Source organism: Saccharothrix sp. S26 (genome assembly GCF_021390395.1).
Taxonomy (GTDB): Bacteria; Actinomycetota; Actinomycetes; order Mycobacteriales; family Pseudonocardiaceae; genus Actinosynnema.
This window is the reverse complement of record NZ_JAJUWT010000002.1, coordinates 398584-453238: the sequence shown is the minus strand read 5'-3', so window position 1 is coordinate 453238 and position 54655 is coordinate 398584. Positions and strand designations below refer to the sequence as shown.

Annotated in this window: 62 protein-coding genes and 2 pseudogenes (2 of these 64 running past the window's edge); 31 read left to right on the top strand and 33 right to left on the bottom strand. The window is 72.5% G+C overall.

Annotated elements, in window-relative coordinates:
• Positions 1-2631, top strand: partial view of a hypothetical protein gene (locus LZG04_RS04675; RefSeq protein WP_233813438.1) — the 3' portion only. 168 nt of this gene lie to the left of the window's left edge; only the last 2631 of its 2799 coding nucleotides appear in the window; the start codon falls outside the window, past its left edge; the stop codon is at positions 2629-2631.
• Positions 2632-3191: 560 nt separating this feature from the next.
• Here LZG04_RS04675 and LZG04_RS04670 read toward each other — a convergent pair.
• From LZG04_RS04670 to infC, 4 genes are all read right to left on the bottom strand, one after another.
• Positions 3192-4040 (bottom strand): RNA methyltransferase, encoded by an 849-nt coding sequence (locus LZG04_RS04670; protein ID WP_233813535.1) that lies wholly within the window; start codon positions 4038-4040, stop codon positions 3192-3194.
• Entirely contained in the window at positions 4037-4426 is a 390-nt protein-coding gene (gene rplT / locus LZG04_RS04665) for a 50S ribosomal protein L20 (RefSeq protein WP_073892005.1), read from the bottom strand. Before rplT ends, LZG04_RS04670 begins: the two co-directional genes overlap by 4 nt.
• A 74-nt stretch (positions 4427-4500) precedes the next feature.
• A complete protein-coding gene (rpmI, locus tag LZG04_RS04660) occupies positions 4501-4695 on the bottom strand; it encodes a 50S ribosomal protein L35 (protein ID WP_053722438.1) in 195 nt (64 codons plus the stop codon).
• Between the two features lie 73 nt (positions 4696-4768).
• Positions 4769-5386, bottom strand: coding sequence for a translation initiation factor IF-3 (gene infC, locus LZG04_RS04655; RefSeq protein ID WP_233813435.1), 618 nt, complete (start codon positions 5384-5386; stop codon positions 4769-4771).
• Between the two features lie 267 nt (positions 5387-5653).
• On the opposite strand from infC, the gene LZG04_RS04650 reads away from it, so the two are divergent.
• Both LZG04_RS04650 and LZG04_RS04645 read left to right on the top strand, forming a co-directional pair.
• Positions 5654-6004, top strand: coding sequence for a DUF1844 domain-containing protein (locus LZG04_RS04650; protein WP_053722440.1), 351 nt, complete (start codon positions 5654-5656; stop codon positions 6002-6004).
• 206 nt (positions 6005-6210) lie between these two features.
• On the top strand, positions 6211-7743 hold the full coding sequence (locus tag LZG04_RS04645; RefSeq protein ID WP_233813433.1) for a S8 family serine peptidase: 1533 nt from the start codon (positions 6211-6213) through the stop codon (positions 7741-7743).
• Between the two features lie 18 nt (positions 7744-7761).
• Here LZG04_RS04645 and LZG04_RS04640 read toward each other — a convergent pair whose 3' ends face one another.
• Entirely contained in the window at positions 7762-8358 is a 597-nt protein-coding gene (locus tag LZG04_RS04640; protein ID WP_233813430.1) for a hypothetical protein, read from the bottom strand.
• A gap of 108 nt (positions 8359-8466) precedes the next feature.
• Here LZG04_RS04640 and LZG04_RS04635 point away from each other — a divergent pair, with 108 nt between their 5' ends.
• Complete coding sequence (locus tag LZG04_RS04635; protein WP_233813533.1) at positions 8467-10758, top strand: NB-ARC domain-containing protein; 2292 nt, start codon at positions 8467-8469, stop codon at positions 10756-10758.
• Positions 10759-10909: 151 nt separating this feature from the next.
• Here LZG04_RS04635 and LZG04_RS04630 read toward each other — a convergent pair whose 3' ends face one another.
• Genes LZG04_RS04630 through LZG04_RS04620 form a run of 3 tightly spaced genes read right to left on the bottom strand, consistent with a single transcriptional unit; the run spans position 10910 to position 13037 of the window.
• On the bottom strand, positions 10910-11293 hold the full coding sequence (locus LZG04_RS04630) for a RidA family protein (protein WP_233813428.1): 384 nt from the start codon (positions 11291-11293) through the stop codon (positions 10910-10912).
• A 29-nt stretch (positions 11294-11322) separates the two neighbouring features.
• Complete coding sequence (locus tag LZG04_RS04625; protein WP_233813426.1) at positions 11323-12072, bottom strand: IclR family transcriptional regulator; 750 nt, start codon at positions 12070-12072, stop codon at positions 11323-11325.
• Positions 12069-13037: a sugar kinase gene (locus tag LZG04_RS04620; protein WP_233813424.1), complete on the bottom strand. Its 969-nt coding sequence runs from the start codon at positions 13035-13037 to the stop codon at positions 12069-12071. The genes LZG04_RS04625 and LZG04_RS04620 overlap by 4 nt, the downstream gene beginning before the upstream one ends.
• A 129-nt stretch (positions 13038-13166) precedes the next feature.
• On the opposite strand from LZG04_RS04620, the gene LZG04_RS04615 reads away from it, so the two are divergent.
• Genes LZG04_RS04615 through LZG04_RS04605 form a run of 3 tightly spaced genes read left to right on the top strand, consistent with a single transcriptional unit; the run spans position 13167 to position 17429 of the window.
• Entirely contained in the window at positions 13167-14435 is a 1269-nt protein-coding gene (locus LZG04_RS04615) for an amino acid deaminase (RefSeq protein WP_374202787.1), read from the top strand.
• Between the two features lie 13 nt (positions 14436-14448).
• Complete coding sequence (locus LZG04_RS04610) at positions 14449-16038, top strand: amidohydrolase family protein (RefSeq protein ID WP_233813420.1); 1590 nt, start codon at positions 14449-14451, stop codon at positions 16036-16038.
• Positions 16035-17429, top strand: coding sequence for a GntP family permease (locus LZG04_RS04605; RefSeq protein WP_233813418.1), 1395 nt, complete (start codon positions 16035-16037; stop codon positions 17427-17429). Before LZG04_RS04610 ends, LZG04_RS04605 begins: the two co-directional genes overlap by 4 nt.
• A 59-nt stretch (positions 17430-17488) precedes the next feature.
• On the opposite strand, the gene LZG04_RS04600 is transcribed toward LZG04_RS04605, so the two are convergent.
• The gene (locus tag LZG04_RS04600; RefSeq protein ID WP_233813416.1) at positions 17489-18667 is read right to left on the bottom strand and encodes an NAD(P)/FAD-dependent oxidoreductase; all 1179 of its coding nucleotides are present in this window, start codon (positions 18665-18667) and stop codon (positions 17489-17491) included.
• A gap of 76 nt (positions 18668-18743) precedes the next feature.
• On the opposite strand from LZG04_RS04600, the gene LZG04_RS04595 reads away from it, so the two are divergent.
• Complete coding sequence (locus LZG04_RS04595; RefSeq protein ID WP_233813414.1) at positions 18744-19334, top strand: TetR/AcrR family transcriptional regulator; 591 nt, start codon at positions 18744-18746, stop codon at positions 19332-19334.
• 90 nt (positions 19335-19424) lie between these two features.
• Here LZG04_RS04595 and LZG04_RS04590 read toward each other — a convergent pair whose 3' ends face one another.
• Both LZG04_RS04590 and uvrA read right to left on the bottom strand, forming a co-directional pair.
• The gene (locus LZG04_RS04590) at positions 19425-19892 is read right to left on the bottom strand and encodes an SRPBCC family protein (RefSeq protein ID WP_233813412.1); all 468 of its coding nucleotides are present in this window, start codon (positions 19890-19892) and stop codon (positions 19425-19427) included.
• Between the two features lie 819 nt (positions 19893-20711).
• Positions 20712-23585 carry an excinuclease ABC subunit UvrA gene (gene uvrA, locus LZG04_RS04585; protein WP_233813410.1) on the bottom strand — a complete coding sequence of 958 codons (2874 nt, stop codon included), beginning with the start codon at positions 23583-23585 and terminating at the stop codon, positions 20712-20714.
• Between the two features lie 229 nt (positions 23586-23814).
• Between uvrA and LZG04_RS04580 the strand changes: the two genes are divergently transcribed.
• Positions 23815-24597 (top strand): maleylpyruvate isomerase family mycothiol-dependent enzyme, encoded by a 783-nt coding sequence (locus LZG04_RS04580; protein ID WP_233813407.1) that lies wholly within the window; start codon positions 23815-23817, stop codon positions 24595-24597.
• 101 nt (positions 24598-24698) lie between these two features.
• Here the strand turns inward: LZG04_RS04580 and LZG04_RS04575 are convergent.
• Positions 24699-25637: pseudogene (locus tag LZG04_RS04575) on the bottom strand (acyltransferase family protein); the annotation flags it as partial.
• Positions 25638-25767: 130 nt separating this feature from the next.
• Here LZG04_RS04575 and LZG04_RS04570 point away from each other — a divergent pair.
• From LZG04_RS04570 to LZG04_RS04555, 4 genes and pseudogenes are all read left to right on the top strand, one after another.
• Entirely contained in the window at positions 25768-26445 is a 678-nt protein-coding gene (locus LZG04_RS04570) for an MBL fold metallo-hydrolase (RefSeq protein WP_233813405.1), read from the top strand.
• Positions 26446-27084: 639 nt separating this feature from the next.
• Positions 27085-27759 (top strand): hypothetical protein, encoded by a 675-nt coding sequence (locus LZG04_RS04565; protein ID WP_233813403.1) that lies wholly within the window; start codon positions 27085-27087, stop codon positions 27757-27759.
• Positions 27760-27907: 148 nt separating this feature from the next.
• A pseudogene (locus LZG04_RS04560) lies at positions 27908-28115 on the top strand (MBL fold metallo-hydrolase); the annotation flags it as partial.
• A 401-nt stretch (positions 28116-28516) separates the two neighbouring features.
• Positions 28517-28807 carry a hypothetical protein gene (locus LZG04_RS04555; protein ID WP_233813401.1) on the top strand — a complete coding sequence of 97 codons (291 nt, stop codon included), beginning with the start codon at positions 28517-28519 and terminating at the stop codon, positions 28805-28807.
• Positions 28808-29052: 245 nt separating this feature from the next.
• Here LZG04_RS04555 and LZG04_RS04550 read toward each other — a convergent pair whose 3' ends face one another.
• Genes LZG04_RS04550 through LZG04_RS04540 form a run of 3 tightly spaced genes read right to left on the bottom strand, consistent with a single transcriptional unit; the run spans position 29053 to position 30801 of the window.
• Positions 29053-29562: an O-acetyl-ADP-ribose deacetylase gene (locus LZG04_RS04550; RefSeq protein WP_233813399.1), complete on the bottom strand. Its 510-nt coding sequence runs from the start codon at positions 29560-29562 to the stop codon at positions 29053-29055.
• A gap of 19 nt (positions 29563-29581) precedes the next feature.
• The gene (locus LZG04_RS04545; protein ID WP_233813397.1) at positions 29582-29968 is read right to left on the bottom strand and encodes a hypothetical protein; all 387 of its coding nucleotides are present in this window, start codon (positions 29966-29968) and stop codon (positions 29582-29584) included.
• A gap of 47 nt (positions 29969-30015) precedes the next feature.
• Positions 30016-30801, bottom strand: a complete 786-nt coding sequence (locus LZG04_RS04540; RefSeq protein ID WP_233813395.1) for a class I SAM-dependent methyltransferase — start codon at positions 30799-30801, stop codon at positions 30016-30018.
• A 92-nt stretch (positions 30802-30893) separates the two neighbouring features.
• Between LZG04_RS04540 and rnhA the strand changes: the two genes are divergently transcribed.
• Positions 30894-31379 carry a ribonuclease HI gene (rnhA, locus tag LZG04_RS04535; protein ID WP_233813393.1) on the top strand — a complete coding sequence of 162 codons (486 nt, stop codon included), beginning with the start codon at positions 30894-30896 and terminating at the stop codon, positions 31377-31379.
• Here rnhA and LZG04_RS04530 read toward each other — a convergent pair.
• From LZG04_RS04530 to LZG04_RS04500, 6 genes are all read right to left on the bottom strand, one after another.
• Complete coding sequence (locus tag LZG04_RS04530; protein WP_233813391.1) at positions 31335-31796, bottom strand: hypothetical protein; 462 nt, start codon at positions 31794-31796, stop codon at positions 31335-31337. The two genes, rnhA and LZG04_RS04530, sit on opposite strands and share 45 nt — an antisense overlap.
• 13 nt (positions 31797-31809) lie before the next feature.
• On the bottom strand, positions 31810-32211 hold the full coding sequence (locus tag LZG04_RS04525) for a hypothetical protein (protein WP_233813389.1): 402 nt from the start codon (positions 32209-32211) through the stop codon (positions 31810-31812).
• Positions 32212-32354: 143 nt separating this feature from the next.
• Positions 32355-32960: a DNA-binding response regulator gene (locus LZG04_RS04520; RefSeq protein ID WP_233813386.1), complete on the bottom strand. Its 606-nt coding sequence runs from the start codon at positions 32958-32960 to the stop codon at positions 32355-32357.
• Positions 32957-34030 carry a sensor histidine kinase gene (locus LZG04_RS41470; protein WP_267934876.1) on the bottom strand — a complete coding sequence of 358 codons (1074 nt, stop codon included), beginning with the start codon at positions 34028-34030 and terminating at the stop codon, positions 32957-32959. The genes LZG04_RS04520 and LZG04_RS41470 overlap by 4 nt, the downstream gene beginning before the upstream one ends.
• Before the next feature lie 7 nt (positions 34031-34037).
• Positions 34038-34427 (bottom strand): hypothetical protein, encoded by a 390-nt coding sequence (locus LZG04_RS04505; RefSeq protein ID WP_233813384.1) that lies wholly within the window; start codon positions 34425-34427, stop codon positions 34038-34040.
• 92 nt (positions 34428-34519) lie between these two features.
• Positions 34520-35653, bottom strand: a complete 1134-nt coding sequence (locus tag LZG04_RS04500; RefSeq protein WP_233813382.1) for a PLP-dependent aminotransferase family protein — start codon at positions 35651-35653, stop codon at positions 34520-34522.
• Positions 35654-35821: 168 nt separating this feature from the next.
• Between LZG04_RS04500 and LZG04_RS04495 the strand changes: the two genes are divergently transcribed.
• Together LZG04_RS04495 and LZG04_RS04490 are read left to right on the top strand one after the other, a co-directional pair.
• Entirely contained in the window at positions 35822-36199 is a 378-nt protein-coding gene (locus LZG04_RS04495) for a helix-turn-helix transcriptional regulator (protein WP_233813380.1), read from the top strand.
• Positions 36196-37068, top strand: a complete 873-nt coding sequence (locus tag LZG04_RS04490) for an SRPBCC family protein (protein WP_233813378.1) — start codon at positions 36196-36198, stop codon at positions 37066-37068. The genes LZG04_RS04495 and LZG04_RS04490 overlap by 4 nt, the downstream gene beginning before the upstream one ends.
• Here the strand turns inward: LZG04_RS04490 and LZG04_RS04485 are convergent.
• Positions 37035-37868, bottom strand: coding sequence for an ADP-ribosylglycohydrolase family protein (locus LZG04_RS04485; protein WP_233813376.1), 834 nt, complete (start codon positions 37866-37868; stop codon positions 37035-37037). The genes LZG04_RS04490 and LZG04_RS04485 overlap by 34 nt on opposite strands.
• A 130-nt stretch (positions 37869-37998) precedes the next feature.
• Between LZG04_RS04485 and LZG04_RS04480 the strand changes: the two genes are divergently transcribed.
• Positions 37999-38712 carry a trypsin-like serine protease gene (locus LZG04_RS04480; RefSeq protein ID WP_233813374.1) on the top strand — a complete coding sequence of 238 codons (714 nt, stop codon included), beginning with the start codon at positions 37999-38001 and terminating at the stop codon, positions 38710-38712.
• A 32-nt stretch (positions 38713-38744) separates the two neighbouring features.
• Here LZG04_RS04480 and LZG04_RS04475 read toward each other — a convergent pair whose 3' ends face one another.
• Positions 38745-39638 carry a LysR family transcriptional regulator gene (locus LZG04_RS04475; protein ID WP_233813372.1) on the bottom strand — a complete coding sequence of 298 codons (894 nt, stop codon included), beginning with the start codon at positions 39636-39638 and terminating at the stop codon, positions 38745-38747.
• Positions 39639-39750: 112 nt separating this feature from the next.
• Here LZG04_RS04475 and LZG04_RS04470 point away from each other — a divergent pair, with 112 nt between their 5' ends.
• Positions 39751-40413: a type 1 glutamine amidotransferase domain-containing protein gene (locus LZG04_RS04470; RefSeq protein ID WP_233813370.1), complete on the top strand. Its 663-nt coding sequence runs from the start codon at positions 39751-39753 to the stop codon at positions 40411-40413.
• On the opposite strand, the gene LZG04_RS04465 is transcribed toward LZG04_RS04470, so the two are convergent.
• Positions 40365-40769: a helix-turn-helix domain-containing protein gene (locus LZG04_RS04465; RefSeq protein WP_233813367.1), complete on the bottom strand. Its 405-nt coding sequence runs from the start codon at positions 40767-40769 to the stop codon at positions 40365-40367. The genes LZG04_RS04470 and LZG04_RS04465 overlap by 49 nt on opposite strands.
• Before the next feature lie 48 nt (positions 40770-40817).
• On the opposite strand from LZG04_RS04465, the gene LZG04_RS04460 reads away from it, so the two are divergent.
• On the top strand, positions 40818-41615 hold the full coding sequence (locus LZG04_RS04460) for an SDR family NAD(P)-dependent oxidoreductase (protein ID WP_233813365.1): 798 nt from the start codon (positions 40818-40820) through the stop codon (positions 41613-41615).
• 2 nt (positions 41616-41617) lie between these two features.
• Here LZG04_RS04460 and LZG04_RS04455 read toward each other — a convergent pair whose 3' ends face one another.
• Positions 41618-42175, bottom strand: coding sequence for a dihydrofolate reductase family protein (locus tag LZG04_RS04455; RefSeq protein ID WP_233813363.1), 558 nt, complete (start codon positions 42173-42175; stop codon positions 41618-41620).
• Complete coding sequence (locus LZG04_RS04450; protein WP_233813361.1) at positions 42172-43209, bottom strand: DNA polymerase IV; 1038 nt, start codon at positions 43207-43209, stop codon at positions 42172-42174. The genes LZG04_RS04455 and LZG04_RS04450 overlap by 4 nt, the downstream gene beginning before the upstream one ends.
• Before the next feature lie 31 nt (positions 43210-43240).
• Here LZG04_RS04450 and LZG04_RS04445 point away from each other — a divergent pair, with 31 nt between their 5' ends.
• Genes LZG04_RS04445 through LZG04_RS04435 form a run of 3 tightly spaced genes read left to right on the top strand, consistent with a single transcriptional unit; the run spans position 43241 to position 44568 of the window.
• Positions 43241-43648 carry a helix-turn-helix domain-containing protein gene (locus tag LZG04_RS04445; RefSeq protein WP_233813359.1) on the top strand — a complete coding sequence of 136 codons (408 nt, stop codon included), beginning with the start codon at positions 43241-43243 and terminating at the stop codon, positions 43646-43648.
• Between the two features lie 23 nt (positions 43649-43671).
• A complete protein-coding gene (locus LZG04_RS04440; protein WP_233813357.1) occupies positions 43672-44109 on the top strand; it encodes a VOC family protein in 438 nt (145 codons plus the stop codon).
• Positions 44110-44121: 12 nt separating this feature from the next.
• On the top strand, positions 44122-44568 hold the full coding sequence (locus LZG04_RS04435) for a DUF309 domain-containing protein (RefSeq protein WP_233813355.1): 447 nt from the start codon (positions 44122-44124) through the stop codon (positions 44566-44568).
• Positions 44569-44583: 15 nt separating this feature from the next.
• On the opposite strand, the gene LZG04_RS04430 is transcribed toward LZG04_RS04435, so the two are convergent.
• Complete coding sequence (locus LZG04_RS04430) at positions 44584-44763, bottom strand: hypothetical protein (RefSeq protein WP_233813353.1); 180 nt, start codon at positions 44761-44763, stop codon at positions 44584-44586.
• Between the two features lie 23 nt (positions 44764-44786).
• Between LZG04_RS04430 and LZG04_RS04425 the strand changes: the two genes are divergently transcribed.
• Together LZG04_RS04425 and LZG04_RS04420 are read left to right on the top strand one after the other, a co-directional pair.
• Positions 44787-44969: a hypothetical protein gene (locus LZG04_RS04425; RefSeq protein ID WP_233813351.1), complete on the top strand. Its 183-nt coding sequence runs from the start codon at positions 44787-44789 to the stop codon at positions 44967-44969.
• 52 nt (positions 44970-45021) lie between these two features.
• Entirely contained in the window at positions 45022-45459 is a 438-nt protein-coding gene (locus LZG04_RS04420; protein ID WP_233813349.1) for an SRPBCC family protein, read from the top strand.
• A 3-nt stretch (positions 45460-45462) separates the two neighbouring features.
• Here LZG04_RS04420 and LZG04_RS04415 read toward each other — a convergent pair whose 3' ends face one another.
• Positions 45463-45690: a hypothetical protein gene (locus LZG04_RS04415; RefSeq protein ID WP_233813347.1), complete on the bottom strand. Its 228-nt coding sequence runs from the start codon at positions 45688-45690 to the stop codon at positions 45463-45465.
• A gap of 112 nt (positions 45691-45802) precedes the next feature.
• Between LZG04_RS04415 and LZG04_RS04410 the strand changes: the two genes are divergently transcribed.
• On the top strand, positions 45803-46555 hold the full coding sequence (locus LZG04_RS04410; protein ID WP_233813531.1) for an EI24 domain-containing protein: 753 nt from the start codon (positions 45803-45805) through the stop codon (positions 46553-46555).
• Here LZG04_RS04410 and LZG04_RS04405 read toward each other — a convergent pair.
• Entirely contained in the window at positions 46548-48470 is a 1923-nt protein-coding gene (locus LZG04_RS04405; RefSeq protein ID WP_233813345.1) for a beta-propeller domain-containing protein, read from the bottom strand. The genes LZG04_RS04410 and LZG04_RS04405 overlap by 8 nt on opposite strands.
• A 126-nt stretch (positions 48471-48596) precedes the next feature.
• Between LZG04_RS04405 and LZG04_RS04400 the strand changes: the two genes are divergently transcribed.
• The 6 genes from LZG04_RS04400 to LZG04_RS04375 all read left to right on the top strand — a co-directional run bounded on the left by LZG04_RS04400 (position 48597) and on the right by LZG04_RS04375 (position 52373).
• Positions 48597-48971: an FKBP-type peptidyl-prolyl cis-trans isomerase gene (locus tag LZG04_RS04400; protein WP_141981825.1), complete on the top strand. Its 375-nt coding sequence runs from the start codon at positions 48597-48599 to the stop codon at positions 48969-48971.
• A 119-nt stretch (positions 48972-49090) separates the two neighbouring features.
• On the top strand, positions 49091-49636 hold the full coding sequence (locus LZG04_RS04395) for a YbaB/EbfC family nucleoid-associated protein (RefSeq protein ID WP_233813343.1): 546 nt from the start codon (positions 49091-49093) through the stop codon (positions 49634-49636).
• 21 nt (positions 49637-49657) lie between these two features.
• Complete coding sequence (locus LZG04_RS04390) at positions 49658-49960, top strand: type VII secretion target (RefSeq protein ID WP_233813341.1); 303 nt, start codon at positions 49658-49660, stop codon at positions 49958-49960.
• A 121-nt stretch (positions 49961-50081) separates the two neighbouring features.
• Positions 50082-50921, top strand: a complete 840-nt coding sequence (locus LZG04_RS04385) for a hypothetical protein (protein WP_233813339.1) — start codon at positions 50082-50084, stop codon at positions 50919-50921.
• 170 nt (positions 50922-51091) lie between these two features.
• Positions 51092-51676 carry a DNA-binding protein gene (locus LZG04_RS04380; RefSeq protein ID WP_233813337.1) on the top strand — a complete coding sequence of 195 codons (585 nt, stop codon included), beginning with the start codon at positions 51092-51094 and terminating at the stop codon, positions 51674-51676.
• Positions 51677-51716: 40 nt separating this feature from the next.
• Positions 51717-52373 (top strand): RES family NAD+ phosphorylase, encoded by a 657-nt coding sequence (locus LZG04_RS04375; RefSeq protein ID WP_233813335.1) that lies wholly within the window; start codon positions 51717-51719, stop codon positions 52371-52373.
• A 174-nt stretch (positions 52374-52547) separates the two neighbouring features.
• On the opposite strand, the gene LZG04_RS04370 is transcribed toward LZG04_RS04375, so the two are convergent.
• The 4 genes from LZG04_RS04370 to LZG04_RS04355 form a co-directional block, all read right to left on the bottom strand.
• A complete protein-coding gene (locus LZG04_RS04370) occupies positions 52548-53111 on the bottom strand; it encodes a GNAT family N-acetyltransferase (RefSeq protein ID WP_233813333.1) in 564 nt (187 codons plus the stop codon).
• Between the two features lie 34 nt (positions 53112-53145).
• The gene (locus LZG04_RS04365) at positions 53146-53751 is read right to left on the bottom strand and encodes a hypothetical protein (RefSeq protein WP_233813330.1); all 606 of its coding nucleotides are present in this window, start codon (positions 53749-53751) and stop codon (positions 53146-53148) included.
• 58 nt (positions 53752-53809) lie between these two features.
• On the bottom strand, positions 53810-54493 hold the full coding sequence (locus LZG04_RS04360) for a Crp/Fnr family transcriptional regulator (protein ID WP_233813328.1): 684 nt from the start codon (positions 54491-54493) through the stop codon (positions 53810-53812).
• 71 nt (positions 54494-54564) lie between these two features.
• Positions 54565-54655 carry the 3' end of a S9 family peptidase gene (locus tag LZG04_RS04355; protein WP_233813326.1) on the bottom strand. The gene runs 1820 nt beyond the window's last position, so 91 of the gene's 1911 nt are visible here — the last part of the coding sequence; the start codon falls outside the window, past its right edge — the gene reads right to left on this strand; its stop codon occupies positions 54565-54567.

Here is a 54655-nt window from a genome sequence, read left to right as displayed (position 1 = left end):
GACCTGGGCCGCTACGACCTGATGCTGGCCCCGTTCGCGTGGTGCGGCGCGGCCGAGCAGCGCGACCCCACCGCGTTCGACGAGTGGGAGACGCACAGCTACGACTGGGCGCACAAGTGGATCGTCAGCGGCCTGATCGCGGATCCGCGGTTCACGCTGGAGCAGATCGGCTCGTTCGTGGACCAGCTCGCCGAGCGCTACCAGCGGCTCGGGTACTCGATGCAGCCGGTGCACGGCGCGCGGGCCGACCTCGCCGCGCACGTCGGCGACGACGAGGCGTACCGGGAGCACTTCGCGCGTTACCTGGCGATGGACCGCGGCCCGATGAGCGACTGCGAGGCGTGCGTCGTCGAGGAGCAGGCCGGTCACCTGATCCGGCAGGGCAGGCACGCCGAGGCCGTCGCGCACGCCGAGCACCAGTTGGCGCAGGACACCGGCTGCGCGACCCAGCCGCAGGGCATCCTGACCACGCTGACGCCCGCGTTCGTGGCGCTGGGCGACGTGGACCGGGCGCGGGAGGCGCACGTGGTGGCGTACCGGCTGGTGCGCGACGACCTGGTCGGCGGCTACCTGGACGACCACCTGGAGTTCTGCGCGACGTCGGGCAACGTGCGCCGCGGCGTGGAGCTGCTGCGCGGCCACCTGCACCGGGTGCACCACTCGACCAGCCCGTCCCGGGCGATGCACTTCGCGGCGGGGGCGGCGCTGCTGCTCAGCCGCGTGTCTCCGGACGAGGAGTTCGCCGTGCCGCGTGACGGGCGGACGACCGTGCTGTCCGCGCCGGAGCTGAGGGAGCTGTTGGAGTCGCAGGCGTTGGAGCTCGCGTCCCGGTTCGACCGGCGCAACGGCAGTGACGCGGTGAGCACCCGGATCCGGGCGACGTTGGCCGCGCCGGACACGATCCCCGTGCCGCTGGCCGTGCCGGTCGCGGCCGCTCCCCCGCCGGTCGTGGAGGAGGAGCCGGTGTCGGTCGGCGACCCGGTCGAGCTGGCGCAGCGGCTGTGCGAGGCGTTCGACAGCGGCGAGTTCATCGTCGGCATGCGGCTGCTGCGGTCGTTGCCGCCGGACATGGACCCGTTGCTGCCCGAGGCGTTGGGCGCGATGGTCGCGGCGCGGCGGGCGATCGTGGGCGGGCATTCGCGGCCGAAGGAAGAGGTGCTGGCCGAGCTGGACGCGGCGATCGAGCGGCTGGAGGCGTGCGGCGAGCACGACCTGGCCAACCGGTACCGGGCGCGGGGTGCGGGGCTGCGCGCGGAGGACAGCGGGCCGGCGGAGTCCACGGCGATCGCGCGCACCTGCCTGGCCGAGGCGGACGCGACCGGCACCCCGTACACGCGGGTGCTGGTGAGGGTGTTGCTGGCGGACCTGCTGGCGGACGCGGACGAGGTCGACGAGCAGGGCGCGTTGACCGAGGAGGCGCTGGAGCTGGCCCGCGCGGAGGTGCCGGAGCTGGTGTCGCGGACGCGCTGCGACCGTGCCCAGTACCTGGCCACCACCGGTCGGCTGGACGAGGCCCACGCCGAGGTGGTGGACGTCCTGTCGGACGGGCCGTCCGCGTCGGTGCGGTTCGACGCGTTGCGGCTGCTGCTGAAGATCCAGACCGTGCGCGGGGACGAGCAGGCGGTGCGGACGGCCGCGGAGTTCGTGTCCGCGTTCGGCACGCCGCGCGGCCCGTGGACCGCCGAGGCGCACCGGCAGCGGGTGGCGTCGATCGAACGGCTCGGCGCGGAGGCCGAGCACCTGGCGGAGCTGCGTGACGCGGTGACCGCCGGGCACGAAGTCGGTGTGCCGGACGACGTGGCCAAGGCGTGCTACGCGCTGGCCGGCGGCTACCTCAAGGCGGGCCGTTTCGTCGAGGCCGCCGAAGCCCTGGAGGAAGCCGTCCGCGTGATCGAGGGCGGCGAGGTCGACCCGGACGTCGTCGTCCCCGTCCGCTACCGCCTGGGTCAGGTGTGCGCGCGGCTGGACGAGACCGAAGCCGCCCGCCGCCACCTGGAAGTGGCCCTGGGCCTGGTCCCGGCCGACGAGCCGTGGCGACGCGCCATGGTGCTGGACGTCCTGGCCGGCGTCCTGCGCCGCCTCGACCTGCCGCTGGAGGCCGCCTCCGCTTACCAGGGCGCGGCCGCCGCGTGGCAGGAGGTCGACGAACCGGCCGAAGCCGCCGGCTCCCTGGTCGAAGCCGCCGCCGCCCTGCCGAACGACGAAGCCGCCGAGTGCGCCACCACCCTGACCGCCGCGGAAGCCCTGCTGCCGGCCGTGGCCGACCCGGACCACCGCACCCACCTCACCGCCAGGATCGCCGCGATCCGCGCGTTCCTGCACATCCAGGCGGGCGACCACGCGGCCGCCATCGAGCAGAACGGCATCGCCGAGGAACTGGCCGCCCAACTGGGCGACCAGGACTGGCAAACGTTCCTCGTGGTCCGCGGCGCGCGCTTCCTGCTGGACTCGGGCGACCCTGCCAACGCCGAAGCCGAAGCGCGTCGCGCCGGCGGCTTGGTCAACGACGAAACCCCACCACAGATCCTCGGCGACCTGGCCAACGTCCTCGAGGAATCCCTCCGCACCCAATCCAAACCCACCGCGAGCGACCCACTGCTCCGCACCCTCAACCACCAACTGGAAGCCTGACCTGGGCGGCGTGCCGACCAGAAAACCAAAGGTCAGCACGCCATCCAGCCACCTCGACCACTGTCAACCTTGATCACCACATCGAGCGAATGCGCACCCGACCCAGAACCAAAACCAACTTCGCGCGTCGCCTAGAACAAGCAAGGAGGCCGGCTCAGGCACCAACCCCACCGGCCCTCACCGGCCCGGCCCCCAGCCACGGCCCTCAACGACCAGCCCTCAGCCGCCGGCAACTCAGCCACCCGACCTCAGCGGCCAACCGCCAGCAGACCCACTACGCAGCCACCGACACCCGCCATCACCAGCCAACCCAACAACCGCCCGGCCCAACAGCCACCCAGCCCCGCCGCTGGCGCACCGCCCAGCCCTCGCCGCCGGCCGCCACCGCCCAGCCCCGCCGCCCGCAGCCACCGAGCCCTGAGCCCTGAGCCCTGAGCCCTGAGCCCTGAGCCACGCTCGCAGAACTGCCGCCACAGAGCCGCCGCCCTACCCCGGCACAAGCCGCGCCCGCCCCCGCACCGCCATCAGCCGCTCGACCCCGCCGCCGGCCAAGCAGCCCGTCAAGCCCGCTGGGCCCGAGCCGAAGCGTAAAGACACACCGCCGCCGCGGTCGCCAGGTTGAGGCTCTCGGCCCCGCCGTAGATCGGCACCTTCAACGCCGCGTCCAACCCGGCCACCACCTCGTCCGGCAGCCCGTGCGCCTCGCTGCCGAACACCCACCCGGTCGGCACCGCGAGATCCCCGCGCAGGTCGGCCGTCACCAGGTCCTCGGGCGCGTACCCGTCCGCCGCGACCAGCCGCAGCCCCGCGTCCCGGCACGCCGCGAACGCCTCGCCCGCGTCCCGCACCCTGGCGATCGGCAGGTGGAACACGCTGCCCGTGGACGCGCGCACGCACTTGCCGTTGTGCGGGTCGACCGTGTCGCCCGCGAAGATCACCGCGTCGGCACCGGCCGCGTCCGCCACGCGCACCACCGTGCCCGCGTTGCCGGGGTCGGCCACGCCGTGCAGCACGGCCACCAGCCGCACGCCCGGCGCGAGGGCCGTCGCCAGCGGCACGTCGACCAGCGAGCACACGGCGACCAGGCCCTGCGGCGTCACGGTCTCCGACAGCGCCGCGGCGGCCTTCTCGGTCACGGTGCTGATCGGCACGCCCGCGTCCACGGCCGCGCGCACCAGTTCACGGTGGCGGGTGGTGGCGTCGGTGGTGAGGAAGAGTTCGTGCACCCGGCCGCGGCCGGCGGCGGCCCAGGCCAGGGCCTCGCGCACGGCCTGCGCGCCCTCGGCCAGGAAGCGCTCGGCGCGGTCGCGGCCGGAGCGCCTGGTCAGCCGCCTAGCGGCAACGACCCGGGGAGTCCGTTCGGTGAACGGAGCTTCCCCGGGTCGTGGTGCGCGATTGTCCGCGCTCAGGCCTTGTCCTCGACGGGCGCGTTGACGTCGCTCGGCAGGGCGGCGCGAGCAGCCTCGACCAGCGCGGTGAACGCGCCGGGGTCGCTGACGGCCAGCTCGGCGAGGATCTTGCGGTCGACCTCGATGCCGGCGAGCCGCAGGCCCTGGATGAAGCGGTTGTACGTCATGCCGTTGGCGCGGACACCGGCGTTGATGCGCTGGATCCACAGCTTCCGGAAATCACCCTTGCGGGCGCGGCGGTCCCGGTAGGCGTAGTTGAGCGAGTGGAGCACCTGCTCCTTGGCCTTGCGGTACAGCCTCGAACGCTGGCCGCGGTAGCCGCTGGCGAGCTCAAGGGTGGTACGGCGCTTCTTCTGGGCGTTCACTGCCCTTTTGACGCGTGCCACGGGTCCATCCTGTCGATCTCGTGGGGCCGGTGGGGGCCGGCCCCGGTGTTCAAGGGGGTGAAGGTCTTAAGGCCTCAGAGGCCGAGCAGCTTCTTCAGCCGCGGCACGTCGTTCTTCGCGACCTCGGTCGTGCCGGAGAGGCGGCGCGTCAGCTTGCTGGACTTCTTCTCCAGCAGGTGGCGCTTGCCGGCCTTCTCGCGGACGAGCTTGCCGCTGCCGGTGACCTTCACGCGCTTGGAGGTCCCGCTGTGGCTCTTGTTCTTGGGCATTTCCGTCCTCAGTCTCGTGCAGCCACCGGGGTTGGGGGCGGCCATGCTTGCTCCCGGCCCGGAGGCCGGGAGATCACTCCTCGACAGACTCCGAGTCCGACTCAGCCGGCGCCTCGTCGGCGCTGTCGTGCTTGATCGGTCGGGTCTTCGTGGTCTTGTGCGGGGCCAGCACCATGATCATGTTGCGGCCGTCCTGCTTCGGGTTGGACTCGACGAACCCCAGCTCCGCGACGTCCTCGGCGAGCCTCTGCAGCAGGCGGTAACCCAGCTCCGGCCGGGACTGCTCACGGCCCCGGAACATGATGGTCACCTTGACCTTGTTCCCGTGCGACAGGAAGCGGGCGACGTGGCCCTTCTTCGTCTGGTAGTCGTGCGGGTCGATCTTCGGCCGGAGCTTCTGCTCCTTGATGACCGTCAACTGCTGGTTGCGGCGAGACTCGCGGGCCTTCTGCGCGCTCTCGTACTTGAACTTGCCGTAGTCCATGAGCTTGCAGACCGGCGGCCGAGCCTGCGCGGCGACCTCGACGAGGTCGAGATCCGATTCCTGGGCGAGTCGGAGCGCGTCCTCGATGCGAACGATCCCGACCTGCTCGCCGTTCGGCCCGACCAGACGAACCTCGGGCACGCGGATGCGGTCGTTGATGCGCGGCTCGGTGCTCGCGGGAGCACCTCGGTTCGAGGGACTTGTCATTCACGTCCTTTGTGACTCGTTGTGCGCCAAAGACAAGAGGCCCCACACCTGCCCGGTGTGAGGCCCGCTTCCGACCGATCGCACAACGAAGGGCGCAGTCCACCCCTCGAGGGACCGGACCCGGCCACCTGCTCGAAGCGGCAGACTCGGGTGGGAGCGGGGCTCCACTTGCCGTCCCCACTGGTGCGGGGACTGGTCGCGCGGAGAATAGTAGCAGACGGCCTTGTCAACCCCCGAATCGGCGACCGGTCCGGTGTGGTTGCGAGAATGGCTCCCGTGACCGACCTGCCTTCGAACAACGTCCGCGACCTGTCCGATGTTCCCAGCGTCGAGGTGATCAGCAAGGCGGCGATCATGCTGCTCTCGTCTGCCGCCGAACGCTTGGGCCTGGCCGACGAGGACCCCGAGCACAGCCCCCGCCGCGACCTCGACGAGGCGCGCCGCCTGATCACCGCGCTGGCCGGCCTGGTCACCGCGTCGGCCGAGTACCTGGGCCCGCACGCCGGGCCGCTGCGCGAGGGGTTGCAGTCGGTGCAACGGGCGTTCCGCGAGGCGTCGGCGTACCCGGACGAGCCGGGCCAGGGGCCGGGCGAGAAGTACACCGGCCCCGTGTACTGAGCGTTGAACTCGGGGGTCCTGAACGTAGGACTCTCGCGTTCTGAACGTAGGACTCTCGCGTTCTGGGCGTAGGACACGCGCGGGGGGAAGCGGGGGTCCGAAGGGTCGGGGCGAGGGGTGGGGGCGTTCGGCTCGCGGGCGTGCCAGGGTCGGAGGTGTTCGCGCGAACTCCCTGGTCCTTCGACCCTGCACGAGGAGAACCCGACATGGGAGAGTTCCGCGCGCCCTGGATCAGATCAAGCCGAACGGTCGGTGTCGGCGTGGCGGCGGTGGTGGCGGCGGCGTTGGCCGTGGCACCCGCCCAGGCCGCTCCGGAGGGGGTGATCCGTGACGCCGGCAGCCCCACGGCCATCACGGACAGTTATATCGTGGTGCTGAAGGACGGCGTCGGTGCGGACGCCGTCGCCGCGAAGGTCGACGCCCGCGTCACGCACCGCTACCGGGCTGCGTTGCACGGTTTCGCCGCGACGATGTCCGAGCGGGCGGCCAAGCGGTTGGCGGCCGACCCGGCGGTGGCGTTCGTGAGCCAGGACCAGCGGGTCCAGGCGCTGGCCGACCAGGTGAACCCGCCGTCGTGGGGCCTGGACCGCGTCGACCAGCGGGACCTGCCGCTGAACGCCCGGTACGGCTACGCGACCACGGCGGGCAACGTGCACGCCTACATCATCGACACCGGCATCCGGACCACGCACGCGGACTTCGGCGGTCGGGCCAGCTTCGACGCCAACACCACCGGTGACGGCAACAACACCGACTGCAACGGTCACGGCACGCACGTGGCCGGCACGGTCGGTGGCGCGGCGCACGGCGTGGCGAAGGGCGTCCGGCTGCACGCGGTGAAGGTGCTGTCGTGCTCGGGCTCGGGCACGATCGCGGGCGTCGTGGCCGGCGTGGACTGGGTCACGGCGAACGCGCAGAAGCCGGCGGTGGCGAACATGAGCCTCGGCGGCGGCGCGAACGACGCGCTGGACGCGGCGGTGCGCCGGTCGATCGGGTCGGGCGTCACGTACGCCGTCGCGTCGGGCAACTCCAACGCCGACGCGTGCGGCTTCTCCCCCGCCCGGGTGGCGGAGGCGATCACGGTCAACGCGACCGACAGCGGTGACGGCCGGGCGTCGTTCTCGAACTGGGGCACGTGCACGGACGTGTTCGCGCCCGGTGTGGGCATCACGTCGGCGTGGAACACCGGCGACACCGCCACGAACTCGATCAGCGGGACGTCGATGGCGTCGCCGCACGTGGCGGGCGCCGCGGCGCTGGTGCTGGCGGGCAGCCCGGGCGCGTCGCCGCAGCAGGTGCGCGACGCGCTGGTGTCGGCGGCGACGCCGAACAAGGTGGGCAACCCGGGTTCGGGTTCGCCGAACGCGCTGCTGTTCACCAACGCCGGTCCGCCGCCGCAGCCGGGTGCGGACACGCTGGTGCGGGGCGAGAGCCTGCAAGCGGGGCAGAGCAAGGTGTCGCAGGACGGCCGGTTCACGCTGGTCATGCAGGGTGACGGCAACCTGGTGCTGTACACGGCGGCGGGTCAGGCGCTGTGGCACACGAACACCTGGGGCACCGGTGCGACCTACGCCATCCTCCAGCAGGACGGCAACCTGGTGGTCTACACGGCCGCCGGTGTGGCGAAGTGGCACACGAACACGTGGGGCACGGCGGCTGACCGGCTGATCGTGCAGAACGACTCGAACCTGGTGCTCTACGGCCCGAGCGGCCAGGTCTTCTGGCACCGCCTGGCGTGACGGCCGGTCGCGGCGAGGTCAGGGCCGGACGCCGCTGGACCGCAGCCTGCGGGCGGCCAACGCCCTGATGATCTCCGGGTCCTGGCGCCGCCAGCCCTCCACGGGGTCGCCGGGGAAGGTCGCGAGGTCGTGCAGGGACAGCGTGTTCAGCGCGTGCAGCGCGAGCAGGTCGAGGCGGCCCTGGTCGCGCAGCCGCCGGGCCACGCCGGCGCGGCGGGCGAACCGCAGCCGCAGCGGCAGCCACGTGATCAGCAGGAACGCCAGCGGCACGGCGATCAGCGCGATGGTGAGCCACAGCGCGGTGGTCTCGACCGCCTGGACCTGGGCCTGCCCGGCGTCGGTCAGGGTGCCGCCCGCGGACCGGCCGCGTTCCAGCGCGTCGGCGAGCTTCCCGCCGACCAGCGGCACGTCGCGGGCCCTGGCGGCGGCGTCGCCGAAGGTGTCGGTGAGGCTCTGCCCGGCGTGGGACAGGCCGTCGCCGGGTGCGCGCAGGGCGCGGACCGCGTCGCCCACCGCCGTGGCGACCTTCACCCAGGTCCACGTCCAGGCGACGGCGAGCAGGTCGGCGAGGACTTGCCACACCAGCCGGGGCGGTCGATCCGCGTACCACTTCATGAGGTGTGGTCTTACCACCTCGACGTTACCGGTGGCCGACGTGACGGTCGTCGCGTCGCGCGCGTGAGCCGTCCTCGCCTCGGGTGGCACTACTGTCGAAGCGTGGGGATGACGTTCGGTGAGCTGCTCCGCGCGCACCGGTTGCGGGTCCGGTTGACGCAGGAGGAGCTGGCGGAGGGTTCCGGGGTCAGCGTGCGGGCGATCAGCGACATGGAGCGCGGTCGCGCGAAGGGGCCCCAGCGGCGCACGGTGGAGGCGCTGGCGGGTGTGCTGTCGTTGGCGGAGCAGGAGATCCGCGAGTTGTTGGACGCGGCCAAGCAGGGTCGGGCGCGGCGGGTTCCGTCGCCCGCGACGCCGTCGGCGTTGCCGCCGGACGTGGCCGACCTGACCGGTCGCGAGGGTGAGCTGGCCGCGTTGGAGGCGGTGGCGGAGCGGACGCGGACGACGTCGTTGGTGGTGGTGCACGGTCCGCCGGGTGCGGGGAAGACGGCGTTGGCGGTGCGGGCGGCGTACCGGTTGGCGTCTCGTTTCGCGGACGGGTGCTTCTTCTTCAACCTGCGCGGGATGGACGTGCGGCCGGTGCACCCGTCGGAGGTGGTGCACCGGATGTTGTCGGCGTTGGGGGTGCCGGAGAAGGAGATCCCGGCGGGCGAGGCGGAGCGCTCGGACCTGTACCGGGCGCTGTTGCGCGCGCGGTCGACGTTGTTGGTGCTGGACAACGCGTCGGACGAGGCGCAGGTGCGGCCGTTGTTGGCGACGGGGTCGGGATCGTTGGTGGTGGTGACGTCGCGGTTGGTGCTGGGCGGGTTGGAGGCGGGCCTGCGGTTGGGGTTGGACGTGCTGGACCCGGGTGAGTCGTTCGAGCTGCTGGGCGCGATCGCGGGGCGGGCGCGGGTGGGCGCGGAGCCGGTGGCGGCGGCGCGGGTGGCGAAGCTGTGCGGGCACCTGCCGCTGGCGTTGCGGATCGCGGGCAACCGGTTGGCGAGCCGTCCGAAGTGGACGATCGGGCACCTGGCCGGGCAGCTGGTGGACGAACGGCGGCGGTTGTCCGCGTTGACGGCGGGTGACCTGCGGGTGCGCACGGCGTTCGAGATGTCGTACCGGCAGCTGGGTGCGAAGGCGGCGGTGTTGTTCCGGCGGTTGTCGCTGGTGCCGGGGGCGGATTTCGGGCCGGACGTGGCCGCGGTGCTGGCCGACACCGACCGGTTCGCGGCCGAGGACACGTTGGAGGAGCTGGTGGACATGAGCCTGCTGGACACCGCGGAGGTGCCCGGCCGGTACGTGTTCCACGACCTGATCCGGGTGTTCGCCGGTGAGCGGTTGGCCGACGAGGAGCCCGCGCCGGTGGTGGGGCAGGCGCGGCGGCGGGTGGTGGACTGGTTGTTGGGCACGGCGGTGGCGGCGGCCGGGTTCTTCGGGCCGGACGCGCGCAGCACGCCGTCGGGGCCGTTGAGCAGCCAGGAGGACGCGGACGCGTGGCTGACCGCGGAGGCCGGGAACTGGTTGGGCGCGATGCGGTGGGCGGCCGCCGACGGGTCGCAGGCGGAGGTGTTGCGGCTGGCGACGGCGATGCACTGGTACTCCGACCAGCGGGGGCGGGCCGAGACGTGGGTGGAGGTGTTCACCGCGGGGGTGGCGGCGGCGCGGGCGTTGGGCAGCGTGCGCGACGAGGCCGTGCAGCTGAACTTCCTGACGTGGACGTTGTCGGTGTTGATGCGCCGGTACGCGGAGGCGTTGGCGTTGCACGAGCAGGCGTGGCGGGCGTCGGTGGCCGCGGGTGACGTGACGGAGCAGGGTTGGGCGCTGCACTACCGGTCGGTGTCGGAGTTGCGGACGGGGCGGTTGGAGGAGGCGCAGGTCAGCGCGCGGCGGGCGCAGGAGCTGTTCCGGCGGGCCGGGTACCCGTTGGGTGAGCAGATCTCGTTGTCGTGCCTGGCGCTGGTGCTGGACGGGTTGGCACGGTACGAGGACGCGGTGCGGGTGCACCGGGAGCTGCTGGCGAACGTGCGGTCGGGGAGGTTGGAGCTGGCGCCGGTGATGGCGACCGAGATGTCGGCGACGTTGCTGGTGCGCACGGCGGACAGCCTGGGCCGGTTGGCGCGGTGGCCGGAGGTGCTGTCGGCGGCGGACGAGGCGTTGGAGCTGTTGCGGGTGACGACGGCGCCGTCGAGCCTGTGCGACGCGCTGTACCTGCGGGGGTTGGCGTTGCACCGGCTGGGTGATCCGGTGGCGGCGCGGGCGGAGCTGGTGCGGGCGGCGGCGGTGGCCGAGGAGCACCGGCACCCCCGGCTGGCGGTGGTGCTGGGCGCGTTGGCCGAGGTCCACGAGGCCCTGGGCGACCCGGTCGAGGCTGGGGTGTCCCGCGACCGGGCCGCGGCCGTGGAGTCAGCCGATCGGTGATGCGTTCCTAGCCATCGCCGGGTCCTTCCCTACGTGCTGCTTTCGGGGGTGGTCCCAGTCAATCGCCCGCGCGCGCCCGACACCACGCAGAACAACCGGCAGAAGTACGCGCGTCGCCCGTTCGTGGTCCTGCCGGTCGGGTGTGCGGCGGTCAGTCGACGACGGCGAGGGCGTCGATCTCGACCAGCAGCTTGTCGGGCAGGCCGACGTAGACGGTGGTGCGGGCGGGGAACGGGGTCTCGGTGACGAACTCGCCGTAGGCGGCGTTCATCTCGGCGAAGTGGGCGGTGTCGGTGAGGTAGACGCGCAGCATCACGACGTCGGCGAGGGACGCGCCGCCCGCCGCGAGCACGGCGATGACGTTGCGCATCGCCTGCCGGGTCTGCTCGGCCACGGTGTCGCCGACGATGTCGCCGGTGGCCGGGTCGAACGCGACCTGGCCCGCCACCTGGAGCACGGGGCCCTTGCGGACGCCCTGGGAGAACGCGGCCACGGGGGTGGGCGCGTCGGCGGTCCTGATCTCGGTCTTCGCCATGGGGTGTGCGTTTCCTCTCTGGTGGTTCTTCAGTCGCGCGGCGTCCAGCCGCACTCGACGGAGGCGGCCCGCGCGGTGGCGAGCAGGTCGGGCAGGTGGCCGAGCAGGCCGTCGTAGTCGAGCAGGACCTTGGGCACGGACATCGACACGGCGGCGACGGTCTCGCCGCGCGCCCCGCGGATGGGTGCGGCGATGCAGTGGATGAAGTCCTCGTGCTCGGCGTTGTCGACGGCGTACCCGGCGGAACGGACGCGGTCGAGCTCGGCCAGGTACGCCTCGGGGGTGGTGATGGTGTTCGCGGTGAGCGGCACGTAGTCGATGGTCTTGGCGACCTCGCGGCGGCGTGGTTCGGGCAGGTCGGACAGCAGCACCTTGGCCACGGCGGTGCAGTGCAGCGGGGCGCGTCTGCCGATGCGCGAGTACATCCGCATGGGGTGGGTGCTGTCGTACTTGTCGATGTAGATGACCTCGCCGTCCTCGTAGGACGCGAGGTGGACGGTGTAGCCGGTGCGGGCGTTGAGGTCGCGCAGGGCGGTCTCGGCGCTGCGCCGCACGTCGCGTTCTTCCAGGGCCCGGTTGGCCAGGTCGAACAGCGCGGTGCCGAGCCGGTAGTGGTGCACGCCCTCGCGTTGCACGAACCGGTGGGACTCCAGGGTGCGCAGCAGCCTCATGGTGGTCGACTTGTGCACCTCGATGACGCCGGACAGCTCCTCCAGCGTCTTCGGCCCGGTGGCCAGTTCACCCACCAGGGTCAGCGCCCGGTCCAGGCTTTGGCTCATCGACGTCTCCTCAGGTGTGCGGCGGCCCACGTGCGGGAGTCGGCGTCCAGCAGTGGCGCGGTCACCGCGGGCGGCAGCGGTTCGCCGACATCCTCCCTGGTGAGCAGCGCGGAGGCGGCTTGGAGGTGCCCGGCGCGCAGCCGGCGCGCCGGTGGCTGCCGGGCGAGGTGGGCGGCGAGGTAGCCGGCGGCGAACGCGTCGCCCGCGCCGACGGGTTCCACCACGTCCACGCGCAGTCCCGGCTGGAACGTCGTCCGGCCGTCTTCGACCACGGTCGCGCCGCGTGCGCCGTGCTTGACCACGAGCGTGGTGGGGCCGGGCAGCAGGGCCCGCAGGTCGGCCGGGTCGCCGACGCCCCACACGGCGTGGGCCTCGTCGGAGCCGGCGAGCACGACGTCGGCGGCGTCGGCGAGGTCGCGCAGCACGGACGGGTCGCGGTCGCGCCACAGCGCGGGCCGCCAGTTGAGGTCGAACGACACGGGGGTGGTGCGGGGTCGGCGCAGCACGGCGCGCAGCAGGTCGAGGCAGCTGTCCGACAGCGCGGCCGTGATGCCGCTGACGTGCAGGAGGGCCACGTCGTCCCAACGCAGCCGGTCCAGCGCGTCGGGGCCCATCGCGGACGCCGCCGAGCCGCGCCGGTAGTAGCGCACGGGGCTGCCGGCGGCGTCGGCTTCCTTGACGTAGAGGCCGGTGGGCCGGTCGGGGTCGACGCGCACGCCGGTGACGTCCACGCCCGCGCCGCCGACCGCGTCGAGGATCGCGCCGCCGAACGCGTCGTCGCCCACCGCGCTCACCCAGCGGCTGCGCACGCCGAGCCGGGCGAGGTGGATGGCCACGTTGGACTCGGCGCCGCCGATCGCCCTGGTCCACGTACGGGCCGCGCGCACCGGGCCGGGTTCGGCGGGCACGAGCACGGCCATGGTCTCGCCGAGGCACACCACGTCACCCGGCAGGTCGAACCGCATCGGGACTCCTCGCTCGACGGTGTCGCTCGGTGGACGGGGTGCGCCGGGGTGGGCTGATTGACGGCTGGGCCACCGAATGTTACACACTCCAGCATCACATCGCGCAATAGCCGTTGCGTTATATGCAACGTGAGGAGCGAGAACGTGGACCTCGACGCTGTGGCCGCCATCCGCGACGAGCGGGTCGACTGGCGGTTCAAGGGCCTGCCGTCCGACGTGTTCGGCGCGACGATCGGCGACGTGGCCGGCCGACGGCTCGACCTGTTCGCCGACGGGTTCGTCGGCCCGCTGGTCGTGCTGGACGCCGCCGCGCTGGAGCACAACCTCGCCACCATGGCCCGCTGGTGCGCCGACCGGGGCGTGCTGCTGGCCCCGCACGGCAAGACGACCATGGCCCCTCAGCTGTTCGCCCGCCAGTTGGCGCACGGCGCGTGGGGCATCACCGCGGCCAACACCAGCCAACTGCGGGTCTACCGGGCGTTCGGGGTGAGCCGGGTGCTGCTGGCCAACCAGCTCGTGGACCCGGCCGGGCTGCGGTGGCTGGCGGGGGAACTGGCCGCCGACGAGGGGTTCGAGTTCACCTGTTGGGTGGATTCCGTCGCGGGCGTGGCGCGGATGACCGAGGCCCTGGGCGCGGTCGAACGGCCGGTCGACGTGCTGGTCGAGCTGGGTGCGCACGGTGGGCGGACCGGGGCGCGGGACCGGGCCACGGCGGTGGAGGTGGCCCGTGCCGCGGCCGCGAGCCCCGCGCTGCGACTGGTCGGCGTCGGCGGTTACGAGGGCGCGCTGGCGCACGACGCCTCACCCGGAGCGCGGTCCGTCGTGGACGGCTACCTGGCCTCCCTGAGGGAGTTGGCGATCGGGCTGCGGGAGCTGTTCGACGTGGACGAGCCGATCGTCACCGCGGGCGGCAGCGCGTACTTCGACCAGGTGGCGGCGGCGCTGACCGAACCGTGGCCGTTCCCGGTGCGGCCGGTGCTGCGCAGCGGCGCGTACATCACCCACGACGACGGGTTCTACCGCGGCATCTCGCCGTTGGGCCGCACGCCCGGCGCGCAACCGTTCCGCAGCGCGCTGCGCGCCTGGGCGCAGGTCACCTCCAAGCCGCAGCCGGACCTCGCGCTGCTGACGCTGGGCAAGCGTGACGCGTCGTTCGACGAAGGGCTGCCCGAGCCGCAGGTCGTGCGCGGCCGTGACGGCGTGGAGCGGCCGTTCGCCGCCGAGGTCACCGCGCTCAACGACCAGCACGCGTTCGTGCGGCTGTCCGGCGACGACGTGGAGGTCGGCGACTGGGTCGGCCTCGGCCTGTCCCACCCCTGCACGGTGTTCGACAAGTGGCCGCTCATCCCGGTGGTCGAGGGCACCACCGTGGTCGACCTGATCCGCACCTACTTCTGAGAGGGGCAGCGGCGTGGACATCGTCTTCAGGGGCGCACGGGTCGTGGACGGCACGGGCGCGCCCGCCTACCGCGCCGACGTGGGCGTGCGCGACGGGCGCGTCGCCGAGATCGGCGACCGGGTCGACGGCCGCCGGGTGGTCGAGGCCGACGGCCGCGTCCTCGCGCCCGGCTTCATCGACATGCACTCCCACTCCGACCTCCAGGTGCTCGCCAACCCCGACCACCTGGCCAAGGTGTCCCAGGGCGTCACCACCGAGGTCCTGGGCCAGGACGGGCTGTCCTACGCGCCCGTGGACGACGATGTGCTCGCCGTGCTGCGCGCCCAGCTCGCCGGGTGGAACGACGACCCGCCCGGCTTCGACTGGGACTGGCGCTCGGTCGGCGAGTACCTCGACCGCCTCGACCGGGGCATCGCGGTCAACGCCGCCTACCTCGTGCCGCAGGGCACGCTGCGGATGCTGTGCGTCGGCTACGACGACCGGCCCGCCACCGACGCCGAGCTGGACCGGATGCGGGACCTGCTGGCCCGGTCGTTGCGCGAGGGCGCGATGGGCATGTCGTCCGGCCTGACCTACACCCCCGGCATGTACGCCGACACCGCCGAGCTGACCGAGCTGTGCCGGGTGGTCGGCGAGCTGGGCGGGTTCTACAGCCCGCACCACCGCAGCTACGGCGCGGGCGCGCTGGAGGCGTACGCGGAGATGGTGCGCGTGTCGCGCGACTCCGGCTGCCCGCTGCACCTCGCGCACGCCACGATGAACTTCGAAATCAACCGGGGTCGGGCGGGCGAGCTGCTGGACCTGCTCGACCGGGCCGTCGCCGACGGCGCCGACATCACCCTCGACACCTACCCGTACCTGCCCGGCGCGACCTACCTGTCGGCGCTGCTGCCGAGCTGGGCGGGCGAGGGCGGCCCGGAGGCGACGCTGGCCCGGCTCGCCGACCCGGCCACCCGCGAGCGGATCCGGGTCGAGATCGAACAGACCGGCTCCGACGGCTGCCACGGCGTGCCGGTCGACTGGGACGCCATCGAGGTCAACGGCGTGCGCGACGCCCGCAACGCCCACCTGGTCGGCCTCTCGGTCGCCGAGTCGGCGCGACGCGCCGGGCGCCCGCCCGCCGAGCTGTACTTCGACGTTCTGCTGTCCGAGCGACTGGGTACCTCGTGCCTCATGCACGTCGGCCACGAGGACAACGTCCGCGCGATCATGCGGCACCCCGCCCACACCGGCGGCAGCGACGGCCTGCTCGTCGGCGACCGGCCCCACCCCCGCGCGTGGGGCACGTTCCCCCGCTACCTCGCCCGGTACGTGCGCGAGCTGGGCGTGCTGAGCCTGGAGGAGTGCGTCGCCCACCTGACCGGGCGGGCCGCGCGGCGGCTGCGGCTGGCCGACCGCGGCCTCGTGCGCGAGGGCCACGCCGCCGACCTCGTCCTCTTCGACCCCGACGCGGTCGCCGACACCGCGACCTTCGAGCAGCCCCGGCAGGCCGCCGCGGGCATCACCCACGTCCTGGTCAACGGCGTCGCCGTGCTCGACGACGGCCGGCGCACCGACGCCCTGCCCGGCCGTGCCCTGCGAAACCCCGGGAGCCGCACGTGATCGACTGGTTGCAGCACACCACCGGAGGTCTGCTGACCCTGTCCGCGCTCAGCATCGCCCTCCTCCTGGCGATGATCATCAGGTGGAAGGTCGAGCCGTTCATCGCACTGCTCGTCGTCGGCCTGCTCGTGGCGCTGGCCGCGGGCCTGCCGGTGGAGACGCTGGTCGGCTCGGCGCAGAAGGCGTCGGAGTCCCTGGTGGAGAAGGGCTTCGGCAGCATCCTCGGCCACGTCGCCGCGATCATCGGCCTGGGCACGCTGCTCGGCTCGATCCTGGAAGCCTCCGGCGGCGCGGAGGTGCTCACCCGGTCGCTGCTGCGGGCGTTCGGCGAGAACCGCGCGCCGCTGGCCATGGGCCTGGCCGGGTTGATCTTCGGCGTGCCGGTGTTCTTCGACATCGGCATCTTCGTGCTCGCGCCCCTGGTGTACGTGGCCGCGAAGCGCAGCGGCCGGTCGATCGTGCTGTACGCGATGCCGCTGTTGGCCGGCCTGTCGGTGATGCACGCGTTCATGCCGCCGCACCCCGGCCCGGTCGCGGCGGCCGGGATGCTCGGCGTCGAGCTCGGCTGGATCATCATCATGGCGCTGGCCGTGGCGCTGCCGTCGTGGTTCATCGGCGGCGTGCTGTTCTCCGCGTGGATCGGCAAGCGGCTGCACGTGCCCGTGCCGGAGGAGATGCTGGCCGCGGCCGAGAAGATGCGCGGCGAGCAGACCAAGGGCGAGCCGCCGCTGTCGCTGGTGCTGGGCATCATCGCGGTGCCGCTGGTGCTGATCCTGGCCGGCACGTTCGGCAGCATCCTGCTGCCCAAGGGTTCCACCGTGCTCGGCGTGTTCACGTTCTTCGGCACGCCCGCGGTGGCGTTGACCATCGCGGTGCTGCTGGCGTTCTGGCTGCTGGGTTTCCGCCGGGGCATGACCCGCGAGCAGGTCACCGAGCTGTCCGCCGCGTCGCTGCGGCCGGTGGCGATGATCCTGCTGGTCGTCGGCGCGGGCGGGTTCTTCGGCGCGGTGCTCTCCGCGACCGGCGTCGGCAAGGTGCTGGCCACGTCCCTGGCCGACGTCGGGCTGCCGGTGATCGCGCTGTCGTACGTGATCAGCTGCGGGATGCGCATCGCGCAGGGCTCGGCCACCGTCGCGATCGTGACCACGACCGGCATCGTCGTGCCCGTCGTGGCCGACCTGCACTACTCGCAGCCGCAGCTCGCGCTGATCGTCATGGCCATCGCCGCCGGCTCGATCATCGCCTCCCACGTCAACGACGGCGGGTTCTGGATCGTGTCGCGCTACTTCGGCCTGTCGGTCAAGGAAACGCTCCAGACGTGGACCGTGCTGGAGACCATCCTGTCCGTGGTCGGCTTCGCCGTGGCCGCGCTGCTCAGCCTGGTGGTGTAGGGCGGGCAGGCGGGTGCCCCTCGGTCGCGGGGCACCCGCCCGGTCGGTCTACGCCTTGGTCAGTCGACGCCGTGGTCGCGGAACGCGGCGCGCTTGAGCGGCGGGACGGCCTCGAACAGCCGCAGCACCGACTTGAACGCCACCCGGCCGACCGCGTTGCCCGACACGAACTGCCGGGCGCTGCGCAACGACGCCGTCACCGCGGCGAACCCGTACTCCCGCATGCGCCGCTCGTAGTCCGCGATCGCGTCCAACGGCTCCCGCTCGACCAGGTTGCGCGACAACGTCATGGCGTCCCTCAGGGCGGTGTTCGCGCCGATCCCGCGCATCGGCGTCATGCTGTGGATCGCGTCGCCGAGCAGCGTCACGGCCGTCGTCGGCCACGGGTCCACCGGCACGGACGTGCGGATCGGCCAGTGCGACACCGAGTCGTGCGGTGACTCGCGCACGACCCGGACCAGGTCGGGGTGCCAGCCGGCGATCGCGTCGGCCACCACGTCGCGCAGCGGCCGGTCCGGCGGCGTCACCAGGCCGTCCGCCGCGTAGGCCCACATCAGGTAGCCGTCCTCGGCCAGCTCGTGGGGCGCGAGGAACATCCCCGCGGCGGCGCGCGGGACCACCGAGTGGGCGTGCGCGACCAGTTCCGGCGGCAGCCAGGCGCGCGTGGCCGGGGTCAACGGCAGCTTGCCCGCGATCGCTGTGATGCCGGTGTCGACGCGCCGCGCGTGCGGCAGGTACTGGGCGCGCACCGCCGAGTTCGCGCCGTCCGCGCCGACCAGCACGTCGCAGCGGGTGCTCGTGCCGTCGGCGAAGTGGACCGTGACGCGGCCGTCCTCGTGCTCGTAGCGGGTGAACCGCCTGCCGAACTCCACCACGTCGTCCAAGCCGGTCAGCAGGATGTCCCGCAGCGTGATCCGGCTGACCGAGTGGTGGGCGCGGGCGGGGACGTCGGCCGGGTTCTCGACGGTGAGCAGCCGGCGCAGCCGCTCGTCGACGAAGCCGAAGCCGCTGCCGCCGCGTCCCGTGGTGGCGACGAACCGCTCCCACAGCTCCGGCGGCAGGCACTCGTGCAGGGCGCGCGCGCCGACCGGGCTGATGTGCAGCCGGTACCCCTGCAACCGGTCGGTCGGCGTCGCGTCCCGCTCGTGCACCGACACACTGACCCCGTTCCGGACCAACCCCTGGGCCAGGCACAACCCGCCCACACCGCCACCTACGACCGCCACGTGAAGACTCATGCCGACCACTATCAACCGTGCGGATGATTAAGTCAACCGTGCGGGTGATACGTGTCGACGGGCTAGGGTTGACCGCGTGCCCCGCCGCTCCCCCGACGCCACCGAACGCAAGCGCGACCCCGAGCGCACCAAGGCCCGCATCCTGGAAGCGGCGACGGCCGAGTTCGCCGCCAAGGGCTACGCCGCGGCCCGGGTGAGCGCCATCGCCGACCGCGCGGGCGTGAACAAGCAACTGATCTCGTACTACTTCGGCGGCAAAGAGGGCCTCTACCGCGAACTGTCGGGCCGCTGGCGGCAGCAGGGCGGTCAGCTCACCGAGGGTCCGCTGGCCGAGGTCGTGCGCGGGTTCGTGCGGTCCACCCGGGAGCAGCGCGACTGGGCGCGGCTGATGGTGTGGCAGAACGTGTCCGGCGACGACATGCCGGACGAGGGTGACGCGGACTTCCTGCGGGCCCAGGTCGAAGCACTGCGGGCCCGGCAGGAAGCCGGCGAGATCCCACCCGACCTGGACCCGGCGTGCCTGCTCCTGGCCCTGACCGCAGCAGCGAGCGCCACCCTCTTCATGCCGCGGATGGCGCACCGGATCACCGGCCAGGATCCCGACACCGACGAGTTCGCCGAGCACTACGCCGAACAACTGGCCCGGTTGGTGCGGCACTTCACCTAGCCCCTGGACCCAGCCGCTGGACCTGGTCGGTACCCGCGAGTCCTGGTCCCCGCGAGACCTGGTCCCCGCGAAACCTGGCCCCAGGGCCCTCTAGCCGTTGCCCAGCGCCGCCTCGAACCCGGCGAGGTAGGTGCGCAGCCCCCGCTGCCCGCTGCGCATCATCAGCTCGTGGTTGGCCTTCAACAACGGCCGGGCGGGCAGGGCGAGGCGGCGCAACAACGGCTTGCGCACCACCACTTCCTGCTCATACACCAACCGCGACCGGCTGCCCTCGCCGAAGACGCGCCAGCTCACCGTCCCGTCGAGGTCGCCGACCAGGTCGGCACGCAGCAACCCCGCCTCCGGCTCACGGGCGTTGTGGTGCGCCTGGAACACGAGGTCGTAGGGCAACACCGACCGACACCGCAGCTCAGCCGCGTCCTCGGCGACCTGACGGGCATGGCGCACCTCACGCCACCAGCTCGGGTAGCTGCCCAGATCGGCGAGCACCTCGAACGCCCTCTCGGGCGTGGTGTCCACCGACCAGACGCTGCGGAAGCGGTACGAGTTCAGCGGCATACCACCATGGTCACCCACATCGATCGTGCGTGCGACCAACCACGGCGACCGAAGCCCGACCGACCGCGCTCACATCGAACCCGACCAACCGCGGCCATCAGCCGACCAACCGCGATCACCAGCCGACCGACCGGGCCTGTCGGCCGAGCAAGCGAGCGCGACCACCCGCCCACCACGCACCTCCGCCACCGACCAACCACGGTGCCGCCGCCAGCGGATCGGTGCGGCTGCTGACAGTGCGACTGCTGACAGCGGACTCAGCACGGCTGCGTCCGGGCCGAGAACCACCGCCGGCCGGGCGAGCGCGGTCGATGGCCAACTGAGCACCGCGACCGGCGGACCGAACGACCGTTGGGCCAGGCGACCGGCGACCGCGCCCCGCGACCGACCGGCCCAGCGGCCGACCGGCCAGGCGAACCGCGCCCGACTGGCCAGGCAACCGACGGCCCCCGCGACCGACCGGCCAGGCGACCGACCGGCCAGGCGACCGACCGGCCAGGCGACCGACCGGCCAGGTGACCGGCTGACCGGGCACCGCGACCGACGAGCCAGGCGACCGGGGTGACCGGCGGGTCGAGCACCGTGACTGACTGGCCGAGCAGCGCGGTTGGTGGGCCAAGCAGCGCGGTCGGTGGCGGGCTGAGCCCGGGCGCGGGTGGGGCGTGTGTGGTCAGTGGCGGGTGGAGGGCGGGGGTTGGTGGAGCTAGGGCGGTTGTGGGGATGATGATGTGCCTGGCCGCGCGCCTCCTTCATTTCCGGCAACGCTTTGCGCGTTTCCATTCATACCCGGAGGCCGTAACGCCTTTGGGTGATCTTGGGTCAGCCGGCGGCCGCCTCGGCGGGCAGGACCTGGCGCAGGAACTGGCCCGTGTAGCTCTCGGCGACCTCGGCGACCTGTTCCGGCGTGCCCTCGGCCACCACCGTGCCGCCGCCCGAGCCGCCCTCCGGGCCCATGTCGACCAGCCAGTCCGACGTCTTGATCACGTCGAGGTTGTGCTCGATCACGATCACCGTGTTGCCCTTGTCGACCAGCCCGTTGATCACGCCGAGCAGCTTGCGGATGTCCTCGAAGTGCAGGCCGGTCGTCGGCTCGTCGAGGATGTACACCGTCTTGCCGGTGGACCGCTTCTGCAGCTCGGCCGCCAGCTTCACGCGCTGCGCCTCACCGCCGGACAGCGTCGGCGCGGGTTGACCGAGCCGCACGTACCCCAGGCCGACGTCGACCAGCGTGCGCAGGTGCCGGTGGATGGCGTTGATCGGCTCGAAGAACGTCGCCGCCTCCTCGATCGGCATGTCGAGGACCTCGGAGATCGTCTTGCCCTTGTAGTGCACTTCCAGCGTCTCGCGGTTGTACCGCGCGCCCTTGCAGACCTCGCACGGCACGTAGACGTCCGGCAGGAAGTTCATCTCGATCTTGATCGTGCCGTCGCCCGCGCACGCCTCGCAGCGCCCGCCCTTGACGTTGAACGAGAACCGGCCCGGCTGGTAGCCGCGCACCTTCGCCTCGGTGGTGGCCGCGAACAGCTTGCGGATGTGGTCGAACACGCCCGTGTAGGTGGCCGGGTTGGACCGCGGCGTGCGGCCGATCGGGGACTGGTCGACCTGCACGAGCTTGTCGACCTGCTCCAGCCCGCGCACGCGCGTGTGCCGGCCCGGGACCTGGCGCGCGCCGTTGAGCTTGTTCGCCAGCACGGTCGCCAGGATGTCGTTGACCAGCGTGGACTTGCCGGAGCCGGACACGCCGGTGACCGAGACCAGGCAGCCGAGCGGGAACGACACGTCGATGCCGCGCAGGTTGTGCTCCCGCGCGCCGACCACGGTGAGCTGCCGCTTCTTGTCGACCTTGCGGCGGGTGGCGGGCATGGCGATCTCTTTGCGCCCCGCCAGGTACGCGCCGGTGATCGACTCCTTGTTCTTCAGCAGCTCCTTGTACGGGCCGCTGTGCACGACCTTGCCGCCGTGCTCGCCCGCGCCGGGGCCGATGTCGACCACCCAGTCGGACGTGCGGATGGTGTCCTCGTCGTGCTCGACCACGATCAGCGTGTTGCCGAGGTCGCGCAGCCGGGTCAGGGTCTCGATCAGCTTGTGGTTGTCACGCTGGTGCAACCCGATCGAGGGCTCGTCCAACACGTAGAGCACGCCGACCAGGCCGGAGCCGATCTGCGTGGCCAACCTGATCCGCTGAGCTTCTCCACCCGAAAGTGTGCCGGACGCACGGTCCAGTGACAGGTAGTTGAGGCCCACGTCGAGCAGGAAGTGCAGCCGGGCCTGGATCTCCTTGAGCACCGCGCCCGCGATCATCGACTCGCGCTTGCCCAGCTTGAGCCCGTCGAGGAACTCCGAGCACTCCGCGACCGACATCGCGCACACCTCGGCGATGGACTTGTCGCCCTTGCGGCCGTGGTGCAGCGTGACGGCGAGGATCTCCGGCTTGAGGCGGGTGCCCTGGCACGTGGGGCACGGCACCTCCCGCATGTAGCCCTCGTACTTCTCCCGCATGTACTCGGACTCGGTCTGCTCCTGCCGCCGCTCCAGGAACGGGATCACGCCCTCGAAGTTGGCGTAGTAGGAGCGCTCACGGCCGTAGCGGTTCTTGTAGCGGACGTTGACCTGCTCGTCGACGCCGTGCAGCACGGCCTTCTGCGCCTTGGCGGGCAGCTGCCGCCACGGCGTGTCCATCCGGAACCCGATCGCGAGGCCCAGCGACTCCAGCAGGCGGGTGAAGTACTCGGCGGTCTGGCCCGACGCCCACGGCGCGATCGCGCCCTCGGCCAGCGACAGCTCGTCGTCCGGCACGACCAGCTCCGGGTCGACCTCCTTGCGCACGCCGATGCCGGTGCACGCGGGGCACGCGCCGTAGGGCGAGTTGAACGAGAAAGACCGCGGCTCCAGGTCCTCGATCGCCAGCGGGTGGCCGTTCGGGCAGGCCAGGTTCTCGGAGAAGCCGCGCACGCGGCCCGGGTCGGTCTCCGGGACGTCCACGAACTCCAGCTCGACCAGGCCGTCGGCCAGGCGCAACGCGGTTTCGACGGAGTCGGTGAGCCGCTGCTTGGCGCTCGCCTTCACGCTCAGCCGGTCGATGACGACCGCGATGTCGTGCTTCTCCTGCTTCTTCAGCTTGGGCACCTCGCCGAGGGCGTACACCACGCCGTCGACCTTGGCGCGCGAGTAGCCCTGCGACTGCAGGGTGGAGAACAGGTCGAGGTACTCGCCCTTGCGGCCGCGGATGACCGGCGCGAGCACCTGGAACTTGGTGCCGGACTCCATGGCCAGCACCTGGTCCACGATCTGCTGGGGCGTCTGCTTGCTGATCGCCTCGCCGCACTTCGGGCAGTGCGCCTTGCCGGCGCGCGCGTACAGCAGCCGCAGGTAGTCGTACACCTCGGTGATGGTGCCCACGGTCGACCGCGGGTTGCGGCTGGTCGACTTCTGGTCGATCGACACCGCGGGCGACAGGCCCTCGATGAAGTCGACGTCCGGCTTGTCCATCTGGCCGAGGAACTGCCGCGCGTAGGCCGACAGCGATTCGACGTAGCGGCGTTGGCCCTCGGCGAAGATCGTGTCGAAGGCGAGGCTGGACTTGCCCGAGCCGGACAGCCCGGTGAACACGATGAGGCTGTCCCTCGGCAGGTCGAGGTCCACCCCTCGCAGGTTGTGCTCGCGCGCCCCGCGAACGACAAGCCGGTCGGCCACAACGGTTCCCTTCGGTTCTTGACCTTCCCCCGAACAGACGTTCGAAAAGCGTATCGGACCACTGCGTCGGCCCTGTCGGGGAGGGCGACAACCATGCTAGGGGCGGGCACCGACAATTCGTGACGGGCACAGTCCCTCGATCGTGCGCCAACGGCTCTACCGGTCGGTAGTGAACGCCCCTACGCTGGGGTGATAGGCCGTTCGGCCGCAACGCCGGGATGAGGTGCCCATGAGCTTCGCTGATGCCGCCCAGGTCCGATCCGCCCAGACGAGCGTACCCGCGCCCCGCGAGCAGTCGGCCGCGGTCCAGGACGCGGTCGCCGGGCTCGCCGAGGTGGAACGGGCGACCGGGGCGTTGTACGAGGTCGTGGAGGGCCTTGACCTGCGCGGTCCGAGCCTGCTGCCCGGCTGGAGCCGGGCGCACGTGGTGACGCACCTCGCACGCAACGCCGACGCCCTGGTCAACTTGCTGACGTGGGCGAAGACCGGGGTCGAGCACCAGATGTACCCGAGCGCGGCCGACCGCGACGCCGACATCGCCGAGGGCGCCTCCCGGCTGCCGCAGCTGCTGCGGGCGGACCTCGACGCGGCGTGCCAGCGGTTCGTCGCGTTCGCCCGCGACCTGCCGCCGGGTGCGTGGGAGGCGGAGGTCGCGCACCCGAAGGCCGGGCCGTTCCGGGCGCACCGGGTGCCGTGGCTGCGGCTGCGCGAGGTGTGGTTCCACCTGGTCGACCTGGACGCGGGCGTGGGGTTCGAGGACCTGCCGCCGGAGCTGCTGGAGCGTTACGTCGAGGAGGTGGTGGGCCAGTTCGCCGGCCGGTCCGACGTGCCGCCCGCGCGCGTCGAGGTGGTGTTCCCGGACGGTCGTCAGCGCAGCTGGGGGCTGACCGCGGACAGCGACGCGTCGCCCGCGGTGAGCGGCGCGGCGGCCGACGTGCTGGGGTGGCTGACCGGCCGCCACAGCGGCGCGCGGCTGAACGGGACGGCGCCCACGCTGCCCAGGTGGCTCTGAGCGGCGTGCAGGCGGGCGGTGAGCAGCAGGCCGGCCACGGTCGGCCGGCTCGCCGTCAGCAGCCGGTGCGCCGGGCGTTCCACGAACGTGGTGAGCAGCCAGCCCAGGAGCACGGCTGAACCGATGAAGAACGCCAGCTCGACCCACGGTCCCCCGTCGGGCGCGACCTGGGCCATGACGAGGTAGCCGAGTTCCTGGTGGACCAGGTACACGCCGTACGAGATGCCCGCGAGCCACCGGATCGGGCGAGCGAGCAGGCGGACCGGCGCGATGTCCCAGTCCCGGCCGCCCGCCGCGGCGCACACGCCGACCAGCAGGACGCCGAAGCCGACGGTCGACTCGAGGTCGACGGTGTGCCACGCCTGGGCCAGCAGTGAGGCCGTGAGCAGGGCGAACAGGTGGCGGTCGCCGAGCCGCCCGCGTGACCACAGCCAGATGGCGACGCCGATGGCGAACAGCTGCGCGCGGTGCGCGCCCAGGCCGTTGTAGACGGTGTTGATCAGGCCCTCGGGGATCGCCCAGTCCTTGATGGCCACGGGGACGACGACCAAGGACCACAGCAGCGCCTTGAGCGCCCGGCCGCGGACGCGTGAGGCCAGCAGTGCTCCCGCGACGAAGCCCGTGACCTGGATCGGGAGGGTCCAGTAGGAGACGTCGACCAGGCGCGCGTCCGGGAACCAGCTCTGCAGCATGAGGACGTTGACGAGCAGGTCGCGCGGGGTGAGCTCGCTCCAGCCGGCCGGCGCGACGTGACGCAGCACGGTGTAGGTGCCCAGGGCGGCCACCAGGTAGGCGGGCAGCAGGCGGGCCAGGCGGTTGCGCAGGAAGCGGGCCGGTTCGCCCTTGGCCAGCGCGGCGCAGGCGAAGAACGTGGAGATCACCACGAGCGTGCTGGCGCCGAACTCGAGGCCGAAGACGAAGACCGGTCGGCTCAGCTCGGGGTGGTTGGCCGGCCCGACGCGGGTGGCGTGCTGGAGGAGCACGCAGAGCACGGCGAGGATGCGCAGGACGTCCCAGTTGATCCGGCGTTTGGTAGCCACGAGGAAGAAGAACCCTAATCAGACGACATCGGAGGAGCGTTGGTGATCGTTACGTAACTGGTCGTCACAACCCTAGGGGGTCGACCTGTGGGCGCCCTGAAGGGTGTCCGGTCGGATACGGTCGGCCATTGTGGACGTACTAGAGGACTACACGGGGCACGTATCGCCGGGCGGCCCGGCGGCGCGGCGCACCCTCGACGCGCTGACCATCACGAAGGTCTCGGTGGGACCGATGGACAACAACGCGTACCTGCTGGTGTGCCGTGCGACGAACGAGGGTCTGCTGATCGACGCGGCGGCCGACCCGGAGCGGCTGTCCGACGTGGTCGGCCACACGGTGGACCGGCCTCGGCTGAAGACCGTGGTGACCACCCACCGGCACCAGGACCACTGGGGCGCGCTGGGCGCGGTCGCCGGCGCGAACGGCTCGAACACCATCGCGCACGCCGCCGACGCGGACGTCCTGCCGATCCCCCCGGACGTGCTGGTCGAGCACGGTGACACGGTGCACGTCGGCGAAGTCCCGCTGACGGTGATCCACCTGCGCGGCCACACACCGGGCTCGATCGCCCTGCTGTACCGCGACCCAACCGGCCACCCCCACCTCTTCACCGGTGACTCGCTGTTCCCCGGCGGTCCTGGACGGACAACAAGCCCGGAGGACTTCACCAGCCTGATGGACGACCTGGAGACCCGGGTCTTCGGGGAACTACCCGATGACACCTGGTTCTATCCCGGTCATGGTGATGATTCCACGCTCGGAGCAGAGCGACCCAAGCTCGGCGAGTGGCGTTCGCGCGGCTGGTGAGCTGAAGGATCTCCCGGACGGGGCCGCCTGATAAGTCAGGCGGCCCCGTCTGCTGTTGGCGCAGCGCGACGGGGCTTCGACCGGACACAGGAGGTTAGTCGCTCACACATTGTCTGGTTCGCGGTGATGACGCCCTGAGTCGCGAACGGATCACATGAGAGCAAGTGACACATGCACGATCGCGACCCATATCGCAGTGGTAGAACCGGTTCAGGTGACGGAAAACTCGAATCGACCTCGCACGACCCGTTGGCGCCAATACACCAAGAGCGGTACCATGCGACTCTTCGCCGGCTCAACTCGTCGAAATGCGGAGCACCCATGACCATCAACCCGCAACCACTGGACATAAACGTCGGATTCCACGCCAAGAAGTTTGCATCGAATACGGTTCCGAACTCCGGTCAACTAACATTAAACGCCAACGATTTAGCCCACGCGCTATTCACCACCGGCCGAACGCCTGGGGACAGGGCAAGATACGGTGCCGCGTCAGCCTACGAGTGACTACACCGCACATCCCTAATACCGGCATATATTCGACGCGGACATCCAAGCCCCAGGTTGACCCGCTCCAAATTAGCCCTCGACCTGGACAGGTCGGAGAAGACTTCCCTGTCGTATGCGCTCGGGCAGGCAATGACCGCGATATTCTGCGAGCAGAAATTGGCAACAGTCCACCTCATGCACGTAGACCGGTATGCCAATCACTTCAAGGTAAGCTTCGGCACGACTCGACGGCGGGCAGACCTCTTCGGCCGGACACGACGAGGGTGGGTAGTCGCAGAAGCAAAAGGGAGGTCCGGTGGCATAGAATCCGATCTCGAAGGCAAGATGGTCGCACAAAAACGTTCCGTAAGCGACATCAACGGCTCGCAACCGTGGGTAGCCCTTGCATGTGTGGCCCACTTCCCCCGGCAGGGCAGGTACTTGCAGGTAAGTGCGGTCGACCCCGACGAGGATGACATCGAGACAATCTCGATGCGAGTGTCAATGGATTCCCTCATGCTCGCTTACTACTCCCCGTTCGTTCGAGCCATCGAAATCGGCGACGCTGAGGATGATAAATTCACGGACATGGCTTCATTCGGGGGTCTCGGCCTGCACGTCGGCCTTCGCCATAACCTTAGAGAACGCATCCGCCGCGCGGAATCAGGAGAACTCGAAGGACTTCACGAGGACGTACTGCGAATACTCGACGACACTCCAGGAACAGCACTTCAAAGAACAGACGGAACGACAGTAATCACAGACTGGAACGAAGTGATGAGCCTCGACGACCGGGAGGCGTTTTTCGACACGGATTACCCATAAACCGTTCAAGCCGTCTGAAATTGACGGTTACAGCACCTTCGGGTCACCGGTGGATACACCGGCGTACAATGCTTACACACCGAGGAAGGTAGCGTCACCCCAAGGAACTACCGGTAGTTCATGGTCGCCGGAACTGTCGAATCCTGGAGGACTGTTCACCGGGGACTCGCTGTTCCCGGGAGGGGTGGGCAAGACCACGTCGCCCGAAACCTTCGCGTCGTCGATCGACGACGTGGAGACGCGCATCTTCGGTGAACTACCCGATGACCCCTGGGTCTACCCGGGGCATGGCGACGACACCAGGCCTGGGGCGTGAGCGACCTCACCTGTCCGAGTGGCGTTCGCGCGGCTGGTGATCCAGTTGGCCGCCTGAGTCGTCAGGCGGTCCGTCTGCTGTGCCCCGGCGCACCGCGTCTCGATCGGACGCAGGAGGTTCGCCCCTTGTCGCGTCGAGCACCAGGTGCGCGGTTGTGCGCATCGAGGTGATCAACTGGTCACTCGACCGCGGCCGCACTCCCACCAACCGCGACTACGCCGGCGACACTCGCGCAACGGGATCGTCGAAGCGCCTGGGCGCGCGCCGATCATCTCGACAGTCCACCAAATCGGACCATGCGCGAGTGAGCGCCGCATGGCCTGCCAGCGACGTTCGACGTTGCCGCAGGCGTGATCGTGCTGCCCCAGATTCGCACCAGATTCTCTCAACAACTGCTCGTCATGCTCCCGGTAATCGGCGCAAGACAGGAGGTTGAGGAATATGGGACTCAAGAAAGCCGTTGCCGGCTTCTCCACCGTCGTCGCGGTGGTCGGGGCCGGCTTTGCCACGGCAGCACCTGCCTTGGCTGCGGGAACAGCTCCGGCATGCATCGCGCGCGAACTCCAGGGGAGCAACATGGTCCGCGTCACCAACAACTGCGGCAGGGCCATGAATGTCGGAGTCGTCATCGACTGGGGGCCCGACTCCGGGTGCCGAGCCCTCGGCATTGGGGACGAAATGCTCTACGGTTGGGCATGGGGAACTTATGGACGCGTGGAAACCTGCGGCTAGAAGACCCGATTCCCCATGGCAAAGTCGGGTAACAGGCAAATGGTCACTCGGCGGAGGCATCGAGGGCTGAAACTCCGAGGTGAACCGGACAGCGTGGACCGCCGGTCATGGTTCTGCGCTCCACGCCGTGAGGTCGCTGTGTGCACGGCGGTCGCGTCGCGCGTCGGCACACCGGGTCTGCGCTACGTGGACAGGGGCGCACACGGCACGCAACCGCGTCCGCCCGGCGGCGGGCATGGTCGTGATCAGTCGGTGCGGGAGAGTTCGGTGGTCAGCAGGGATTCGGTGGACTCGTCGAAGGCGACCAGGCGGACCAGGGTGAGGCTGGTCGGTGTGGTGCGGAGCGTGGTGATGGCGATGTGGGCCGCTTCGGCCGGTGGGTAGCCGTAGATGCCGGTGGCGATGGCGGGGAACGCGATGCTGGTCAGGCCCAGGTCGTCGGCGACTTGGAGGCTGCGCCGGTAGCAGGAGGCGAGGACGTCCGCTTCGCCGTGGCCGCCGCCTTCCCACACCGGGCCGACGGTGTGGATCACGTGGCGGATCGGTGGGGTCAGGTTGAACGCCGGGGTGGCGACGGCTTCGCCCGGTGGGCACGGGGCCAGTGCCGCGCCCGCCTCGGCCAGCCGGGGGCCCGCCGCGCGGTGCACCGCGCCGTCCACGCCGCCGCCGCCCATCAGCGACTCGTTGGCCGCGGTGACGATGGCGTCGACGTTCTCGCGGGTGATGTCGCCGCGGGCTACCTCGATCGAGACCATGCGTCGAGCATGGCACGGGTCAGTGGTCGGTCGGTGGGGCGAACACGTCGTCGGGGAGGAAGCAGCCGTAGTCCTGGAGTGGGCGTTCGTCCAGGACCACCTGTCGCATCCGGCCGGCTGGGGAGAGGCCGCCCGGGCGGTCCGCGAGGCGGGTGCCCGGCAGGGGCGGGTCGCCGGCCCGGTCGGGGCCGGGTGCCAGGTCGCCGTGGCGTTCGACCAGCGCGAACGCGGCGTCGGTGACGTCGGCGACCGCCTCGGCGACCTCGGCGTCGGTGAGGCCGGGGTTCAGCTCCCGGTAGGCCGACCGCGCGGCGGCCAGGAAGCGGTCCGGGTCGACCACCACCACGTCGCGACGGGTCCGCACGCTGATCGTCATCCCGGTCACGGGCGTCCTCGGCTCGTCCACGCCGCCGAGCGTAGGGATCGGGGTGCGCGGTCGGCGAACGCGGCGCCTCACCGCCGGCCGGTCAGCACCGTGACGCGGACGTGCTCGGTGAACGGCGCGTGGGGCTCCAGCGCCTGCCGGACCCGTTCGGCGAAGGCCGGGCGCTCCGCCGGCGACGGGAGCCGGTCCACCGGCAACGCCGACAGCACACCGCCCACGACGGACTCGACGTCGAGGGTGTCGGTGTAGTCGATGGCGCGCACGTCGACGTCGAACCCGGCCGCGCCCAGGCTTTCCCGGTACCGCGACTGGCTCTCCTCGTCGGTGCCGCACGCGTTGCGGGCCGGCGTGCCCAGCCACCGCTCCAGGCAGGCCCGCAACGCCCGCGACCAGTCGTTGTCCTGCGACCACAACGGCCTGCCGTTGGTCAGCACCGCCACCCCGCCGCCCGGCCGCACCAGCGGGCGCAGGGCGTGGAACAGCTCGTCGTGCCGCATCCAGTGCAGCGCCTGGGCGATCGTCACCACGCCGACCGACCCGTCGCCGAGCGCGGCGCGCAACGCGGGCACGTCCGCGTCCGTCCCGACCACCCACGACACGTTCGCCACGCCGCGGTCCGCCGCCGCACGCCGACCGCGCGCCAGCATGTCCGGTTCCGGGTCGACGCCGACCACGGCGCGGACCCGGCCCGCGAGCGGCACGGTCACCTGGCCCGTGCCGCACCCGAGGTCCACCGCGACGTCGTCCGGCGTCAGCCCGAACACCTCCGCCACCACGTCGAACGACTCCGGCGGGTAGCCCCGCCGGTAGCGGTGGTAGAAGTCGGCCACGTCACCGCGGAAACCCAGCGCCATGACCACAGGATGCCCACGGCGCCAGGCGAGCGGCGGCGGTTGCGCTCAGAGCCGAAACGGGGGCACGGGGACCGGTCGGTATCTTGCCCGGCATGGAGCAGGTGGTGGAGATCTACACCGACGGCGCGTGCAGCGGGAACCCCGGTCCGGGCGGGTGGGGCGCGGTGCTGCGGTACGGGGCGCACGAGCGCGACCTGTTCGGCGGGGAGTCGACGGCCACCACCAACAACCGCATGGAGCTGATGGCCCCGATCCGCGCGTTGGAGACCCTCAAGCGGCCGTCCGCGGTGCGGATCTACACCGACAGCACGTACGTCCGCAACGGCGTGCTGTCGTGGATGGCCAAGTGGAAGGCCAACGGCTGGCTGACCTCGGGCCGGCAGCCGGTCAAGAACGTCGACCTGTGGCAGCGCCTCGACGCCGCCGCCACGCCCCACCAGGTCGAGTGGCACTGGGTGAAGGGCCACGCCGGGCACCCGGAGAACGAACGCGCGGACCGGCTGGCGGTCCGCGGCGTCCGGGCGGCGATGGAGTCAGATCTGCGGGCAGACGTCGTACATGATGCGGAACAGGCGTGAGGACTCCGGCGTCTGCTCCGGCGGCAGGGCGAAGTAGCCCTTGGCGGCGTCCACGCACTGGGTGAGCAGGTCGTGCTCGGCGGTCAGGGTGGACTCCCGCGACCGGTTGCCCTCCAGGGTCGTGTCGGCGGCCCCCTGCTTCGCGGTCACGTCCGCGAGCGTGCGCTCCTGCTCGGCGCGGGTGGCCGCGGTCGCGTCGCGGTCGGCGCGTTCGCCCAGGTAGAGCACGGTGAACACGCCGGTCGCGACGGCGAGCACGGCAGCCAGCGCGGTCAGGGCGACCAGCGGTGCCCGGCCGGCACGGGCGGGTGGCGCGGACGGCGGGTGCGGCAGCGGCACGCCGTTCGGCGGCGTCGGCGCGGGCGGGGTGAACGGCGTCGGCGGCGTGACCGCCTGGCCGGGTCCTGGCGTGGTCATGTCGGCTCCCCGTTCAGCAGTTGTCGGTGGCGCGGCCGACGGCGGGCCCCAGGGCCGCGTCATCGTCGTCCCGCGCCGCGATGATCGAGTCACGGGCCGGGTCCGCGCACTTGTGCAGCTCGGCGTTCTGCGCCTCCAGCGTGGCGATGCGGCCGGCGACGGCGTCGTTGGCCGTCTCGGTCTCGGCCAGCCGGTCCTGCGCCTCGGTCAGCGAGTGGCTCGTCGCGTCCAGCCGCTGGACTTCGAGCGCGTGGTCGTCCTTCGCGCCGACGAACAGCACGATCGCCAGCACGGACGCGCCCGCCAGCACCACGACGAGCAGGCCGAGCAGCACGACGGCGGTCTGCGACCGGGTCGGCGGCGACGGCGGGGAGGACGGTGGCGGTAACGGGATCGACAGCCCGTGGTCGGTCATGGTGGCCCCCTCTTTTTTCCTTCAGAGGCCTCGAAAGTAGGGACGCCGGGCGGCGCCGGCCAAGCCCCGGGGCACCGGAAACTTCCGCTACCTGCCGGCGACCGCACCGAAACGCGTCCCCGGACCGGGCCGGTCCGGGGAGGTCAGAGCCAGCCGTTGTCGTGCGCGGTCAGGTAGGCCTCCGACCGGCTCGCCACGCCGAGCTTCGCCACCGCCGCGGCCAGGTAGTTGCGGACCGTCCCGGCGGACAGGTGCGTCCTGCGGGCGATCACCGCGACCGGCGTGTCGTACTCCGTCAGCCGCAGCACCTCCAGCTCGCGCGGCGTCAACGGGCACGGCGGCGTGGTCAGCGCGTCGGCGGCCAGCTCCGGGTCGACGTACCGCGCGCCGCCGTGCACCCGCCTGATCACGTCCGCCAGCGTGCCGCCCGGCGACCCCTTGGGCAGGAACCCCTTCGCCCCGGCCGACAGCGCCCGTTGCAGGTGGGGCGGCTTGCCGCGCCCGGTCAGGATCACCACCGCGCACCCGGGCAGCGACGACGCCAGGGACGCGGTCACCTCGAACCCGTCCAGCACGGGCATCTGCAGGTCCACCACGGCCACGTCGGGCCGGTGCGCCAACGCCGCGCGCACCGCCTCCCGGCCGTCCGCGGCCTGCGCCACGACCTCGATGTCGGGTTCGAGCCCGAGCAGCGCCGCCACGGCGACGCGGATCAGCTCCTCGTCGTCGGCCAGCAGCACGCGAATCACGACCGCACGGTCGCCACCAACGTGAACACCCCGTCCTCCTCCCCCGTGCGCACCACCCCGCCCACGCGGGCCAGCCGTTCGGCCAGCCCGGTCAGGCCCGAACCCCGCCCCGGCGCGCCCGCCGCGCCGTCGTTCGCGACGGTCAGCCGCACCTCGTCGGCGGCGGCGACCACGTCGATCGTGCACCACCGCGCGCGGCTGTGGCGCAGCACGTTCGTCCCCGCCTCCCGCAACGCCCACGACAGCTCGCGCGCCGCCGACGGCAGCCCCGCCGGAACCGAGACCGTGCACCGCACCCCGGCCGCGGTCAACACCTGCTCGATCGCCGACGCCTGCTCGTCCAGCTCCACGGTCCGGTACCCGTGCACGGCCTCCCGCAGCTCCGCCAACGCGGCCGCGGCCAGCGCCCGCACCTCGTCCGCTTCCGCACCGGCCCGCGCGCCGTCCACGGCCGCCAGCCGCGACGCGAGCTCCGCCTTCAACGCGATCACGGTCAGCCGGTGCCCGAGCAGGTCGTGCACGTCCCGGGCGAACCGCAGCCGCTCCTCGATCACCGCCAGCCGGGCCCGCGCCTCACGCCCCTGCTGCGCCTGCACCACCAGGTCCCACAACCACACCGGCAGCACGTGCATCACCAGCAGCGTCACGCCGACACCGCCGGCGACCACGGCACCGCGCACCGGTTGCGCGGACACCGCCGCGGCCACCGCGACGACCAGTGGGACCACCGCCCACCACCACCGCCGCACCAACACCGGCGCCGTCCCCACCAGCGCCGCGCCCACCCACGCCCACGTGTCCCACCTCCCCTCCGCCACGGGCGCGAGCAGCAGCACCGACAGCAGCGACGCCGCCAACAGCGCCATGTCCCACCGGGACTGCGCCCGACCCGGCGTCACCGCCGTGTACAGCGCGCCCGCGTGCGCCCCGGCGAACAGCAGCACGCCGACCAGCCCCGCGACCACCCAACCCGGCCGGGTCTCCAGCACCACGCCGATGCCCGGCCCGATCAGGCTGGTCGCCCACGCCACGCCGAGCGACACCAGCGTGAGCACCCTCGCGCGCCGCATCATGCGCTCACCATGCCAGCGACACGCCGACGAACGCGTCGACCACCGCGCACGCCAGGGCGTACCAGGTCGGCACGACCTTGTCGGCGCGGAAGTGCGCGAGGTCCCACCCGGCGTGCGCGAGCCAGCCCGCCGCGACCAGGTACCGGCCGACCCCGGGGTCCACCAGCAGCGCGAGGCCGGCCACCCCGCCGAACGCGAGCACACCCGCCACCTGCGCCCACATCAGCCGGGAGCGGCGCACCTCGGCGCGCAGCAGCCCGGCGACGAGGTAGACCAGCGCGCACGCGACCAGGCCCCACGTGCCGAACCCGGTCCAGCCGTCGTCGCCGTCGGCCACGATCGCGATGCCCAAGGCCGTCGAGATCACCAGGGAGAGGATCGAAGAACGTCTCATGACCACCACGGTGGTGCGGGCGGCGCACAACCCACACCCCCGCGGTGTCACCGCCGACCCGTGCGAAACGCACGGCCCGACCGTGCAGTCCCCTACCGCAGCACGGTCGCCAGCCGGCCCATGCCCTCCACGATCTCGTCGGGCGTGTTCGTGGTGAACGACAGCCGCAACGTCGACCGGTCCGGCGTGGTCGCGTAGAACGGCGCGCCGGGCACGAACGCCACGTCCCGCGCCAGCGCCGCCGTGACCAGCTCGGCGGTGTCCACCCCGCCCGGCAGCGCCACCCACACGAACATGCCGCCGTCCGGGTCGCTCCACCGCGTCCCGGCGGGCGTGGCCGACGGCAGCGCGCCGATCATCGCGTCGCGCCGCTCCCGGTAGGCCGCGCACAGCCCGCGGATGTGCTCGTCGAGGTCGTTCGCCTTCAGGTACGCCGCCCCGGCGGCCTGGTCGACGGCGGAGGTGTGCAGGTCCGCCGCCTGCTTCACGATCACCAGCGTGCGCATGACCGACGCGGGCGCGCGCAGCCAGCCCAGCCGCATGCCCGGCGCGCCGACCTTGGAGAAGCTGCCCGCGTACAGCACGCGGTCGCTCATCGTGGCCAGCGCCGGCACCGGCTCGCCCCGGTAGCGCAGCTCGCCGTACGGGTCGTCCTCGACCACCCACAGGCCGTGCCGGTCGGCGAGCGCGGCGATCTCCGCCCGCCGGGCGGCGGTCAAGGTCCGGCCGGTCGGGTTGGCGAACGTCGGCACCAGGTACAGCAGCGCCGGCCGTTCCCGCCCGATCACCTCGGCCAGCGCCGCCGGGTCCATGCCGTGCTCGTCGCCGGCGACCGGCACGACCCGCGCGCCGGCGAGCTGGAAGCACTGCAACGCGGCCAGGTAGGTCGGCTCCTCGACCGCGACCACCGCGCCCGGTTCGAGCAGGGCGGTCACGACCAGCGTCAGCGCCTGCTGCGAGCCGGAGGTGACCAGCAGGTCCCCCACCGCGGTCGGCAGGCCGCGCCGCGACAGCCGGTCGGCGACCAGCCCGCGCAGGTCCACGTCGCCCTCGGTGGGCGCGTACTGCAAGGACCGGCGGGAGACGGCCCGCGCGTACGCCTCGCGCAGGCCGTCGACGTCGAACAGGCCGGGCGCGGGCAGGCCGCCCGCGAAGGAGATGACCTCAGGACGGGAGGTGAGGGCGAGCAGGTCGCGGACGGGCGAGCCGGCGAACGTGCGCGGCATGGGGGCTCCTCGGGATCGTCGAGCGGAAGAGGTCCGCGCGGTCGTGCCACGCATGAGGTGCGGCCGCACTGGGGTCGAGGCGCCGGAATCATCCTAACGTGTGATGACTGCGAGGCGACCGGGATTCGCGCTTGACGCCGTATATGCCGATACGTCTATATTGCCGGTATGGCATCTACGTTCGCCGTGCTCGCCGACCCGCAGCGGCGGCGGATCCTCGACGTGCTGCGGGAGGGCGAACGGCCGGTCGGCGACCTGGTCGACGGGCTGGCGGTGACCCAGCCGACGGTGTCCAAGCACCTGAAGGTGCTGCGCGACGCCGGGTTGGTCGAGGTCAGGCGCGACGCCCAGCGGCGGCTCTACCGGCTGCGGCCGGGGCCGTTGGCCGAGGTGGACGCCTGGCTCGCGCCGTACCGGCGGATGTGGGAGGACAGCCTCGACGCGCTGGAACGCCGGCTGGACCGGATCGGCGCAGAGGAGACCGGCACCGAGGAGACCGGCACCGGGCGCAGCGGCGCGGGCCGGGCGGACGGGAGGGACTCGTGAGCGCCGAGTTGCGGCGGATCGACGGCAAGCCCGTGCTGAGGTTCGAACGGGTGCTCGCGCACCCGCCGGAGCGGGTGTGGCGGGTGGTCACCGAACCCGCCGAGCTGGCGCACTGGTTCCCGGCGGCGGTGGCGGTCGACGGGCGGGAGATGACGTTCACCTTCCCCGACCAGGTCACCACCGGCGAGGTGCTGGAGCACGACCCGCCCCGGGTGTTCGCGTTCCGCTGGAACACCGACGTGCTGCGGTTCGAGCTGCTGCCGCACGAGCGCGGCTGCCTGCTCGTCTTCACCCACGTGCTGGGCGACGAGCACGGCGCGGCCCGCAACGCCGCCGGCTGGGACACCTGCCTCGCGGGGCTGGACGCCCGGCTCGACGACCGGCCGTTCGAGCCGCCGACCGACGTGCTGGGGCCGATGGAGCGCTACCTCCGCGAGTTCGGGCTGGACGAGGGCCGGGTGGACGGCGGCGTGGTGCGGTTCGTCCGCGACCTCGTGTGGCGACCGCTGGACGAGGTGTGGGCGCTGCTCACCGAGGGCGAGGACGGCGTGCCGACCCGCGCCACCAACCCGCACGTGCCGGCGGGGCCGCTGGTCGAACGCGCGCGTCCCCGCGTGCTGGCCTTCGACTCGCCCACCGGCCGGGTGCGCTGGGAGTTCCGGCACGACCCGGACCAGGGCACGACGGTGGAGCTGACGCACGCGCTCGCCGACCCGGCGTTCGCGCCCCGGGCGCTCGCGGCGTGGCACGCGCACCTGGAGCTGTTCTTCGCGGCCACCTTCGGCGAGATCCGCTGCCCGTGGCCCGAGGACCGGGTCGCCGAGCTGCTCGACCACTACCGCAGCACGGTGTCCAGCCGGGCCAGGTGATCGCGGCCGAACGGCCCGTTCTCCAGCCCGTCCACCAGTGCCGGTGGCAGGTCGGCGCGGATCTCGGCGGAGCGTGACGCGGCGGCCAGGGCGACGGTCGCGACCGTGTCCACGTCACCGGTGAAGGCCACGCACGCCCGCAGCACCGAGCTCAGCGAACCGCCGGCGGCCACCGCGGTCAGCGCCGCGCGCACGCTCATCACGCCCTTCGACCCGACCTTCCCCCGCCACGGCCGCGCCCACACCCCGGAGCCGAGCCGGTCGGCGATCCACGAGCCGACCTCCGCCACCGGCCCGAGCCCGTGGTGGCAGTAGTGCACGGCCAACGCCGCCGCCCGCGCCGACGCCACCCCGTCCGGCGTGTCGTGGGTGACCCTGGCCTGCACGTCGGTGTGGTGCAGCACCTCGTCCGCGGTGGGCAGCAGCCCGGCGGGCGACGCGCGCATCGCCGCGCCGCTCTTGTCGCTGTCGGGCCGGATCCGCGCGAGGAACTCCGCGCCGGTGCGCACGGACCCCAGGAAAGCCTGGAACCCCCGTGCATAACCCTCGCGCGGGTCGCGGTGGAACGCGGTCACGAACGCCGAGGCCACCGACTCGGGCGTCCACTCCGCGCCGGACACCCGCAGCTCCGCCAACGCCAGGGTCATCTGCGTGTCGTCGGTGTAGGAGCCGGGGCGGATGCCGTGGTGCCGGGGGTGCCGCACGTACCCCTCAAGGGTGTTGTGCCTGGTCACGAACGCGGGATCGGCGTACTCGAAGCCCGCGCCGTACGCGTCCCCGATGGCCAGTTCGACGAGCATGGCGCACACGCTATAGCCCGCGTTATAACTGATTCGATATATCCCTTTTCACCCGGTCGAGTGGTACGAATCTCGTGACCCAAGACACCCTGTGCGCGAGAGATCGCGTGTCTTCGGAATCGAGGAACACTTGCGAATCACCAGGTTGATCCCCGCGCTCGCGGCGGCACTGCTGTCCCTGCTCGGCCCGGTCGGGGCGGCGTCGGCCGCGCCCGCGACGGCGGACGGCGGCGTGACGCCGTACATCATCGGCGGCGGCTACGCGAGCAACGCCCCGTGGGCGGCCCGGCTGTTCTCCAACGGCAGGCAGACGTGCACCGCGACGATCATCGCGCCCACGTGGATCCTGACCGCGAAGCACTGCGTCAGCGGCGGCGGGCTGTCGTTCCGCATCGGCAGCCTCGACCAGACCTCCGGCGGCACGCTCGCCAACGGCGTGCAGACCTACACCCACTCGTCGGACCTGGCGCTGGTCCGGCTCGACCGCTCCGTGTCCGCGACCTACGCCCGGCTCGGCCAGCCCGGTTCGGTCACCGTGGGCCAGACCGTGCAGGTCTACGGCTGGGGCGCGACGTCCCAGTGCGGCTCGGAGATCAACTGCCAGTCGCAGTACCTCAAGGTCGCGAACGTGACCGTCACCGGCGGCTGCACCGACGCCTACGGCGGCAGCGCGATCTGCGCCCGGCGCGGTGACGGCATCACCGCGGGCGGCGACTCCGGCGGTCCGATGGTGGCGGGCGGCGTGCAGGTCGGCGTCGCGTCCACCAGCGACCGGCAGACCACCACCGCGTACACCAACGTGACGCGGTACCGGTCCTGGATCCAGTCCATCGCCGGCGTCTGACCCGGACGGACGGCCCGCTCGCGCGACTGCGGTCACAGCACACCCCAGTCGCGCGAGCGGGCCATCAGGTGCCCGTGCACCAGGGCCACCGACGGGTTCGCCAGCCCGCCGACCCGGGTGGCCAGGAACAACGTGTTCAGCGGCGGCACGGCCGCCTGGTGCGCCAACTCCACCGACCCGGCCGCCAGCGCCGGGTCGGCCAGGTACCGCGGCAGCGCCGACACCCCGGCCCCCGCGACCACCGCGGCCAGCACCGCCCGCAGGTCCGGCACCACGACCGCGACCGGGTTCGGCGGGCGGCGACCGAACTCGCTGCGCCAGTACCGCCGCACGATCGGCAGCTCCTCCGCGTACGCGACCAGCGGCAGGTGGGCCAGCGCCCGCACCGGGTCGGTCGCCAGCAGCGCGCGGTCGATCGTGCGCACCAGCGTCGGCGCGCCGACCAGGACGAACTCCTCGTCCACGAACGGCGTGGCGACCAGCGCCCGGTCCGCGGACACCACCAGGTCCAGCCGGGCGTTGGCCAGCGCGGCCAGCAGGTCGTCGGCGAGCCCGAGCGTGATCCGCAGCCGCAGCCCGCGCGTGGTCAGCGGCGCCAGCGCGGGCAGCACCCGCGCGGACACCACCTCCACGGCGCCACCCAGGTGCACCGTGCCCGCGTACGCCCCCCGGTCGTCCACTTCGGACAGGGCGGAGCGCAGCCCGTCCACGTGCGCGCCGACCCGGCGGGCCAGCGCGTCGGCCCGCGCGGTGGGCGTGACGCCGCGGCTGGAGCGCACGAACAGCGGCTCGCCCAGCTCCCGCTCCAACCGGGCCAGGTGCCCGCTCACCGCGGGCTGGGTGAGGCCCCGGCGCTGGGCGGCGGCGGTCAGCGAGCCGGCCCGGTAGATCTCCACGAACGTGGACAGCAGGTCGAGTTCCGTCACCGCGCAACCCCGCAGCTATAAGAACGCTTATGGCTCTCCGGAGAATACCGGATGAAACGTGATGGAGTGGTCGTTGTCCGACCTGACGACGTCTTCTCGAAGGGAACGAACGATGAGCAAGGTCCTCGTGGTGGTCTCGGCGGCCGACGAACTGGTGCTGGCCGACGGGTCGAAACACCCCACCGGGTTCTGGGCGGAGGAAGTGGTCGAGTCGGTGCGCGTGCTGCGCGACGCCGGCGTGCGGGTGGACATCGCCACGCCGGGTGGCGCGCGGCCGACCGTGGACGCGGCCAGCCTGACCGACGAGTTCGCCGCCTACCTGGCGTCGATCGACGACGAGCTCGCGGCGCCGCTGCGACTCGCGGACGTCGACGCCGCCGACTACGACGCGGTGCTGCTGCCCGGCGGGCACGGTCCGATGGCGGACCTCGCGTTCGACGCGGACCTCGGCCGGCTGCTGGTCGCGTTCGACGACGCGGGCAAGGTCGTCGCCGCGCTGTGCCACGGCCCGGCCGGGCTGCTGGCCGCGGTGCGCGAGGACGGCACGTTCGCGTTCGCCGGCCGGCGGCTGACCGCCTTCACCGACGAGGAGGAGCGGCAGGGCGGCCTGGCCGTGCCGTACTCCGTCGAAGCGCGGCTGCGCGAGCTGGGCGCGGTGCCCGAGACCGGCCCGGCGTGGTCCAGCACGGTCGTCGTGGACGGCAACCTGGTCACCGGGCAGAACCCTCAGTCCAGTGTGGACACCGCACGGCGGGTGCTGGACGCGGTGTCGTAAGCCGCCCGCGCGGCCTCGATCTCGTCCTCGTGCCGCAGCACCCACCGTCCCAAGGGGACGACGAGGTCCAACAGGGAACGGCCCAGCCCGGTCGCCGCGTACGTGACGCCCGCGGCCTTGCCCGGCCGCACCTCCCGGCTCACCAGGCCGTCGCGCTCCAGCGCCCGCAGGGTGCGGGTGAGGATGCGGCGGCTCAGCTCGTGCACCGCCCGGTCGAGCTCGTTGAAGCCGTAGGGGCGTTCGGCGACCAGGGCCAGCACCAGCAGGCTCCACTTGTCGCCGACCCGGGCCAGCAGGTCGGACACCGGGCAGGTGGCGCGGTCGGCGGCCGTGACGGGCACCGGGACCAGTGACATGGATGTGCCTTCTTCCGGGTCGTCGCGACGCGCTGCACGCTCCACGTCATGGCGAACGCGGTGATCACGGGCGGCACGAACGGCATCGGCCGGAGCTTGGCAGAACGACTGGCACGGGAGGGGCACCGGGTCGCGGTGGTGGGCCGCTCGGCCGTCGCGCCGGCCGGGGTCGAGCTGATCCGGGGCGACCTGAGCACGGTCGCGGGCACCGCGGCGGTGGCCGGGGAGGTGGTGTCGCGGTTCGACGTGGTCGACCACCTGGTGCTGGGCGCGGGCCGGTTCACCCGCCGCCGGGTGGTCACCGCCGACGGCTTGGAGCACATGTTCGCGCTCTCCGCGGTGAGCCGCTTCGCGCTGGTGGAACGGTTGCTGCTGGCGCTGGAGCGGTCGGCCGCGCCGGTGGTCGTGAGCCTGTGCGGGGTGGCGGGGCCGCGCGGGCCGGGCATCCGGTGGGACGACCTCTCGCTGAGCCGCGGTTTCCGGGCGTTCCGGGCGGTCAGCCAGGGCGCGCGGGCCGCCGACCTGCTCGGGGCGGGTTTCGCCGACCGGCACCCCGACAGCGCCGTGCGGTACGTGCTGCACAACCCGATGTTCGTCGACAGCGGGCTCGGCGCGCAGGTCGGCGGGGTGCGCGGCCGGGCGCTGGACGTGGTGGCCCGGCTGTTCGCCCGGTCGACGGCCGACGCGGCGGACCAGGTCCACCGGTTCCTGGCGGACCCGCCCGCCGAACGCCTCACCGCGTCGCGGGCGGGCACGCCGATCGACCTGGCCAGGCCGGAGTTCGACCGGGCCGCCGCCGCCCGCCTGTACACCGTGCTGGACGACATCACCGCCTCGGCGCGATGACGTCACCGCAGCACGCGGAACCGCACGTGCAGCACGTCGTCGGCCTCGGTGGCCTCGATCCGCTCCAGCTCGGTCGGCCGCAGCCCGTCCAGCAGCCGTGTGCCCGAGCCGAGCAGCACGGGCACCACCTGGAGCCGGATCTCGTCCACCAGCCCGGCCCGCAGCACGTGCTGCGCCGCCTCCGCCGACGCCATGACCAGCACGGACCGGTCCCCGGCGGCGGCACGGGCCTGCGCGACCGCGCTCTTGGGGCCGTCGGTGACGAACGTGAACGCCGCCGACTTCATCGCCAACGGCGGACGCTGCTCGTGGGTGAGCACGAAGCTCGGCACCGGGAACGGCGTGTCCTGCCAGTACCGCAGCCCCAGGTCGAACGTGCGCCTGCCCAGCACCACCGCGCCGACCGTCGCCGCGAACGCCGCGTCGCCGTCCGCGCCCTCGGCGAACAGCCAGTGGTGCAGCCGCTCGCCGCCCTCGCCCATCGGGTGCTCGTCACCCACGTTGGGCCCGGCGCTGTACCCGTCGAGCGACACCGACCCGTTCAGCACCACTTTCGTCACGACTGCCCTCCCGCGAACTCGGCGCGCACCCCCAGCAGGCGCACGGCACGTGCGTCGTCGAACCGGGCCAACGCGGCCACGGCCGCGGCCTCGATCGGCTCGGCGTCCGTCGTCGGCTCCGCGAGCGCCACGCCCCGCGTCGACGTGAAGAACGGCGCGAACCGCACCTTCACCACCACCCGGACAGCGGGCCGCCCCTCCGCCCGCACATCCTTCACCACCCGGCGCGCGAGCGACCGCACCTGCTCGCGGATCTCGTCCGGGTCGGTGAGGTCCTGCTGGAACGTCGTCTCCCGGCTGCGCGACTTCGCCACCCACGGCGTGGCCGCGACCTGCGTGTCGCCCGCCCCGAGCGCCAACCGCCGCAGGTGCGGTCCCATGGCCGGGCCGAACCGCGCGGCCAGCGCCTCGGGCTCGGCCCGTGCCAGCTCCTCGACCGTGCCGATGCCCAGCTCCGCGAGCTTGGCCGCGGTCCGCGACCCGATGCCCCACAGCGCGGTCACCGGCCGTGCGGCCATCACCTCCACCCAGTTGTCCCTGGTCAGCCGGTAGACCCCGGCGGGCTTGGCGAACCCGGTGGCGAGCTTGGCGCGCAGCTTGTTGTCGCCGATGCCGACCGAGCACTCCAGCCCCGTCCCGGCCTTGACCGCGCGCCGAACGGCGTCGGCCAGCGCTTCCGGGTCGTCGGTGCGCGCGCCCAGGAACGCCTCGTCCCAGCCGAGCACCTCGACCACCACGGGCAGCTCGCGCAGCACGTCCATCACGTGCGCCGACACCTCTTCGTAGGCGGGCGCGTCGGAGGGCAGGAACACCGCGTCCGGGCACTTCCTCTTCGCCAGCCGCAACGGCATCCCCGAGTGGACGCCGAACTCCCGCGCCTCGTAGGACGCCGTGGCCACCACAGCGCGCTGCGTCAGGTCGCCTGCCCCACCGACGACCACGGGCCTGCCGCGCAGCTCGGGCCTGCGCATCACCTCGACCGCCGCGATGAACTGGTCGAGGTCGACGTGCAGAACCCAGTCCTGTCCGGGCACACCGCCAGTATCGCCGTGGCAAGCTGTCGCCGTGCGACCGGAAGAACTGGCCCACCTGCGCCGGGCCCGCGACCTGATGGACCGCGAGTACGCCCGGCCGCTGGACGTGCCCGCCCTCGCGCGCGCCGCGCTCATGTCGCCGTCCCACTTCGCCCGGCAGTTCAAGCTGGCCTACGGCGAGACGCCGTACAACTACTTGATGACCAGGCGGGTGGAACGGGCCAAAGCCCTGTTGCGCCGGGGCGACCTCACCGTCACCGAGGTGTGCGTGGAGGTCGGGTGCACCTCGCTCGGCTCGTTCAGCACGCGGTTCACCGAACTGGTCGGCGAGCCGCCCAGCGCCTACCGGGCCCGCCGCCACGACGAGGTCACCGCCGTGCCCGCCTGCTGGTCCAAGATGGTCACCCGGCCGAGCAGATCTCGAGAAGCACGGGCGTGACCGGCGCGGTTACGTTGCCCGCCATGAAGATTTCGCACACGTTCCTCCAGGTCCGCGACCAGCAGGAAGCCCTGCTCTTCTACCGCGACGTGCTCGGTCTCGACGTGCGCACCGACGCCCCGGTCGAGCAGTACCGGTGGCTGTCGGTGGGCCCCGCCGACCAGCCCGACGTGGAGATCGTCCTGGAGGACCCCGGCATGGGTCGGCCCGCCGACGACGCGACCGCGATGCGGCAGCTGATGGCCAAGGGCTCGCTGGGCGCGGTCATCTTCCGGGTGGACGACTGCGACGCCACGTTCGAGCGGCTGCGCGCGGCGGGCGCGGAGGTCATGCAGGAACCGATGGACCAGGCCTACGGGGTGCGCGACTGCGCGTTCCGCGACCCGTCGGGCAACCACCTGCGTTTCTCCGCGCCGCTCGGGCACGGAAACCGCGCCGTTTCGCCGGCAGGTGGTTCGTGACACGATCAACAGGTGCCGACGAGCTCCCGCGATCGTGACGAGCAGGGTCGGGCCCGCAACGCGCGACCGCGTGACGGGCTCGGCCGGCCCCTGCCCTACGGGCTGCCCGGGGTCGAGCGCCAGCCGGAGGGCGTGCCCCGCACGCCCGAGGAGGCGCTGACCGAGGCGCAGCGCCTGCTGGACCTCGGCCGGCCGTTCCACGCGCACGAAGTGCTGGAGGACGCGTGGAAGGCCGCGCCCGAGGCGGAGCGGGAGCTGTGGCGCGGGCTGGCGCAGCTCGCGGTGGGCATGACCCACGCGGCGCGCGGCAACCAGGCGGGGGCCGCGGCGCTGCTGAGCCGGGGAGCCCGCAACATCTCCCCCTACCTCGACGACCCGCCGCACGGGGTGGACGTGGCGGGCCTGGTGGCCTGGGCCGCGTCCGGTGCGAGCGTGCCGCGCCTGACCGGGGATTCGTGACGGGCTGATCAGGCCCTATCGGGACGCGGTCGGGGACGTCGTCGGCACGGCGAACACGGCGGCCCGCGCGTTCTGCGACCGGCCGGGCTCCCACGAGATCGCGGTGCCCGACGCCCGGCCGTCGACCTGCTCGGGGCTCGAAGTTGGGCCGAACGCCCGCTTGGCGGCCGACGCGGTGGGGTAACTGGTGGTCACCCTTCCCCACCTGGAGGTTCTGCGTGTTCGCGATCATCGCCGCGGTCATCTTCGGCCTCGCCCTCCTGCTCGACCTGGCGAACGCCTCGCTGGGCTCCGTGCTGGACGGCGGGACGCTGCTCATGGCCGGCCTGCTCTGCGTGGCGTTGCACCTGGCCGGCGTCGGCGTCGGCGCCCGGGCGTTCAGCTTCCGCCGCCGCCGCTGAGGACGACGGCCCTCGCCCGGTGCGGGGGCCGTCCCGGATGGACAATCGGCGCGTGGACGTGTCCGCGCGCCGGTTGATCACCCGGCCGCCCGACGTGGTGGCGCGCTACGCCATGGACTGGCGGCACGACCACGAGTGGACGCGGGGCATCGAGCGGGCCGAGCTGAGCGCGCCCGCGCCCGGCGGCGGTTTCGGCGTGGGCGCGGAGGTCACGCGCACCGCGCGCTTCCTCGGCAAGCGCCTCGACTACGTGCTGCGCGTCGTGGCGCACGAGCCGCCGGCGCTGCTGGAGATGAAGTCGGTCGCCGGACCGTTCCCGATGCACGTCACCTACCGGTTCGACGCCGCGCACGCCGGCACGACGATGGCCTCCATCCGCGTCCGCGGCGACGCGGGCGGGCACTACCGGCCGGCCGGCCCGCTCCTGGCGCGGTTCGTGCGCGCCGCCCTCCGCAAGGACCTCCGCGACCTCGCCCGCCACGTGGGCTGACGGTCAGCCGCGGGGTGGCACCGACAGCAGGCACGCCACGCACGGCATGCCCTCCGGTTCGGGCAGCAGCTCCACCGCGCCCACGTCGATCCGCTCGCCGCACAGCGTCAGCAACGTCGACCGCGTCCCGTCCTCGGGCAACGCCGCCAGGTGGCAGCTGCGCTCCCACTCGCCCGCGAGCTCGGCCCGCTTGCGCACCAGCAGGACGGGTTCGGTGTGCTCGAGTGCCATGGCGAACGTCCTCTCCCCAGAGACCAGCAGTCTGGCACCGCTCCCAGACCCGCGCGACCGTCAGTTCGGTACTCCGCCGGCCCGGCGCGGATATGCTCCGGCCGTGATCAGGGTGCTGCGGGACTTCTCGACCGGTGTCGGACTGCTCGGCCAGGGCTTCTCGCTGGTGTTCCGGTCACCGAAACTGCTGCTCATCGGCGCGATCCCGGCGTTGCTCACGACCGTGCTGCTGATCGGCGGCGTGGTCGGGCTCGCGGTGTGGATCGACCAGATCGCCGCCTGGGTCACGCCGTTCGCCGACGACTGGAACGAGGGCCTGCGCGCGGCGACCCGGTTCGCCGCCGGGTTCTCGATCATCGGGGCGTTCGTCGCGATCGGACTGCTGCTGTTCACCGCGATCACGCTGATCATCGGCGGCCCGTTCTACGAGCACATCGCCGAGACCGTCGAGGACACCCACCTCGGCGGCGTGCCCGAGGCCGAGCAGGTGACGTGGCTGAGGTCGGCGATGGTCGGCGTGCGCGACGCCGTGCTGCTGGTCGGGATCGCGATCCTGTGCGCCATCCCGCTGTTCGCCGCCGGGTTCATCCCCGTCGTCGGCCAGACCGTGGTGCCGGTGGTCGCCGTGCTCGTCAACGCGACCCTGCTGGCGATCGAGCTGACCGCCATCCCGTTCACCCGGCGCGGCCTCAAGCTCGACGTGCGCCGCCGCACCCTGCGCGAGCGGCGCGCGGTCACGCTCGGCTTCGCCGTGCCGGTCTACCTGCTGTGCCTGATCCCGTTGGCGGCGCTGGTCGTCCTGCCGGCGGCGATGGCGGGCGGCACGGTCCTCGCGCACCGCCTGCTCCACGACCAGCTCAGGTGAACGGCACCCACGCCTGACGGGCCAGCCCGTCGATCCGGCTCACCTGCACGCCCACCGCCGACACCGTCCACAGGTCGTCCCCGACGACCACCGCGCGGCGGATGCCCGTGCCGTGGGACGAGCCGTCGTGCCGGACGGTGCCCAGCGCGGAGAACGCGCCGTCGCCCAGCCGCAGCACGAGCAGGCCGCCGGACACCACCGGCTCGCCCGTCCCCTGCTCGAGCACCGGCAGCACCACCAGGTCGCGCGCCGGCCAGTACAGGAACGCGTGCGGGTCGTACTCCACCTCCGAGCTCGCGCCGGGCAGGTGGTGGCCCGCGACCTTCCTCGGCGCGGCCGGGTCCGACACGTCGAACAACGACACCTGCGTGCCGGTGACCCGACCCTGCCCGGTGGCCTCCTGGCCCACGCCGATCAACTTCCCGTCACCGGCCGGGTGCAGGTACGCCGAGTACCCGGTGATCTTCAGCTCGCCGACCTCGCGCGGCTTGGCGGGGTCGGAGAGGTCCAGCGTGTAGAGCGGGTCGACCTGCCGGAACGTCACCACGTACCCGACCGGGCCGACGAACCGGACGCTGTAGATCCGCTCGCCCACGCCCAACCCGTCGAGCTTGCCCACCTCGACGAGCTTCGCGCCGTCGCGCCTGAGCACGGTGACCGCGCTGTGCGTCGCGGGCGCCTGCTCGGGGATGCCCGGCGCGTCCGCCGACGTCGTCGCCACCCGCAGGTGACCCTGGTGCTCGGACAGCGAGTACTGGTTGAGCAGCGTGCCCGCGACCGCCCCGGACGCCACGTGCCGGGGCGGGCCCGGCTGGGAGACGTCGAACTGGTGGATCGCGGTGCTCACGGGGGTGTCGGGCGCGAACCGCGTCGTCGGCCGCAGGTGGTGGTCGTCGGCCACGTACAGGGAGGTGCCCGTGCCGTAGACGGTGTCGCCGTCGGCCACGATCGTGACCGCGTCGCCGGTGCCGAGGTCGCCGGGGAAGTCGAACGTGAGCACCGACAGCATCGACGTGCCCGAGTGCCGCTCCGGGCGGCTGACCCGGTCGCACGCCACCAGCGCGCCCTCCGAACGGGAGCCGTCCGCCTCGGTCAGCTCGTAGCGCGGCAGCCACGACTCGATCGGCGCGGTGGCGGCGAGCTCCCGGTTCGCCGTCAGCGACTCGGCCTCGTCGCGACCGTCCATCGGGTACACCCACGGCAGCCGGGGCCCCGAGTGCACGACCACGCGCACCACGTCGCCGACCTGCCGCGCGTCGACGTACCGGCCGTCCACGGTGAGCGTGCCGAGGACGCGCGCCCCGCCGGACAGGTCGACCAGCGTCACCGACGAGTCCTCGGCGTGCGCCTCGGCCGGGCCGTCGATCGCGGTCCCCCACCCCGCCCGGCCGAACCCGCCTCCGACGACCAGCGCTCGGTCCCCGTGCAGCAGCAGTCGGGAGGCGTGGCCCGCGGGCACGTCCAGCGTGGCGGTGAGCTGCCGGGTGGCCACGTCCAGCACGCGCAGCTTGCCGTCGGCGACCGTCACGAGCCGCTTGCCGTCGGTCTTGACCAGGTCCGGTTCGTCCACGCCCGCCTCGTGCGCGTTCGTCGCGGAGTGCTCGGGCACGGCGGCCGAGTCGCTCTGCGCGGCCCCCTCCCGGCTCGCCCCCGCGATGTCCACATCGGCCTTGGTCCGGAACGTGGGACCGCCCAGCCCGTACGCGCCGACGTGCGGCAGGATCGCCTGCCGCAGGTCGGCCAGCGCGGTGTCGCACGTGTCGAACGCCACCAGGTCGACCGGCACCGCCTCGATGGGCGGCATCACCGGCCGGTCCCCCGCCTCCGTGGGCACGGCCGACGCCGCGCCCACCCCCACCACCAGCGCCGCGCCGCCGACCAGTGCCGCCCGCGTGCCCCAAGACCGTCGCCTCATGCCCCCAGGACGGGACGGGGCGGGCAAAGGGTTGCGCGGCCCGGCTCCGGGCGACGTGATTGAGTAGGGCCGGACCGATTTGCCCAACACCCCCGGTCCGGGGGTGCAGCGACACAGGAGAGTCACATGGCCCCGAGCAAGCCCGTGGTCGAGCCGTACGAGGGCGCACCGCCCGCCGACCTGGTGATCGAGGACATCACCGTCGGCGACGGGCCCGAGGCGGCCCCCGGTCAGCTCGTGCACGTCCACTACGTCGGTGTGGCGCACTCGACCGGCGAGCAGTTCGACGCCTCCTGGGACCGCGGCGAGGCGTTCAGCTTCCCGCTGGGCGGCGGTCGGGTCATCGCCGGCTGGGACCGCGGCGTCGCGGGCATGAAGGTCGGCGGCCGGCGCAAGCTCGTCATCCCGGCGCACCTGGGCTACGGCGACCGGGGCGCGGGCGGCGTGATCAAGGGCGGCGAGACGTTGATCTTCGTGGTGGACCTGCTCGGCGTGAACTGACGCGTCGGCACGGCCCGGTTCACGCCCCTGCTCCGTTCGGAGCATTCGACCCCGGGGCGGAACCGGGCCGTTCACCATTGCGTCATCCTGGGGGGACCAACTGCGAGGGGGAGAACGTCGTGCCCGAGGACATCGGCGCGTCCGAGCGGATGCTCAGCCAGTGGCAGCGGAGCATCGAGCAGAAGGCGGAGCGCTACCAGGAGATGGCCGCCCGGGTGCAGGGCATGACCATCTCCGAGGCGTCCCGCGACGGCTCCGTGCGCCTCACCATCGGCTCGAACGGCATCCTCACCCACCTGGAGATCGCCGAGTCCGCGCGGGACAAGCGGATGGCCGAGGTGTCGGCCGAGGTGATGCGGACGCTGCAACGCGCGCAGGCGCGCATCCCGGAGCTGCTCCAGCAGGCCATGGCCGAGACCATCGGCACGCAGGACGAGACGGCCAACGTGCTGTTCAACGAGGCCAAGCGCCACTTCCCCACCCCGCCGCACGAGGAGCCCGCGCCGCCGCCGGTGGGCCGTGAGATGCGGTTCGGCATCGAGGACGACGACACGCCCGCCCCGCCCGCCTCACGTCCCGGGCCGCCGCCCGCCCCGCCGACCCGCAGGCCGCCGCGCCGACCGGACGAGGACGACGACTTCGGCGGGCAGTCCTTCCTTTCCTAACCAGCTCTCCAGGGGGATCGCATGGCCGGTTTCGAGATCGTCGCCGACACGCTCGAGGCGCACAGCAAGCAGTTGGACGAGCTGGGCGCGCGGTTGCAGGGCGCGGTGGACGCGGCCAAGACCGTGAGCATGCCGACCGACGCCTACGGCATCATCTGCCAGCCGTTCCGGATGATGCTCGACCCGGTCGAGCAGTGGGGGCTGGACGCGTTGCAGGGCGCGGTGGAGGCGATGGACGCCGCCGGCAAGGCCGTGAAGAACACCGTCGACCAGTACCGGGAGATGGAAGAGGCGATCCGGGACAGCTTCCAGTCCGGTGGCTGACGGCCGCTGAGCGCGGTGCGGCCGGCTGACCCGCGGTCTCACCCAAGCGGACCACGCGGGTGTGTCGTGGCCGTTAAGATCGGCGCACCGTGCCGGGGGGAGCCGAAGGGGTGTTCGACGCATGAGCCAGCCAGCCACACCGCTGACCGAGCAGGAGCAGGACCAGCTCGTCAAGCAGATCGGCCGGGCCATGCTCCCCGCCCTGCCGCCCGGCTGGCGGCGGATCCGGGCCGAGTACCGGGCCGCGGGCAGGCACATCGAGGTCGACCTGGCGTTCGCGGGCCCCGACGGGCAGTGGCGGCCGGTGCGCCCGCCGATGGACGTGGTGCAGCTGTTCGGCCAGTTGCGGGCCGGGATGTACGAGCCCGTGCGCGGCACGTGGCTGAGCGCGGTGTACGAGATCGAGGCGCCGGCCGCGTTCTCGGTGGACTTCAACGCCGACGACGAGCCGCGCTGGCGCAACCCGCCGCCGGTGATCGGCTTCCAGGACGAGCTGCGCACGTTCCCCCGCCAGGACGACCGGATCCCGCCGTGGCTGCGCCGGCGCGTCGGCCTGCCGCCGCTGCCGGAGCCCGTGCCGTCCCCGGAGCAGGGCGGGCTGCGCACCGCGCACGTCTACGACGGCCGCGACGAGGCAGGCCGCCCCGTGGTGAACCGGCAGGTGATCGACCCGCAGTTGGCCGACGCGCTGCTGACCTACCTGGAGGGCGCGCCGGTCGTGCTGGCCGCCCGCAACCTCGACGTGGACGAGTTCGTGCCCGGCGAGCAGGACGTGCCGCTGAACTTCCGCACCGACGGCACCTGGATCTGGGCCGGCGCGGTGCCGCACTACCTGCGCAAGCACGGCCTGCCGCCCGAGCCGGACCTGGTCGCGCACATCGTGGACCGCGGCTTCCGACTGGGTGAGGTCGACGAGGCCACGCGCGAGCGCGCGGTCGCCCTGATCACCGGCAGCGCCTGACCCGACCCCCGACCGGGCGACCGCGCCCGCGCACTCGGATGAGGCCGAGGTCACCGTGCTCGACCTCGCTCGTTTACGTAGAGTCAATGAATGTGCGCACTCTGTCGACCTCTTCCGACGATCGGGTTACCTATGCGCACAGAAGCGCACGCTCGGGATACCCTGTGCGCATGAGTCCCGCGCTGGAGGCGGTGTTGGCCAAGGCAGGCTTGCAGGTCACCCCCGACGAGTTCCTGTCGCTGGTGGCCGACGCGGCGAAGAAGCTGGCACCACCGCACCCGGACCCGGGCAGCTACTTCCCACCCGACCAGCGCGACGCGCTGGAGGACGTGGGCCTCGACCTGAGCCCGCACCGCGTGACCGACGACCAGGGACGCGCGCGGACCGTGGTCGCGCACGCCGTGCTGCGCGACTCGGCGCTGACCGTGGCGGAAGCGGCGCGGCAGTTGGGCGTGGACACCAGCCGCATCCGGCACCGGCTCGGCGTCGGCCGCCTGGTCGGCTGGAAGGACCGGGGCAGTTGGCGGCTGCCCGCCTGGCAGTTCGCGGGCGGCGGGGTGCTGCCGGGCCTGGAGGCCGTGCTCGCGGCCGTGCCGCCGGACCAGCCCGCGCTCGTGGTCGCCGGGTTCATGACGACCGAGCAGCAGGACCTGGTGGTGGACGGCACGCCCACCACGCCGCGCGAGTGGCTGCTGGCAGGCGGCGAACCCCGCCGCGTGGCGGCGCTGGCCGAGCAGTTGGGCACACCCGCCTGACCCGGTCGCCGACCCCTGTCGCCGAGAACCTTGGACACGCATGTCACGGCTACCCCAGCCGCCCTCTCCCGCTGTGCTCCAGGCGAACCTGCGCCGCACCGAGGACGTCGTGGCGGTGCACCGCGCCACCCGGCTGGTGCGCGTCTTCGCCGCGAAGGGGCTGCACCCGCAGCGGTGGAACAGCTTCCGCTACACCGGACCGCTGCCGCACGCGCGGTTCGACACCCAGCCGCCCGGCCCGGACGGCTCGCCGACCCACGCCCACGACCAGGGGGTGCTGTACTTCGGCCTGACCGTGCGCACGTCGGTGGCCGAGGTGTTCCAGGCGACGTCGGTGGTGGACCGGCGGACCCGCAGCCCGTTCCTGGTGGTGCTGCGGCCGCGCCGGACGCTGCGGCTGCTCGACCTCACCGGCCTGTGGCCGACCCGCGCGGGCGCGTCGCAGGAGATCAGCACGGGGCCCAAGGTGCTCACGCAGCAGTGGGCGCGGGCGATCCGCGCGGCCTACCCCGAGCTGGACGGCCTGTGGTACCGCTCGTCGATGGACTCGGGCGACCCGGCGGTGTGCCTGTGGGATCCGCCGGCGGGCTCGGGCCTGCCCGCTTCGCCGGACGTGCTGCTGCCGTTGGAACATCCCGGCCTGGACCTGCCGCTGGCGCGGGTGTGCGAGGAGCTGAACTACACCCTGCTCGGCTGACCACGCCGGCGCGGGGAACCGAACCACACCAACCGAGCCCGACCACACCCGGCCCGACGCACGACACCGGCGCGAACCGGGCACGACCTACACCCAACCGGCTGACCACGCGAGCGCGAACCGAGCCCCACCACACCCCGCTCGGCTGACCACGCCGGCGCGAACCGAGCCCGACTACACCCTGCTCGGCGCACCGCGTCGGCGCGGTGCGGGCAGGAACCGGCCGTAGCGGACCTCGGGCAGTTCCTGGTCGCCCAGCTCGTAGCAGTGCACCAGCCCGTCGTGCCGCCAGCCGTGCGACTCGTAGAACCCGCGGCTGCGGGCGTTGTCCTGGAACACCCAGAGGACCGCGTACCGGAACCCCTGGTCCATCAGGTGGCGCAGGCCGGCCTCGTGCACCTCGTGGCCCGCGCCCTGACCTTGGTAGCGGGGGTCGGCGTAGATCGCCACCAGCTCGCCGGTGTGCAGGTCCGGGTGGGCGTCCCCGGACTCGCGGACCGCGTCGACCGCGCAGTACGCGCCGATCCGGCCGGTGCCCTCGTCGACCGCGACGAACACCCGGCTGGGTTCGGGCAGCCGCAGCACGCGCGCCCACGCGGGCAGCCTGCTCTCCGGCAGCATCCGGTCCAGCACCGGGTCGTCCACTATCCCGCGGTACGAGTGCTGCCACGCGTCCACGTTGATCCGGGCGATCTCGGGCGCGTCGTCGGGCCGTCCGGCCCGCACGGTCCACTGCATCCTTGAGAGCGTGCCGCAACCACCGGGCGATCCGCTAGCCATTCGACCAAGCCCGCCTCGGCGCGCCGGTGCACAGGTAGCCCGAGTACTGCTGGTTCTTCATCCGGAAGCGGGTCGGCCGGAACCGCGACGGGTCCAGGTCGTGGAACCGGGTGCGCACGACGTCGTCGTGCAACTGCTGGGAGATGACCAGCACCAGGTCGTCCTCGGCGCCGGCCAGCGCGTCGCGCACCACCTTGGCGTCGAGCAGCCGGCAGGTCACGATCGGGGCGTCGCCGACCAGGCCGAACGCGCCCGCGGTGAGCGGGCCGCAGTGCATGGCCACGCGCATCCGCAGCGGCGTGCCCGCGCGGCGCAGGTCGGCCAACGCCTCGACCAGCTGCTCGGTGAAGTGGGCGACCACCCACGCGGCGTCGGCGTCGGTCGGCAGCACGGCGAGTTCGCCGTCACCGCGCACCTGCCGGTACCACTGGTCGCGGTCCAGCCCGGCCTTGCGGGCGGCCACGTCCAGGACGTCGCTCAGCCGCGACTGCACCAGGGACTGGTCCAGCGCGTCGAGCTTGCTGTAGCCCTCGACGTCCACGGCCACCACGAGGCGGTAGACCAGGCCGCGGAGGGGCGTCACCATTTCCAGCGTCACACCAGGAGCATCGCGTTCGTCCGCGTTCGGGAGTAGGGCGGCCGTGGGGTTTCCCGTTTCACAGCTCGGCGATCGTCCGCAGCACGTCCCGATCCACGATCGTGGTCGCCCGGTACCCCATGGTGAGGACACCGCGATCGCGCAGCGCGCGGAACTCCCGGCGCGCGGTGTCCTCCTCCACGCCGACGAGCGACCCGATCTCGCCCTGGGTCAGGTTGAGTTTCAACGCGATGCCGTCGGACCCCTGGTGGCCGTAGGCGTCGGTGAGGTAGACCAGCACGCGGGCCAGCCGCACGGACGCCGGGTAGCCGTTGAAGTCCATGCGCCGCTGCTCGCCCCACCTCAGCGTGCGCAGGATCATCTTGTCCAGGTCGAAGTGGGCCGCCGGGTCCCGGGTGAGGTAGTCGGTGAACTGCGCCGCGCTGATCACCCGCGCGCGGGTGTCGAGGCACGCGGTCACCGTCGCCGAGCGCGGCTTGCCGGTCAGGAACGCCATCTCGCCGACCACGTCGCCGCCGACCTTGACGTTGAGCAGCGCGACCCGCCCGTTCTCCAGCGTCACCGTGGCCTTGACCAGCCCGTGCAGCAACAGGATCACGTGGTCGGACCGCTCGGACTCGCGCACCAGCGCCTCGCCGCGCCGGAACACCTTCGGCACCCCCATCTGGAGCAGCGCCGCGCGTCCGGCGGCGGACACCGCCTCCAGGTACGTGCCGGTGGGCCAGGCTGATGGGATCGCCATCTCGTTCGACCTCCTCCGCGAGGGACCAGTGTGCCGCTCGCGGAGGAGGGAGAGCCGAAGCGCGCCCGGTTTCAGGCCAAGTGGCGCGCCCACCAGTCCAGCACGGCCTGGAACCGCTGCGCCCGGTGGCGGGGTTTGCCCGAACGGGTCAGCTCGTGGCCC

Bases quoted from the DNA above. Each gene is read 5' to 3' on its own strand.
- LZG04_RS04415 (WP_233813347.1), bottom strand. From the start codon at position 45,690: ATGGCACTCGAGCACACCGAACCCGTCCTGCTGGTGCGCAAGCGGGCC.
- rnhA (WP_233813393.1), top strand. From the start codon at position 30,894: ATGGAGCAGGTGGTGGAGATCTACACCGACGGCGCGTGCAGCGGGAAC.
- LZG04_RS04390 (WP_233813341.1), top strand. From the start codon at position 49,658: ATGGCCGGTTTCGAGATCGTCGCCGACACGCTCGAGGCGCACAGCAAG.
- LZG04_RS04590 (WP_233813412.1), bottom strand. From the start codon at position 19,892: ATGCCGCTGAACTCGTACCGCTTCCGCAGCGTCTGGTCGGTGGACACC.
- LZG04_RS04625 (WP_233813426.1), bottom strand. From the start codon at position 12,072: ATGAGCCAAAGCCTGGACCGGGCGCTGACCCTGGTGGGTGAACTGGCC.
- LZG04_RS04555 (WP_233813401.1), top strand. From the start codon at position 28,517: ATGGGACTCAAGAAAGCCGTTGCCGGCTTCTCCACCGTCGTCGCGGTG.
- infC (WP_233813435.1), bottom strand. From the start codon at position 5,386: ATGACAAGTCCCTCGAACCGAGGTGCTCCCGCGAGCACCGAGCCGCGC.
- LZG04_RS04650 (WP_053722440.1), top strand. From the start codon at position 5,654: ATGGCTCCCGTGACCGACCTGCCTTCGAACAACGTCCGCGACCTGTCC.
- LZG04_RS04495 (WP_233813380.1), top strand. From the start codon at position 35,822: ATGGCATCTACGTTCGCCGTGCTCGCCGACCCGCAGCGGCGGCGGATC.
- LZG04_RS04580 (WP_233813407.1), top strand. From the start codon at position 23,815: ATGAGCTTCGCTGATGCCGCCCAGGTCCGATCCGCCCAGACGAGCGTA.
- LZG04_RS04550 (WP_233813399.1), bottom strand. From the start codon at position 29,562: ATGGTCTCGATCGAGGTAGCCCGCGGCGACATCACCCGCGAGAACGTC.
- LZG04_RS04380 (WP_233813337.1), top strand. From the start codon at position 51,092: ATGAGTCCCGCGCTGGAGGCGGTGTTGGCCAAGGCAGGCTTGCAGGTC.
- LZG04_RS04440 (WP_233813357.1), top strand. From the start codon at position 43,672: ATGAAGATTTCGCACACGTTCCTCCAGGTCCGCGACCAGCAGGAAGCC.
- LZG04_RS04375 (WP_233813335.1), top strand. From the start codon at position 51,717: ATGTCACGGCTACCCCAGCCGCCCTCTCCCGCTGTGCTCCAGGCGAAC.
- LZG04_RS04400 (WP_141981825.1), top strand. From the start codon at position 48,597: ATGGCCCCGAGCAAGCCCGTGGTCGAGCCGTACGAGGGCGCACCGCCC.
- LZG04_RS04630 (WP_233813428.1), bottom strand. From the start codon at position 11,293: ATGGCGAAGACCGAGATCAGGACCGCCGACGCGCCCACCCCCGTGGCC.
- LZG04_RS04645 (WP_233813433.1), top strand. From the start codon at position 6,211: ATGGGAGAGTTCCGCGCGCCCTGGATCAGATCAAGCCGAACGGTCGGT.
- LZG04_RS04635 (WP_233813533.1), top strand. From the start codon at position 8,467: ATGACGTTCGGTGAGCTGCTCCGCGCGCACCGGTTGCGGGTCCGGTTG.
- LZG04_RS04525 (WP_233813389.1), bottom strand. From the start codon at position 32,211: ATGACCGACCACGGGCTGTCGATCCCGTTACCGCCACCGTCCTCCCCG.
- LZG04_RS04505 (WP_233813384.1), bottom strand. From the start codon at position 34,427: ATGAGACGTTCTTCGATCCTCTCCCTGGTGATCTCGACGGCCTTGGGC.
- LZG04_RS04600 (WP_233813416.1), bottom strand. From the start codon at position 18,667: ATGAGTCTTCACGTGGCGGTCGTAGGTGGCGGTGTGGGCGGGTTGTGC.
- LZG04_RS04620 (WP_233813424.1), bottom strand. From the start codon at position 13,037: ATGCGGTTCGACCTGCCGGGTGACGTGGTGTGCCTCGGCGAGACCATG.
- LZG04_RS04460 (WP_233813365.1), top strand. From the start codon at position 40,818: ATGGCGAACGCGGTGATCACGGGCGGCACGAACGGCATCGGCCGGAGC.
- LZG04_RS04540 (WP_233813395.1), bottom strand. From the start codon at position 30,801: ATGGCGCTGGGTTTCCGCGGTGACGTGGCCGACTTCTACCACCGCTAC.
- LZG04_RS04565 (WP_233813403.1), top strand. From the start codon at position 27,085: ATGACCGCGATATTCTGCGAGCAGAAATTGGCAACAGTCCACCTCATG.
- LZG04_RS04465 (WP_233813367.1), bottom strand. From the start codon at position 40,769: ATGTCACTGGTCCCGGTGCCCGTCACGGCCGCCGACCGCGCCACCTGC.
- LZG04_RS04405 (WP_233813345.1), bottom strand. From the start codon at position 48,470: ATGAGGCGACGGTCTTGGGGCACGCGGGCGGCACTGGTCGGCGGCGCG.
- LZG04_RS04470 (WP_233813370.1), top strand. From the start codon at position 39,751: ATGAGCAAGGTCCTCGTGGTGGTCTCGGCGGCCGACGAACTGGTGCTG.
- LZG04_RS04485 (WP_233813376.1), bottom strand. From the start codon at position 37,868: ATGCTCGTCGAACTGGCCATCGGGGACGCGTACGGCGCGGGCTTCGAG.
- rpmI (WP_053722438.1), bottom strand. From the start codon at position 4,695: ATGCCCAAGAACAAGAGCCACAGCGGGACCTCCAAGCGCGTGAAGGTC.
- LZG04_RS04530 (WP_233813391.1), bottom strand. From the start codon at position 31,796: ATGACCACGCCAGGACCCGGCCAGGCGGTCACGCCGCCGACGCCGTTC.
- LZG04_RS04385 (WP_233813339.1), top strand. From the start codon at position 50,082: ATGAGCCAGCCAGCCACACCGCTGACCGAGCAGGAGCAGGACCAGCTC.
- LZG04_RS04360 (WP_233813328.1), bottom strand. From the start codon at position 54,493: ATGGCGATCCCATCAGCCTGGCCCACCGGCACGTACCTGGAGGCGGTG.
- LZG04_RS04370 (WP_233813333.1), bottom strand. From the start codon at position 53,111: ATGCAGTGGACCGTGCGGGCCGGACGGCCCGACGACGCGCCCGAGATC.
- LZG04_RS04640 (WP_233813430.1), bottom strand. From the start codon at position 8,358: ATGAAGTGGTACGCGGATCGACCGCCCCGGCTGGTGTGGCAAGTCCTC.
- LZG04_RS04500 (WP_233813382.1), bottom strand. From the start codon at position 35,653: ATGCCGCGCACGTTCGCCGGCTCGCCCGTCCGCGACCTGCTCGCCCTC.
- LZG04_RS41470 (WP_267934876.1), bottom strand. From the start codon at position 34,030: ATGCGGCGCGCGAGGGTGCTCACGCTGGTGTCGCTCGGCGTGGCGTGG.